Origin of the sequence: Bradyrhizobium jicamae (assembly GCF_018130695.1) — a bacterium.
GTDB lineage: Bacteria > Pseudomonadota > Alphaproteobacteria > Rhizobiales > Xanthobacteraceae > Bradyrhizobium > Bradyrhizobium jicamae_B.
The window spans coordinates 110029-166042 of record NZ_JAFCJX010000014.1; the positions used below are offsets into that span (position 1 = coordinate 110029).

59 protein-coding genes (2 of these 59 running past the window's edge) are annotated in these 56014 nt (G+C 64.2%); 31 read left to right on the forward strand and 28 right to left on the reverse strand.

Annotated features, from left to right (window positions below; all coding sequences use genetic code 11):
* Positions 1–25: the 5' portion of a hypothetical protein gene (locus tag JQ604_RS21435; RefSeq protein WP_249158540.1), read on the reverse strand. 2222 nt of this gene lie to the left of the window's left edge; 25 of the gene's 2247 nt are visible here — the first part of the coding sequence; it begins with the start codon at positions 23–25; the stop codon falls past the left edge of the window.
* 668 nt (positions 26–693) lie between these two features.
* Between JQ604_RS21435 and JQ604_RS21440 the strand changes: the two genes are divergently transcribed.
* From JQ604_RS21440 to JQ604_RS21490, 11 genes are all read left to right on the forward strand, one after another.
* The gene (locus JQ604_RS21440; RefSeq protein ID WP_212361154.1) at positions 694–1407 is read left to right on the forward strand and encodes an RNA polymerase sigma factor; all 714 of its coding nucleotides are present in this window, start codon (positions 694–696) and stop codon (positions 1405–1407) included.
* Between the two features lie 143 nt (positions 1408–1550).
* Positions 1551–2375 carry a flagellin gene (locus JQ604_RS21445; RefSeq protein WP_212361156.1) on the forward strand — a complete coding sequence of 275 codons (825 nt, stop codon included), beginning with the start codon at positions 1551–1553 and terminating at the stop codon, positions 2373–2375.
* Positions 2376–2436: 61 nt separating this feature from the next.
* Positions 2437–4140: a flagellar filament capping protein FliD gene (gene fliD / locus JQ604_RS21450; RefSeq protein ID WP_212361158.1), complete on the forward strand. Its 1704-nt coding sequence runs from the start codon at positions 2437–2439 to the stop codon at positions 4138–4140.
* Positions 4140–4568, forward strand: a complete 429-nt coding sequence (fliS, locus tag JQ604_RS21455; protein ID WP_212361161.1) for a flagellar export chaperone FliS — start codon at positions 4140–4142, stop codon at positions 4566–4568. Before fliD ends, fliS begins: the two co-directional genes overlap by 1 nt.
* A gap of 70 nt (positions 4569–4638) precedes the next feature.
* Positions 4639–5136: a hypothetical protein gene (locus JQ604_RS42170; RefSeq protein WP_433996270.1), complete on the forward strand. Its 498-nt coding sequence runs from the start codon at positions 4639–4641 to the stop codon at positions 5134–5136.
* A 396-nt stretch (positions 5137–5532) separates the two neighbouring features.
* Positions 5533–6195, forward strand: coding sequence for a flagellar hook assembly protein FlgD (locus JQ604_RS21465; protein ID WP_212361163.1), 663 nt, complete (start codon positions 5533–5535; stop codon positions 6193–6195).
* A gap of 19 nt (positions 6196–6214) precedes the next feature.
* Complete coding sequence (gene flgE, locus JQ604_RS21470) at positions 6215–7489, forward strand: flagellar hook protein FlgE (RefSeq protein ID WP_212361166.1); 1275 nt, start codon at positions 6215–6217, stop codon at positions 7487–7489.
* A 2-nt stretch (positions 7490–7491) separates the two neighbouring features.
* Complete coding sequence (locus tag JQ604_RS21475) at positions 7492–7752, forward strand: hypothetical protein (protein ID WP_212361168.1); 261 nt, start codon at positions 7492–7494, stop codon at positions 7750–7752.
* Positions 7753–7775: 23 nt separating this feature from the next.
* Entirely contained in the window at positions 7776–8246 is a 471-nt protein-coding gene (locus JQ604_RS21480; RefSeq protein ID WP_212361171.1) for a flagellar protein FlgN, read from the forward strand.
* Between the two features lie 22 nt (positions 8247–8268).
* Complete coding sequence (flgK, locus tag JQ604_RS21485; protein ID WP_212361173.1) at positions 8269–10041, forward strand: flagellar hook-associated protein FlgK; 1773 nt, start codon at positions 8269–8271, stop codon at positions 10039–10041.
* A 15-nt stretch (positions 10042–10056) separates the two neighbouring features.
* On the forward strand, positions 10057–10965 hold the full coding sequence (locus tag JQ604_RS21490) for a flagellin (protein WP_212361176.1): 909 nt from the start codon (positions 10057–10059) through the stop codon (positions 10963–10965).
* Between the two features lie 116 nt (positions 10966–11081).
* Here the strand turns inward: JQ604_RS21490 and JQ604_RS21495 are convergent, their stop codons facing one another.
* The 4 genes from JQ604_RS21495 to JQ604_RS21510 all read right to left on the reverse strand — a co-directional run bounded on the left by JQ604_RS21495 (position 11082) and on the right by JQ604_RS21510 (position 17110).
* Complete coding sequence (locus JQ604_RS21495; protein WP_212361178.1) at positions 11082–13037, reverse strand: sigma-54-dependent Fis family transcriptional regulator; 1956 nt, start codon at positions 13035–13037, stop codon at positions 11082–11084.
* Positions 13038–13213: 176 nt separating this feature from the next.
* On the reverse strand, positions 13214–14407 hold the full coding sequence (locus JQ604_RS21500) for a serine hydrolase domain-containing protein (protein WP_212361181.1): 1194 nt from the start codon (positions 14405–14407) through the stop codon (positions 13214–13216).
* A 77-nt stretch (positions 14408–14484) separates the two neighbouring features.
* Positions 14485–16116: a flavin-containing monooxygenase gene (locus tag JQ604_RS21505; RefSeq protein ID WP_212361184.1), complete on the reverse strand. Its 1632-nt coding sequence runs from the start codon at positions 16114–16116 to the stop codon at positions 14485–14487.
* Positions 16117–16441: 325 nt separating this feature from the next.
* The gene (locus JQ604_RS21510) at positions 16442–17110 is read right to left on the reverse strand and encodes a TetR family transcriptional regulator (RefSeq protein ID WP_212361186.1); all 669 of its coding nucleotides are present in this window, start codon (positions 17108–17110) and stop codon (positions 16442–16444) included.
* Positions 17111–17256: 146 nt separating this feature from the next.
* On the opposite strand from JQ604_RS21510, the gene JQ604_RS21515 reads away from it, so the two are divergent.
* Positions 17257–18318, forward strand: coding sequence for a Gfo/Idh/MocA family protein (locus JQ604_RS21515; RefSeq protein ID WP_212361189.1), 1062 nt, complete (start codon positions 17257–17259; stop codon positions 18316–18318).
* Positions 18319–18479: 161 nt separating this feature from the next.
* Here the strand turns inward: JQ604_RS21515 and JQ604_RS21520 are convergent, their stop codons facing one another.
* From JQ604_RS21520 to JQ604_RS21535, 4 genes are all read right to left on the reverse strand, one after another.
* Positions 18480–19409, reverse strand: coding sequence for a substrate-binding periplasmic protein (locus tag JQ604_RS21520; RefSeq protein ID WP_212361194.1), 930 nt, complete (start codon positions 19407–19409; stop codon positions 18480–18482).
* On the reverse strand, positions 19406–19753 hold the full coding sequence (locus tag JQ604_RS21525; RefSeq protein ID WP_212361199.1) for a c-type cytochrome: 348 nt from the start codon (positions 19751–19753) through the stop codon (positions 19406–19408). Before JQ604_RS21525 ends, JQ604_RS21520 begins: the two co-directional genes overlap by 4 nt.
* A 12-nt stretch (positions 19754–19765) precedes the next feature.
* Positions 19766–21430 carry a methanol/ethanol family PQQ-dependent dehydrogenase gene (locus tag JQ604_RS21530; RefSeq protein WP_212361203.1) on the reverse strand — a complete coding sequence of 555 codons (1665 nt, stop codon included), beginning with the start codon at positions 21428–21430 and terminating at the stop codon, positions 19766–19768.
* 225 nt (positions 21431–21655) lie between these two features.
* Positions 21656–21952 (reverse strand): hypothetical protein, encoded by a 297-nt coding sequence (locus JQ604_RS21535; protein ID WP_249158542.1) that lies wholly within the window; start codon positions 21950–21952, stop codon positions 21656–21658.
* A 128-nt stretch (positions 21953–22080) separates the two neighbouring features.
* Here JQ604_RS21535 and JQ604_RS21540 point away from each other — a divergent pair, with 128 nt between their 5' ends.
* The 4 genes from JQ604_RS21540 (at position 22081) to JQ604_RS21555 (ending at position 24187) form a co-directional block, all read left to right on the forward strand.
* Entirely contained in the window at positions 22081–22479 is a 399-nt protein-coding gene (locus JQ604_RS21540) for an EF-hand domain-containing protein (protein ID WP_212361206.1), read from the forward strand.
* A gap of 281 nt (positions 22480–22760) precedes the next feature.
* A complete protein-coding gene (gene pqqA, locus JQ604_RS21545; RefSeq protein ID WP_035721241.1) occupies positions 22761–22841 on the forward strand; it encodes a pyrroloquinoline quinone precursor peptide PqqA in 81 nt (26 codons plus the stop codon).
* Positions 22842–22969: 128 nt separating this feature from the next.
* On the forward strand, positions 22970–23839 hold the full coding sequence (locus tag JQ604_RS21550) for a hypothetical protein (RefSeq protein ID WP_212361211.1): 870 nt from the start codon (positions 22970–22972) through the stop codon (positions 23837–23839).
* Between the two features lie 111 nt (positions 23840–23950).
* Entirely contained in the window at positions 23951–24187 is a 237-nt protein-coding gene (locus JQ604_RS21555; RefSeq protein ID WP_212361215.1) for a hypothetical protein, read from the forward strand.
* A gap of 2 nt (positions 24188–24189) precedes the next feature.
* Here JQ604_RS21555 and JQ604_RS21560 read toward each other — a convergent pair whose 3' ends face one another.
* From JQ604_RS21560 to JQ604_RS21580, 5 genes are read right to left on the reverse strand one after another with little or no spacing between them, the layout of a single operon-like run.
* Entirely contained in the window at positions 24190–24540 is a 351-nt protein-coding gene (locus JQ604_RS21560) for a hypothetical protein (protein WP_212361218.1), read from the reverse strand.
* A 23-nt stretch (positions 24541–24563) separates the two neighbouring features.
* A complete protein-coding gene (locus JQ604_RS21565) occupies positions 24564–25358 on the reverse strand; it encodes a pentapeptide repeat-containing protein (RefSeq protein ID WP_212361223.1) in 795 nt (264 codons plus the stop codon).
* A 45-nt stretch (positions 25359–25403) separates the two neighbouring features.
* The gene (locus tag JQ604_RS21570; RefSeq protein ID WP_212361227.1) at positions 25404–26132 is read right to left on the reverse strand and encodes an ABC transporter ATP-binding protein; all 729 of its coding nucleotides are present in this window, start codon (positions 26130–26132) and stop codon (positions 25404–25406) included.
* Positions 26122–26859 carry an ABC transporter permease gene (locus JQ604_RS21575; protein ID WP_212361230.1) on the reverse strand — a complete coding sequence of 246 codons (738 nt, stop codon included), beginning with the start codon at positions 26857–26859 and terminating at the stop codon, positions 26122–26124. The genes JQ604_RS21570 and JQ604_RS21575 overlap by 11 nt, the downstream gene beginning before the upstream one ends.
* A 1-nt stretch (position 26860) precedes the next feature.
* The gene (locus JQ604_RS21580; protein WP_212361234.1) at positions 26861–27841 is read right to left on the reverse strand and encodes an ABC transporter substrate-binding protein; all 981 of its coding nucleotides are present in this window, start codon (positions 27839–27841) and stop codon (positions 26861–26863) included.
* A gap of 86 nt (positions 27842–27927) precedes the next feature.
* Between JQ604_RS21580 and JQ604_RS21585 the strand changes: the two genes are divergently transcribed.
* The gene (locus tag JQ604_RS21585; RefSeq protein WP_212361237.1) at positions 27928–28287 is read left to right on the forward strand and encodes a hypothetical protein; all 360 of its coding nucleotides are present in this window, start codon (positions 27928–27930) and stop codon (positions 28285–28287) included.
* 157 nt (positions 28288–28444) lie between these two features.
* On the opposite strand, the gene JQ604_RS21590 is transcribed toward JQ604_RS21585, so the two are convergent.
* Both JQ604_RS21590 and JQ604_RS21595 read right to left on the reverse strand, forming a co-directional pair.
* Positions 28445–29254, reverse strand: a complete 810-nt coding sequence (locus JQ604_RS21590; protein WP_249158555.1) for a quinoprotein dehydrogenase-associated SoxYZ-like carrier — start codon at positions 29252–29254, stop codon at positions 28445–28447.
* A 52-nt stretch (positions 29255–29306) separates the two neighbouring features.
* Positions 29307–30233, reverse strand: a complete 927-nt coding sequence (locus JQ604_RS21595; RefSeq protein WP_212361243.1) for a quinoprotein relay system zinc metallohydrolase 2 — start codon at positions 30231–30233, stop codon at positions 29307–29309.
* Positions 30234–30388: 155 nt separating this feature from the next.
* Between JQ604_RS21595 and JQ604_RS21600 the strand changes: the two genes are divergently transcribed.
* Both JQ604_RS21600 and JQ604_RS21605 read left to right on the forward strand, forming a co-directional pair.
* Positions 30389–31270 (forward strand): substrate-binding domain-containing protein, encoded by an 882-nt coding sequence (locus JQ604_RS21600; RefSeq protein WP_212361247.1) that lies wholly within the window; start codon positions 30389–30391, stop codon positions 31268–31270.
* Positions 31267–31830 (forward strand): PQQ-dependent catabolism-associated CXXCW motif protein, encoded by a 564-nt coding sequence (locus JQ604_RS21605; protein WP_212361250.1) that lies wholly within the window; start codon positions 31267–31269, stop codon positions 31828–31830. The genes JQ604_RS21600 and JQ604_RS21605 overlap by 4 nt, the downstream gene beginning before the upstream one ends.
* Before the next feature lie 137 nt (positions 31831–31967).
* Here JQ604_RS21605 and JQ604_RS21610 read toward each other — a convergent pair whose 3' ends face one another.
* The 6 genes from JQ604_RS21610 to JQ604_RS21635 all read right to left on the reverse strand — a co-directional run bounded on the left by JQ604_RS21610 (position 31968) and on the right by JQ604_RS21635 (position 36891).
* Positions 31968–32237: a copper-binding protein gene (locus JQ604_RS21610; protein WP_249158543.1), complete on the reverse strand. Its 270-nt coding sequence runs from the start codon at positions 32235–32237 to the stop codon at positions 31968–31970.
* 198 nt (positions 32238–32435) lie between these two features.
* Positions 32436–33050 (reverse strand): hypothetical protein, encoded by a 615-nt coding sequence (locus JQ604_RS21615; RefSeq protein WP_212361258.1) that lies wholly within the window; start codon positions 33048–33050, stop codon positions 32436–32438.
* Entirely contained in the window at positions 33047–33895 is an 849-nt protein-coding gene (locus JQ604_RS21620; RefSeq protein ID WP_212361261.1) for an ABC transporter permease, read from the reverse strand. The genes JQ604_RS21615 and JQ604_RS21620 overlap by 4 nt, the downstream gene beginning before the upstream one ends.
* Positions 33892–34692 (reverse strand): ABC transporter ATP-binding protein, encoded by an 801-nt coding sequence (locus JQ604_RS21625; RefSeq protein ID WP_212361265.1) that lies wholly within the window; start codon positions 34690–34692, stop codon positions 33892–33894. Before JQ604_RS21625 ends, JQ604_RS21620 begins: the two co-directional genes overlap by 4 nt.
* A 10-nt stretch (positions 34693–34702) precedes the next feature.
* Positions 34703–35677, reverse strand: a complete 975-nt coding sequence (locus JQ604_RS21630) for a YVTN family beta-propeller repeat protein (RefSeq protein ID WP_212361268.1) — start codon at positions 35675–35677, stop codon at positions 34703–34705.
* A 32-nt stretch (positions 35678–35709) separates the two neighbouring features.
* Positions 35710–36891 carry an ABC transporter substrate-binding protein gene (locus tag JQ604_RS21635; RefSeq protein WP_212361273.1) on the reverse strand — a complete coding sequence of 394 codons (1182 nt, stop codon included), beginning with the start codon at positions 36889–36891 and terminating at the stop codon, positions 35710–35712.
* A 121-nt stretch (positions 36892–37012) separates the two neighbouring features.
* Between JQ604_RS21635 and JQ604_RS21640 the strand changes: the two genes are divergently transcribed.
* Entirely contained in the window at positions 37013–37522 is a 510-nt protein-coding gene (locus JQ604_RS21640; protein WP_212361276.1) for a DUF3280 domain-containing protein, read from the forward strand.
* A gap of 69 nt (positions 37523–37591) precedes the next feature.
* Here JQ604_RS21640 and fghA read toward each other — a convergent pair whose 3' ends face one another.
* Together fghA and JQ604_RS21650 are read right to left on the reverse strand one after the other, a co-directional pair.
* Positions 37592–38431: an S-formylglutathione hydrolase gene (fghA, locus tag JQ604_RS21645; protein ID WP_212361279.1), complete on the reverse strand. Its 840-nt coding sequence runs from the start codon at positions 38429–38431 to the stop codon at positions 37592–37594.
* 44 nt (positions 38432–38475) lie between these two features.
* Positions 38476–39096, reverse strand: a complete 621-nt coding sequence (locus tag JQ604_RS21650) for a response regulator (protein ID WP_212361282.1) — start codon at positions 39094–39096, stop codon at positions 38476–38478.
* A 189-nt stretch (positions 39097–39285) separates the two neighbouring features.
* On the opposite strand from JQ604_RS21650, the gene JQ604_RS21655 reads away from it, so the two are divergent.
* Complete coding sequence (locus JQ604_RS21655; RefSeq protein ID WP_212361286.1) at positions 39286–40650, forward strand: histidine kinase; 1365 nt, start codon at positions 39286–39288, stop codon at positions 40648–40650.
* A 198-nt stretch (positions 40651–40848) separates the two neighbouring features.
* Here the strand turns inward: JQ604_RS21655 and JQ604_RS21660 are convergent, their stop codons facing one another.
* Positions 40849–41052 carry a hypothetical protein gene (locus tag JQ604_RS21660; RefSeq protein ID WP_212361289.1) on the reverse strand — a complete coding sequence of 68 codons (204 nt, stop codon included), beginning with the start codon at positions 41050–41052 and terminating at the stop codon, positions 40849–40851.
* Positions 41053–41074: 22 nt separating this feature from the next.
* On the opposite strand from JQ604_RS21660, the gene JQ604_RS21665 reads away from it, so the two are divergent.
* Entirely contained in the window at positions 41075–43261 is a 2187-nt protein-coding gene (locus tag JQ604_RS21665; protein WP_212361292.1) for a TonB-dependent receptor, read from the forward strand.
* A gap of 2 nt (positions 43262–43263) precedes the next feature.
* Here JQ604_RS21665 and JQ604_RS21670 read toward each other — a convergent pair whose 3' ends face one another.
* The gene (locus JQ604_RS21670) at positions 43264–43641 is read right to left on the reverse strand and encodes a YkvA family protein (RefSeq protein ID WP_212361296.1); all 378 of its coding nucleotides are present in this window, start codon (positions 43639–43641) and stop codon (positions 43264–43266) included.
* A 41-nt stretch (positions 43642–43682) separates the two neighbouring features.
* Positions 43683–44657 carry a helix-turn-helix domain-containing protein gene (locus tag JQ604_RS21675; RefSeq protein WP_212361299.1) on the reverse strand — a complete coding sequence of 325 codons (975 nt, stop codon included), beginning with the start codon at positions 44655–44657 and terminating at the stop codon, positions 43683–43685.
* A gap of 422 nt (positions 44658–45079) precedes the next feature.
* On the opposite strand from JQ604_RS21675, the gene xoxF5 reads away from it, so the two are divergent.
* From xoxF5 to JQ604_RS21705, 6 genes are all read left to right on the forward strand, one after another.
* Positions 45080–46882: a lanthanide-dependent methanol dehydrogenase XoxF5 gene (gene xoxF5 / locus JQ604_RS21680; protein WP_212361303.1), complete on the forward strand. Its 1803-nt coding sequence runs from the start codon at positions 45080–45082 to the stop codon at positions 46880–46882.
* Positions 46883–46960: 78 nt separating this feature from the next.
* Positions 46961–47479, forward strand: a complete 519-nt coding sequence (locus JQ604_RS21685) for a c-type cytochrome, methanol metabolism-related (RefSeq protein WP_283818020.1) — start codon at positions 46961–46963, stop codon at positions 47477–47479.
* Positions 47480–47528: 49 nt separating this feature from the next.
* A complete protein-coding gene (locus JQ604_RS21690; protein ID WP_212361307.1) occupies positions 47529–48638 on the forward strand; it encodes an S-(hydroxymethyl)glutathione dehydrogenase/class III alcohol dehydrogenase in 1110 nt (369 codons plus the stop codon).
* A 33-nt stretch (positions 48639–48671) separates the two neighbouring features.
* The gene (gene gfa, locus JQ604_RS21695) at positions 48672–49235 is read left to right on the forward strand and encodes an S-(hydroxymethyl)glutathione synthase (RefSeq protein WP_212361311.1); all 564 of its coding nucleotides are present in this window, start codon (positions 48672–48674) and stop codon (positions 49233–49235) included.
* Positions 49236–49361: 126 nt separating this feature from the next.
* Positions 49362–50312, forward strand: coding sequence for a hypothetical protein (locus JQ604_RS21700; RefSeq protein WP_212361314.1), 951 nt, complete (start codon positions 49362–49364; stop codon positions 50310–50312).
* 63 nt (positions 50313–50375) lie between these two features.
* On the forward strand, positions 50376–51515 hold the full coding sequence (locus JQ604_RS21705) for an epoxide hydrolase family protein (RefSeq protein ID WP_212361317.1): 1140 nt from the start codon (positions 50376–50378) through the stop codon (positions 51513–51515).
* Here JQ604_RS21705 and JQ604_RS21710 read toward each other — a convergent pair whose 3' ends face one another.
* Positions 51516–51980 (reverse strand): GNAT family N-acetyltransferase, encoded by a 465-nt coding sequence (locus tag JQ604_RS21710; protein WP_212361320.1) that lies wholly within the window; start codon positions 51978–51980, stop codon positions 51516–51518. It abuts the gene before it with no gap.
* A 208-nt stretch (positions 51981–52188) separates the two neighbouring features.
* On the opposite strand from JQ604_RS21710, the gene JQ604_RS21715 reads away from it, so the two are divergent.
* From JQ604_RS21715 to JQ604_RS21725, 3 genes are all read left to right on the forward strand, one after another.
* On the forward strand, positions 52189–53634 hold the full coding sequence (locus JQ604_RS21715) for a sigma-54 interaction domain-containing protein (protein WP_212361323.1): 1446 nt from the start codon (positions 52189–52191) through the stop codon (positions 53632–53634).
* 217 nt (positions 53635–53851) lie between these two features.
* Positions 53852–55261, forward strand: coding sequence for a GntP family permease (locus JQ604_RS21720; protein ID WP_212361327.1), 1410 nt, complete (start codon positions 53852–53854; stop codon positions 55259–55261).
* A 76-nt stretch (positions 55262–55337) separates the two neighbouring features.
* Positions 55338–56014, forward strand: the beginning of a protein-coding gene (locus JQ604_RS21725; RefSeq protein WP_212361332.1) for an acyl CoA:acetate/3-ketoacid CoA transferase. The gene runs 1336 nt beyond the window's last position; 677 of the gene's 2013 nt are visible here — the first part of the coding sequence; the start codon lies at positions 55338–55340; its stop codon lies off the right edge, out of view.

A 56014-nucleotide genomic window follows, 5' to 3' on the forward strand; every position in this document is an offset into this window, starting at 1 on the left:
GATGCTGAACGAAACTGACGGACATGTTTGGAAATTTTCGGGAAATGCCCGAGAGCTGAAAAACCCTTTCAAATACGCCATCTGGCGTCGTGCAGGCGCGCAGCAGAAATGTATCGAAAACATCGAATGAACATGCGGAAACATTTCGCGCGCGACGGGATGCGTCGTTCGTCATCGTCCTCATTCTCGAAAGTCCCGCTTGTTGTCGTGCGTTGAACGCGTGTGTGCGGCAATTCAGGCGCGTCACCGGAAAAAAGTTGCCGCGTGATTCAAAAACGCACGCTTGGCGACTGACAGATTCAAAAAAATCGATAACGTCGAATCGATGATTCGGAAAAAATTGCCGGGTCGCTTTCTCGCCCAAGCAAGATCGCGACCACACGCTGACCGATCATCCGCATGCACCACGCATGCACCCGTTCCGTGGCGTTAGTACGTGTGACAACAGCGTTTTCCGGCGCGACCAACTCTGCCGCGGGACTTTAAGGCATGCTGACTGAATGCTCGGATCCGATACTCTGGCTCCCCCCGGCTTGCGGGGATCGGCAGGATTTGCCGCCCGGTCGGCAAAAAACTCCAGCTAACTATTTGAAAAATAACAAATTTTCTGCGCCTGGAATGCTTGCCTGCTCCGTTCAACGATCAGAAGGCCGCATGGAATCTGTGTCAGCGGCGCTGGTTGGAGAGTCGGGGATGAGCTACGCGCTTGAAGTCAGGGCACCCGCCGAAGTCGAGATCGCCAAGGCCCAAGCCACTTCGATCGAGGCCGTGCCGATCGAGGCGGTGTCATGGGGTGACGTTCCCGTTGTGACCGACGCAGCACCCCTCGACACCGTCGGAGTGCAGGACGAGGACAAGGATCTGCTCGATCGTCTCGCCGGCGGCGACGAGACCGCGTTCCGTCTGTTGGTCGAGCGTCATGTCGATCGCGCCTACGCCATTGCGCTGCGCATCGTCGGCAACGCCGCGGATGCGGAAGACGTGGTGCAGGACACCATGCTGAAGGTGTGGACGCATCGCGGCCGCTGGCAGCACGGCCGCGCCAAATTCTCGACCTGGCTCTATCGCGTCGTCAGCAACCGCTGCATCGACTTGCGCCGCAAGCCGCGCACCGAGAATGTCGACGCGGTGCCCGAAGTCGCCGACACCCAGCTCGACGCGGCGGAAGTGATCGAGCGCAACGAGATCGGCACGCTGCTGGAAGTCGCGATGCAGAAGCTGCCGGAGCAGCAGCGCGTCGCGGTGATCCTGTCGTATCATGAGAACATGAGCAACGGCGAGATCGCCGAGGTCATGGACACCACGGTTGCCGCCGTGGAGTCGCTGTTGAAGCGGGGACGGCAGCAGCTGCGCGAGATGCTGCGCCGGCACGAGCGCGACCTGCGCACCGCGTTTACCGATTGCTAACCATAAAATCCCGCATCCGAAATTTTCCGCGCCTGATCGTTGACCGCCATTCCGTTTGATCGGGTGGACGGGGGCTGATCCGCGTCACGATCTCTTCAACGATGCGGCATGTCATGCCCATCAGCATCAGGAGCACCTAAAGCATGCCCGCAATTTCCACCAACACTGCTGCCAACTCGGCGGTGCGCTACCTCAACATCAACTCGCAGCAGGAAACCAGCGCGCTGTCGAAACTGTCGAGCGGCTCGCGCATCACCTCGGCGTCCGACGACGCGGCAGGTCTCGCGATCTCGACCCGCATTTCCTCGGACATCACGACGCTGCAGCAGGCCGCGACCAACGCCTCGCAGGCGACCTCGATCCTGCAGACCGCCGACGGCGGCGCTTCCAACATCTCCGACATCCTGGCCCGCATGAAGTCGCTGGCCTCCGAGTCCTCCTCGGGCACCGTGACCGACTCCAGCCGCGCCTACATCAACTCGGAATTCTCGCAGCTGACGAGCGAAATCGATTCGATCGCGACCGGCACCCGCTACAGCGGCTCGAGCCTGCTCGACGGCTCGAGCACCTTCTCGTCCGGCGTCTCCGTGCTGGTCGGCTCGTCTGCTTCCGACACCATCACGATCACGCTGACCAGCCTGACCGCGTCCTCGCTCGGCGTCACCTCGCTCGACGTCAGCACCCAGTCGGGTGCGACCTCGGCGCTGACCGCGCTCGACACCGCGATCGACTCCGTCTCCGCCGCCCGCGCCGACATCGGTGCGCAGGAATCGCGCTTCAACTTCTCGGCCGACTCGATCTCGACCCAGACCCAGAACCTGCAGTCGGCCAATTCGGCGATCAAGGACGTCGATATCGCCGCCGAGCAGGCGACGCTGTCCTCGGCCGAAGTGAAGACCCAGGCCGCGGTGTCGGCGGAAACCGCGGCGAACCAGATGCCGCAGTATCTGCTCAAGCTGCTCGGCTAATAGACCAACGATCGGGCCGGCCTGAGCGCCGGCCCGATCTTCCCTGTGCGGACGTGTTGACATGACGGTAAGCAGCGCCACCTCGAGCACGACCAGCAGCAGCACGACGTCGTCGAGTTCCGCCAGCACGGTGACGACGACCGGAACGACCAATTCGACCAGCGTCGACTGGGACGCCCTGATCGAGGCCCAGGTCCAGGCCAAGCTGGCGCAGGCCACCACGATCTCGACCACGATCACCGCCAACGAGGCCAAGATCACGGCCTATCAGGGCCTGCAGACCAACCTCAGCACGCTGGCATCCGGCCTGCAGTCGCTCAGCACGTCCATCATCAACTCGCTCGCCACCAACGTCTTCGCGACGCGTTCTGCGACGATCAGTTCGACCGGCGACGTCAGCGCCTCCTCGGCGCTCTCGATGACCGTCAACAATGGCGCAGCGACCGGCGACCACACACTGACGATCAGCCAGATCGCCACTGCGCAGAAGGTGATCGGCACCTCGCAGTCCAGTACGACCGACGAGCTCGGCTATTCCGGCACGTTCTCGCTCGGCCTGTCCGGCGGCACGGCCTCCGACATCACCGTCACCAGCACGATGTCGATGCAGGATATCGTCGATGCCATCAATGCGCAGACCTCGACCACCAATGTCCAGGCCTCGATCGTCCAGGTGTCCTCCGGCTCCTATGAAATGGTGCTGACCGGGACGGCTGACGCAGCCGACATCAGCTATTCGAGCACCTCCGGGGACGACATCCTCAACAAGCTCGGCGTCACCGACAGTTCGGGCGCCTTCACCGACGTGCTGCAGACGGCACAATCGGCGGAGTTCACGCTCGACGGCATCGCGCTGACGCGCGACACCAACGACATTTCGGACGTGCTGACCGGCGTCACCTTCAACCTGCTGCAGGCGACGCCCGACGGCGCCACGGTGAACATCTCGATCGGCACCGACACCAGCCAGATCGAGACGGCGCTGGAGACCTTCGTCACCAATTACAACGCATTTCGCGACGCAGTGGTCGCCCAGCAAGCCACCGCCTCGGACGGTACGGCGGCATCGACCGCGGTGCTGTTCGGCGACAGCACGATGCGCGACATCATGACCCGGCTGCAGGCGGTGCTCGGCACCTCGGTCAACGAGATGACGATGAGCGACCTCGGCCTGTCCTTCAACGAGAAGAACGAGCTGGAACTCGACACCGGCACGCTGTCCACGGTGCTGACCACCAATCTGAGCGGCGTGACCAAGCTGCTGGCGGCGACGACCACGACCTCGTCGAGCCAGCTTGCCGTTGTCAACACCGGTACCTCGCCGCAATCCTTCACGCTGGACCTGGCGGTGGATTCGAGCGGCACGCTGACCTCGGCGACCGTCGGCGGCGACAGCTCCATGTTCACGGTGATCGGCAACAGCATAGTCGGCAATTCCGGCACCATCTATGCTGGCATGGCCTTCACCTATAGCGGCTCGACCTCGCAGTCGATCACGGTGACGTCGACCTCGGGGCTCGCCACCCAGCTCTATCAGATCGCCAAGACCAGCTCGGCGAGCAGCGGATCGCTGCAGACGCTGATCACCAACCTGCAGACGCGCGACAACGATCTGACGAGCCAGGTCAACGACATCGAGAGCGCGGCGGCGACCTACAAGTCGCAGCTGCAGGCGCAGTACGCGAAATACCAGGCCGCCATCGAGAGCGCCAACAACACGCTGAATTACCTGAAAGCACTTCTGGACGCGGGATCGAATAACTGATGACACAAAATTCCACGGCGTATCGCGCCAACAACGCCTATCGGAGCGCAGCCGTCACGGTGCCGCCACTCAAGGCCACCGTGATGCTGTTCGACGGCGCGATCACGCTGCTGAACAAGGCCCAGGAGGCGCACGAGCGCAAGCAGTACGAGCAAGGCCACGAGTATCTGACGCGGGCGACCGCGATCCTGCGCGGGCTCAGCCACAACATCAATTTCGAGCGCGGCGGCCAGGTCGCGGAGCGGCTGTTCCAGACCTACAATGCGCTGATCATGGCGTGCCTGCGCGCCTACGGCCGGCCGAAATCCAGGGAGAGCTTTCGGCGCATCATCGCGGGGCTTGCGGAACTCCGCGACGCCTGGAAGTTCGTCGATGCCTCCGCCACCAAGCTCAGGATCCCGCCGGTCGATTCGGCCGCGCGGCGCTAAAGGTTCCGATCCGTCCCCGGCGAATCGGCCGGGGCGGGCCCATTGCCACTGATTCGTTATTGATTGTCCGGTGGACACCGTGCTGGACCCGATTATGTCTGGGCGGAAATCGATTTCCGCCGCCCCGCGAATGCATTATGACGGCCTTGGCGACGAGGCTGGATCTGCGCACGCGATGGAGTTGGCTGCCTTCGAGGACCTGATCGACCGGCTGGGGGACGAACTGTCCCGCTGGCCCGACGACCAGCGGCTGGCGGCCGAGGCGCTGCTGGCCGAATCCGCCGAAGCACGCGCGCTGCTGGACGAGGCGAGGGCGCTCCGCGAGGCGCTCAAGGCGCCGCCGGTCCGTGCACCGGCGGGCCTGGCCGACCGCATCGTGGCGGCGGCCGAAAAATTGGCGAAACAGGTGGCGGCCTCGCCGGATCAGGATGGTCCTAAGTCCGACGAAAAGACGGACAAGCCGGGCAAGGTGTTGCCGGCATTGCTGCTCGCGCTCTGCCTGATGCCGGCGCTGGCGCCGGAATTGACGGTCGAACCGCAGGGATCGTCGCGGAGCCAATCGCTCTGAGTTGCTGACGCAGCGCGTCGGCTGATTTTCAAATCGACTGAACTTTGAGCGTGGCACCGACGTCGCCGCGCGATCAGGCGGCATTCCCTCGCCCCGCTCTTGCGGGGAGAGGGTTAGGGTGAGGGGCTGCCTCCGCAAATGCGATGAGAAACGGACTCGCGGAGAGTCCCCCTCACCCGAAATTCGCTGACGCGAATTTCGACCTCTCCCCGCAAGCGGGGCAAGGTGAAGTCAGACCGCGCGCGGCAAATTCTGCCGATCAATCAACTGATTCCGCCTGCATGAATCCGCGCCTGAATTCGGCGCGCCGTTCGTTTCATCTGCAGACGACCTTCACGACCCCAACCATCACGACCTGCGTTCCGTCGCGTGAACCGCGACGAAGAGAGATTTGTCATGACCGTTTCCTCGGCGACATCTGCTGCAACGACCGCGACCACCGCGACGTCATCGTCGAGCGCCTCGAACTCGCTGAGCTCGACCGACTTCCTCAGCCTCCTGGTCAGCGAGCTGCAGAACCAGGATCCGCTGAACGCGACCTCGACCACCGACTTCATCAACCAGCTGACATCCTACGCCAACTTCACCGAACAGCAGTCGATCAACTCCAGCATGACCTCGCTGGCGAGCTCGTTCTCCAGCCTCGTGACGCTGAACTCGGTCAACTATATCGGTCATACCGTCGAGGCGAAGACCGACACAGCGACGCTGACCAACGGCTCGGCGACCTATGGCTATTCGCTGTCGTCGGCCGCCTCCGACGTCACGATCTCCGTGAAAGATTCCTCGGGCAACACCGTTTACACCGGCACCGGCACCGGCAATGCCGGCTCCAACACCTTCACCTGGGACGGCAAGAATTCGAGCGGCACGCAGCTCACCGACGGCGGCCAGTACACCATCTCGGTCACCGCGACCGACTCCGCCGGCAACTCCGTCCTCAACTACACGACCATCAGCGGCACCGTGACCGGCATCGACGCGTCGTCCTCGACGCCGGCGCTGCTCGTCAACGGCACATCCGTCTCCGCCGCCAACATCATCGGCGTCACGTCCTGATCGCATTCGGAGTTTTATCATGAGTTTGACCGGAGCACTTTCCTCGGCGATCTCGGCGCTCAATTCGCAGAGCCAGTCGCTGGCGATGATCTCGGATAACATCGCCAACGCCGACACCACCGGCTACAAGACCACGTCGGCGATGTTCGCCAATCTGGTGACGGCGTCGAACAGCTCGCAATCCTACACGTCGGGCGGCGTCACCGTGTCGGGCCGCGCCAACATCACCCAGCAGGGCCTGCTGGCGGCGACCACCAACGCGACCGACGTGGCGATCCAGGGCTCGGGCTTCTTCGTCACGTCCGACGCGACGACGGGCGGCTCCACCTATTACACGCGCAACGGCGCGTTCACCACCGACAACGCCGGTTATCTCGTCAACAACGGCTACTACCTCGAGGGATGGCGCACCGATGCCGACGGCAATGTTGCCTCTGGCGCTGGCCTGACGTCCATCAACACGCAGGTCGCCTCCACCAGCGGCAGCGCCACCACCAAGACCACGATCGCGGCGAACCTGCCGGCGGACGCCGCGATCAGCACAACGACAGACCCCGTCACCTTCACCAGTTCGATGACGGTCTATGATTCGCTCGGCACCGCGAATTCAATGCAGATCACCTGGGAGAAGACCGCTGCCAACACCTGGAAGGCCAGCTTCGGCGCGCCGACCCTGGCGTCGGACTCCAGCACGACCACCGCCAGCGCGCCGACGGATACGGTGGAAATCACCTTCAACAGCGACGGCTCGCTCGCCAGCACCACGCCAAGCCCGCCGACCGTTGCGATCACTGGCTGGACCGACGGCGCCGTCGACAGCAACATCACGCTCAATCTCGGTACCGTCGGCAAGACCGACGGGCTGACCCAGTATTCGTCGGGCGAAACCACGCCGGCGGTCGATCTGACCAGCATCTCGTCCGACGGTCTCGCCTACGGCAAGCTGAGCAGCATCTCGGTCGGCAAGAACGGCATGGTCGATGCGACCTATTCCAACGGCCAGACCATCGCGATCTACAAGATCGCGGTCGCGACCTTCTCCGATCCCAACGGCCTCGTCGCCCATAGCGACGGCATGTATTCGTCGACGGTCGACTCCGGCAACGCGACGCTGCAGGGTTCAGGCCAGAACGGCGCCGGCACGATCTATGGCAGCGAGCTGGAATCCTCGACCACCGACACCAGCGGACAGTTCTCCAGCATGATCTCGGCGCAGCAGGCCTATTCGGCGGCGTCGCAGGTCATCACCACGGTCAACAAGATGTTCGACACGCTGATCTCGGCGGTGCGGTGATCATGGCCGCAGCGGGCAAGAGCGACAACGACGTGCTGCTGCGCCGCTTGCAGCGACTGTCGCTGCGCGCCGCCGCGGTGAAGGCCGACGACACGGCGCAACTGCGTGCGCTGCTCGACGATATCCAGACGTTACGCGACCAGCTGATGCGCGAATGCGCGCGCATCGACCAGGAGATCAACCGGACGACGGTGCGGACCACGGCGATCACGGCCTATGCACGTGGCGCCGGTTCGATCCGCAACCAGCGCCGCGGCCATTGAAAGACAAGAACGGGAGCGACTTCATGACACCGGCACGCAACCTACCGCCTCGCAACGTCAGGACGGCGCTCGCCGCCAGCGACGAGCGCGCGAAATCGCTGATCGCGCTGATCGACGACCTGATCGCGATCGTGAACGAAGAAAACGCCGAGCTCGCCAAGGGCCTGCCGGCTTCGCGGCTGAAGCAGGTCGACGAGAAGAGCCGGCTGGCGACGCTGTTCGAGCAATCGGTCGCGGAGGCCGTGGCCAGGGCGCAGAGCCTGCATGTGCAGGACCGGGTGCTGCGCGAGCAGCTGATGGAGCGGATACTGAAGCTGCGCGGGGCGATGGACGAGAACGTGATGCGGCTGCGCGCGGCGATCGAGGCCTCCAACCGCCGCATCGAGGCGATCATGCAGGCGATCCGCGAGCAGATCGCCAACGTCTCGCCCTATGGCGCCGCCGGCCGCCGCGTCACCTCGGCCGCGTCCTACGGGACCAACGTCCGCGCCTGAAGGCGGAGTAGGGAGGCCAGCCGTGTCGCTCGATATCGCACGATTGATCGCCTATAGCGGGCTGTCGGCCACGCAGGTGCAGATCAGCGTCGCCTCGGCGAACATCTCGAACGCGGACACCAAGGGCTACACCGAGAAGACCGCCAACCAGTCGACCAGCGTCACCGGTGGCGTCGGCACCGGCGTCACCGTCACCGGCATCACCTCGACGGTCGACAAATTGCTGCTGAAGTCGCTGGTATCGGCGACCTCCGACCTCGGCTCGGCCGACACCACCAACTCCTATCTCACCGAGTTGCAGCAGCTCTATGGCAGCACGTCGAGCTCGGACTCTTCGGGCACGTCGCTCGCCAACACGCTGGCCTCGCTGGAATCGGCGCTGTCGTCGCTGGCGAGCACGCCGGGCAGCGCTTCGCTGCAGGCGAGCGCGGTCAGCGCGCTCGATGATGTCGCAACGCAATTGCGCGAGACCTCGGCCAGCATCCAGAACCTGCGCTCCAACGCCGACCAGGACATTGCGTCGTCGGTCGACGACATCAATTCCGACCTGACCCAGATTGCCGGCCTGAACGCGCAGATCAAGCAGCAGGCGGCGACGGGGCAGTCGACCGCCGATCTCGAGGATCAGCGCAACACGGCGCTGCAGGATCTCGCCTCGAAGATGAATGTCAGCTACTTCACGGCGTCGAACGGCGATCTGCAGATCTATACGGCGTCGGGGCAAGCGCTGGTGGACAGCAGCGCACACACGCTGAGCTATACGGCGGCCGCCAACGTGACGGCGGCAACCACCTACAACCCGGGTTCGTCGTCGAGCGGCTTCAGCGGCATCACCGTCAACGGCGTCGATATCACCTCCCAGATCACCTCTGGCAAGGTCGCAGCCCTGGTCACGCTGCGCGACCAGACGCTGCCGGCGGCGCAGTCGCAACTCGATCAGCTCGCGACGCAACTGGCGTCCAGCCTCAACACGGTCTCCAACCAGGGCTCTTCGGTGCCGCCGCCGACCAGCCTGACGGGCACGGCGACCACCAGCAGCTCGACGGCGCTGTCGGCATCGGGCACGGTGCGGATCGCGGTTGCGGACAAGAGCGGCAATCTCGTCTCCTACGCCGATCTCGATCTCTCCTCCTATGCGACCGTCGGCAGCCTCGTCAGCGCCATCAACGGCATTTCCGGCGTGTCAGCCTCGATCGATTCCAGCGGTCACCTTTCGATCAGTGCGACCGGGTCCGGCAACGGCATCGCCATCAACGAGATGACGAGTGCGGTCGGCAGCTCCAGCGCGGGCTTTTCCGATTATTTCGGGCTCAACGATCTCGTCACCGCGACCGGCGCTTCCGATTTCGCGGTGCGTAGCGACATCCTCAGCGGAACGGCGGCGCTGCCGACGGCGACGCTCGACTCGTCGGCGACATTGACGGCCGGCAATTCCGTGCTGTCGTCGGGCTCCACGACCGTGATCAACGCGCTGCACGATGCGCTGACCGACTCCACCAGCTTCTCCGCGACCGGCGGGCTGGCGGCCACCACCGGCTCGTTCGCCGACTACGCCTCGGCCATCGTCGCCAATGTCGCCAGCAAGGCGACCGCGGCGTCCTCGACCTACACCGCCAAGGAGACGGCACAATCGAGCTACGCGAACTCGCTGTCGTCGCAGTCCGGCGTCAACCTCGACGAGGAAAGCGCGCGGCTCAGCTTCTTGCAGAATAAATACACCGCCGCCTCCGAGCTGCTCCAGGTGATCAACAGCATGTTCTCCGCACTGGTCACCGCAGTGCAGTCGACCAGTTAACATGAGGTTTGTGTCATGGTGATGCGTGTGGCCACCTTTGCGCAGTCCGATCAGATGATCGCGAGCGCGCTGCGCATGCAGGCGGTGATGGCCAATGCGCAGGTGCAGGAATCCTCCGGGCTGAAGTCGGAGGATTTCGGCGGCTACGGCTCCGGCGCCGAGCGCGTCATCAATCTGCAGGTCTCGGTGACGCGCGCACAGTCCTATATCGATTCCGCGACGCTTGCCGACAGCAGGGTGCAGGTGATGTATTCCGCCGTGGGATCGATGACCGACATCATCACCAAGCTGCGCAGCCAGCTGTCGGCCGCGACCACCGGCAGCAGCACGGAAACCAATTCGGTGATCTCCACCGCGCAGCAGATGCTGTCGCAGATGGGCTCGCTGCTCAACACCCAGTATAACGGCGAGTACGTCTTCAGCGGCGCTCGCACCACGACCGCGCCGGTCGATCTGACCAGCTTCTCCACCGGCACGGGGTCGACCAGCACGGCTGACACCAGCTATTACCAAGGCGACAGCGAGATTGCCTCGGTGCGGGTCGCGGACGACCAGACCGTCTCCTACGGCGTCACCGCCGACAATTCCGCCTTCGAGCAGGTGATGCGGGTGCTGAAATTCGTCGGCAACAGCACCTCGCTGTCGTCATCAGACATCACCAACGCGCTCGATCTCGCCAGCAGCGCGCTGGATGCGACCGCCGCGGTGCAGGCCAAGCTGTCGAATTCGGCCTCGCAGATCGAATCGGCAAGCTCCCGCCAGAGCGACTACCAGAGCTTTGCCCAGACGCTGTCCGGCGATCTCACCAATGTCGATGTCGCCGCCGTGACCGCGCAGCTCTCGACCTATCAGGCCCAGCTCACCGCGAGTTATTCGGCGATCGCCAAGATCCAGAGCATGAACCTGGCGAGCTATTTGAAATAGCAAAGATGCGTAGGGTGGGTTAGCCGAAGGCGTAACCCACCATTGTCTCCGCGGTGAAAGAAGCGGTGGGTTACGCCGAGCGGATGCGCTTTGCGCATCCGCGGGGCTAACCCACCCTACGGCTTCACAGGACTTGGCTGGACCCCAATATTATAGCGATGCAACTTGGCATATACCGTGCTCTTGGCGAGGCCGAGCGCAGCCGCGGTGGCCGTGACGTTGCCGTTGCAGGCGCGCAGCGTGCGTGCGATCAGGTCGCGCTCGGAGGATTCGGCGAGAGATAGATCGAGCGTTCGCGTGGCCGATTGTCCTGTTCCGCGGATGCTCTCGGGCAGGTCCGACGGTTCGATCGCCTCACCGGTAGCGGTCAGCATCAGGCTCTCGACGAGGTTGCGGAGCTCGCGGACATTGCCGGGCCAGTCGTGGCGCCGCAGCTGCACCAGCGTCTCGGGCGCGAAGCGGCGATCGGCGAGGCCGTAGCGCGACGCTGCCTGGGCGACAAAATGCGCGACCAGCAACGGAATGTCGTCGCAGCGTTCCCGCAGCGGCGGGATCGCGACCGGGACGACAGCGAGCCGGTAATACAGATCCTTGCGGAAGCGTTTTGCCTCGACCTCGGCCTGCAAATCGCGGTTGGTCGCGGCTATGAGGCGGAAGTCGACCTTGCGCACCGCGGTCTCGCCGATCCTGGAGATCTCACCGTTTTCGAGTGCCCGCAGCAAGATCGGCTGCAGGTCGAGTGGCAATTCGCCGATCTCGTCGAGGAACAGCGTGCCGCGCGCCGCGGCTTCGATCTTGCCCGCTAGGCCGCCGCGCCGCGCCCCGGTGAACGCGCCGTCGACATAGCCGAACAGCTCGCTGGCCAGCAGCTCGCGCGAGGCGCAGCCGCAATTGACGGCAACGAACGGGCCGTCGCGGCGTGGCGAGGCGGCATGGATGCCGTGTGCGAAGACTTCCTTGCCGACGCCGGTCTCGCCGAGCAGCAATACCGGCGCGGTGGACTTGCCGACACGACGGCAGGTTTCGACGACATCGTGCATCCTCGGGCTGGCGTAGATCGTATTGGCAAAAGCCTGTGTCTCGCCGCGGGTCAACGCTGGCAGTCGGCTCGACGCCGGCTTCGGCGCCACCATCACGGTGCCGAGATGCTCGCCCTGATGGATCACCGACTTGAGCCATTCCTCCTTGATCCAGGCCGGCCGCGAGGACATCGGCTCGTCGACTCTGCCGAGCTGCGGGAAGCCGGACTGGCCGCCGGGCGCGCCGAGATCGCGCATGATCTGCGCCATCTCTCCACTGGCCTTGAAGGGACGTCCGGCGCTGTCGAACAGCACGGCGTGATGCCGGTCCGACGGCGGCAGCATCCAGAAGCATCGGTCGAGCAGCCGGTAGCGCGCGTCCAGTTCGATCTGCAGCAGCTGCGCCTCGATCCGCGCCGCCGCCGAAATCGCCAGCGCCAACGCCGGCCGACCATAGGACGAGGAGAGACCGGAGATGTCGATCGCGCCGATCACGGCGCCGTCGATGGGATCGCGGATCACGCTGGCCGAGCAGGTCCAGCGATGGATGCCGGAGCAGAAATGCTCGGTGGCGTGGACCTGGATCGGCTGTCCGGTTTGCAGTGCCGTGCCGATCGCGTTGGTGCCGCAGGTCGTCTCGCTCCAGTTGCTGCCGGGCAGCAGATGGGTCTTCTCCACGGCATCGCGCAGCGCGAGCTTGGTGTCGCCTTCGAGGCGCAGCACCAGGCCGTCGACGTCGGTCAGCACCATCACGGTGCCGGTTTCCAGCATGTAGTCGCGCGCCAGCGCCATCGTCGAGGCGCCGGCCTGGACCAGGCGGCAGCGCTTGTCGAGCAGGCGCTGCAGCCGGTCATCCCGGATCGGCATCGGCGCCTGGTCGCGCCGATAATCCACCGCCGATTGCTGGCAGCGCTGCCAGGAATCGGTGATCGCCGAGCGCACGACCTCTTGACGCGCATTGCCACTGCCGGACAGGAAGCGTTCCCAGTTCGTCAGGACGTCGCGTTCGATACCTGGAGTGGCGAAGGCTTCCTCTGGCGTCTGACCCAACACGTTCCCTCCTTTGACGCGCTGAGTGGTCCACATCTCTGCCGGACCCCGAGCTTTTCTTTTGATTGTGAAGCCATCCATGGAAACAGGCAACCGGGTACCCCGACCTTGGTGTGATCCGGCCGCACCGCAAAACGGCGCGGCCGGAAGTGGGTTGAGGGCCTTGAGCCGCAAGGAACCTACGCCGCCTTGCGTTGGCTCAGGCTGTCGTAGAACGCTGTTTCAAAACGCATATATCCGGTGAACGAGGCCACATCGGCAAACGGGAGGATCTGCGTGGCCCAATAGCCGCCATAACCGTTCTGGCGGTCGATCCAGTAGAACAGGTTTGCGAGCCCCGCCCAGCCGAGTGCGCCGGCGGGCCGTCCCGTCGGGGCCTTCTCGTCATTGACCATGAAGGTGAACGCCCAGGATTTCGACAGGCCGGGGAAGAACTCCGCATCGTTGGAGAGCGACTTGATGACGCCCGGCAGCGCCGTCACCTTGAGATCGCCGAGCTGGTTCTTCTCGGCCATCGCCACCGTCTCCGGCTTCAGAACGCGGCCCTGCGGGCCGGCGCCGTCATTCAGCCACATCCGGATGAAGCGCATGTAGTCGCCGACCGTGCTGTAGAGGCCGTGGCCACCCATATGCACCTCAGGCGCCGCCGGCAGCTCGAACTCCATCGGCGTCAGCGAGCCGTCGGCGTTGCGGGCATGCACGCCGGCGAGCTTGCTGCGCACCGCATCGTTGATCTCGAAGGTCGTGCTCGCCATGCCGAGCGGCTTGAAGATGCGCTCCGCAAAGACCTCGCCGAGTCGCTTGCCGGTGATGCCCTCGACCACCTGGCCGACCCAGTCGATGTTGGTGCCATATTCCCATTTCGAGCCGGGATCGAACAGCAGCGGCGTCATGATCGCGGCTTTCGACGAGGTGATCACGCTCGGCTGGCCGTGGTCGGTCGCGAGCCGCAGATAATTCTCGTTGAAGAAGTCGTAGCCGAAACCGCCGGTGTGCAGCAGCAGCATGCGCGTGGTGACGTCGCGCTTCGGCGCGCGAAGTTTTGGCTGGCCCTTGGCATCGAAGCCGTCGATCACCTGCAGCTTGCCGATGTCGGGCGCATAGGTCTTTGCGGGCGCATCGAGGTCGAGCTTGCCGTCCTCGATCAGCTGCAGCGCGGCGGTGCCGGTGATCGCCTTGGTGGTCGAGAAGATGGCGAAGCTGCTATCGGTCGTCATCGCGGCCTGCTGGTCGGTGCGCCGCTTGCCGACAGCGCCCTCGTAGATGTTGCCGTTGCGATCGGTCACCATCGCGACCACGCCCGGGACACCCTGGCCCGTCGTGACGGTTTCTTGGAGAATGGCGTCGGCTGTTGTCTTGAAATCCTTGCTCATGTGTTGCTCCGTCTGGTCCTGATGATGCGGGAAGGCGGGCCGCGCCGACCGGAACGGTGGCGCGGCCCATGATGCGTTCACTGCTTGGCGAAGCCGGGATAGGCGGAAGAGGCGACCTCATCGCACTTCTGGCGATAGGTGCCGACGCCGCCGATATAGGACAGCAGGCGGCGCGGCTTGCCGTCGACGTTGGAGCCCATGTACCAGGAGTTCGTCTTGGTCACGAGCGTGGTGTTGGCCACCTCGTCGTGATGCGCGACCCAGGCGTCCTGCGCGTCCTTGGTCGGCTCGATCACCTTCAGATGGTTCTTCTTCAGATAAGCGATGCACTCGCTGATCCACTCGACCTGCTGCTGCAGGCACGTCGTCATGTTGCAGAGCGCGGTCGAGGGCGCCAGCGGTGCGCCCGTGGTGAACAGGTTCGGATAGCCGTGGACCTGCAGCCCCATCGTGGTGCGGATGTCGCGGCTCCATTCCTCCTTCAGCGAGCGGCCGTCGCGGCCGCGGATGTCGATGCGGGTCAGCGCGCCGGAGCCGGCGTCGAAGCCGGTCGCCAGGATGATCACATCCAGCCCGTACGACGTGCCGTCGGCAAGCTCGATGCCCTGCGGCGTGATCCGCTTGATCGGGTTGCTCTTGACGCTGACCAGCTCGACATTGGCCTGGTGGAAGGCTTCGAGATAATTGGTCTCGAGCGGCACGCGGTGCGTGCCGAAACCGTAATCGGTCGGGATCAGCGCCTCGCAGAGCTTGGGATCCTTCAGGCGCGCGCGCATCTTCTTGCGGACGAACTCGGAGATCTCCTCGCTGACCTCCTCCTCGAAGAACATCTCGACGAAGGAGGCGAGCCACAGCCGCAGCGAGCCTTCGTCCCAGATCTTCTCCAGCACGGCGTGACGCTGCTCGACCGTGAGATCCTTCCAGGCGCCGTTGGTGAAGTCGTATTCGAAACCGGTGAACGAGTGCGGCAGAACCTTGCGGAACTCCTCGAGCCGCGCCTTGTAGGCCTCGACCTCGTTCGGCCCGTATTTCGGGTTCTTCATCGGGATGATGTATTGCGGCGTGCGCACGAACACCTTCAGGCTGCCGACCTCGCCGGCGATGGTCTGGATCACCTGGATGCCGGTCGCGCCATTGCCGACCACGCCGACGCGCTTGCCGGCGAGATCGAGCTTCTCCTTCGGGTAGCGGCCGGTGTGGACCAGGGTGCCCTTGAACGTGTCCTGTCCGGGAAACACCGACGTCAGCGGCGCCGACAGCATGCCGCAGCATGTGATCAGGAACTGCGCGTCGATGGTGTCGCCCTTGTCGGTTGTGATGGTCCAGCGCTGCGTCGCCTCGTTGAAGACCGCGCTCGTCACCGTCGTGGAGAAGCGGATGTCCTTGCGCAGGTCGAGCCGGTCGGCCACGTAGTTCAGCCACTTCTCGATCTCGGGCTGGCCGGGGAAGCGCTCGCTCCAACTCCAGCCCTTGTAGAGATCCTCCGAGAACAGATACTGATAGATGTAGGCCTCGGAATCGAAGCGGGCACCCGGATAGCGATTCCAGTACCAGGTGCCGCCGACGCCGGTGGCGGTATCGACCGCCTTCACCTCGAGGCCCAGCTCGTCGCGCAGCTTGTAGAGCTGGTAGAGGCCGGCAACGCCTGTGCCGATCACGACGGCATCAAGGCTTTCATGTTGGCGTGCGCCGTTGGTTGTCTCACTCATGTCATCCCTCCCATTGTGCAATCGTTGTTCTGTCCCTCGTCACGATGCGCGGGACGTGTGGGGAACTACGCAGATTGCGTGCCAGGGCAGGTCGTGGGTCTAAGCGCTTGCAGGGATTGAGGTGTTACTCGCGGACGCAAGGCGCAACCGTTCGAATTTCGAACGGAATGAGAGAGACGCGACCGAATATCGATCTGGCCGATGATCAGTAAGTGGGAAGGCGTCGACGCTGCGTAGGGTGGGCAAAGGCGCGAAGCGCCGTGCCCACCATCGAACGGCGTGCTCGCGATGGTGGGCACGCCACGCTTTGCCCACCCTACGATTTTCAATCCGTCCGCACATAGCGCCACAGCGCGTCGGCGATCTCGCCGCGGCGCTGGGCCCGGGCCTTGGGTGACGACATGTCCCGCGCGAATTGCGCCTCGAAGGTATGGCGGTTGGCGACCGAAAAGAAGCTCAGCGCGTTCAGCGTCATGTGCAGCTCGACGGGATCGATGCCGGATCGGATCACGCCGCCTGCAACGCCACGCTCGAGCACCCTGGCGATCTGGCTGATGATTGGCTGCGTGATCTGCTTCAGCGTTTCGCTGATCGTGATGTGCCGTCCACGATGGATGTTCTCGATCGTAACGAGGCGGACGAATTGCGGATGCGCCTGGTGGAAATCGAAGGTGAATTCCGCGAGCCTTCGGATCGCGGCCTCCGGCGCCAGCGCTTCGAGATGCAAGTTCTCTTCGGCGGCGCGCATCTTGGCGTAGGCCATCTCCAGCACCGCGGTGAACAGCCCTTCCTTGGAGTTGAAGTAGTAGAAGATCAGCCGCTTGGTGATGTCGGCGCGCGCGGCGATGGCGTCGGTGTTCCCGCCGGAGAGGCCGTTCTCGGCAAACTCCTCGAAGGCGATGTCGAGAATCTCCTGCCGCGTCCGCTCGCGGTCGCGCCGCTTGACGGGCGGCGGTTTCGCGGCACGCGCGGTCGGTTTCTTCACGCTTGGCATCTGGCGGCTCGGTCCTTGGCGTTCGGCGCGACGTCGATCCATAGCGCAATCGGGCGCTCTTGACAGCAATTATCCGATGGAGTAATTATTAATTATCCAGTGGATTAATTAATCGAAAGTCGGCATCAGCCGAAGAATGGACGGGGATGAAAGCCATCAAGATCGGCGTGATCGGCGCAGGGCTGATCGGACGCAAGCATCTCGGCAAGCTCGCCGGGCGCGACGACTATGAGCTGGTCGGCATCGCCGACGTCAATGTCGATCAGGTCGCGGCCGCGCATCCCGGCACGCGCGTGTTCGCCGACTATCAAAAACTCCTCGCCGAAGCGCGGCCCGAGGCCGTCATCATCGCATCGCCCAACCAGGTGCATGCCGAGACCGGCATCGCCTGCGCGCGGGCCGGCGTCCACATCCTGATCGAGAAGCCGGTCACCGACCGGCTCGAGACGGCGGCCGAATTGATTGCCGAGGTCCGTAAGGCCGGCATCCAGTCGCTGGTCGGCCATCACCGCCGTCATCATTTGCAGGTGAAGGCGTTGAAGCAGTTGCTGGCGCAGGGGCGTATCGGTGACGTCGTCGGCGTCTCCGCGATCTGGGCGACGCACAAGCCGGAGGATTATTTCAAAGTGGCGCCGTGGCGGTCGCAGACCGGTGGCGGGCCGATCCTGATCAATCTGATTCACGAGATCGACTTTCTGCGCTTCACGGTCGGTGAGATCACCGCCGTCTCGGCGCTCGCCTCGAACCGCCAGCGCGGCTTTGTCGTCGAGGACACGGCGGCGGCGCTGGTCGAATTCGAGAACGGCGCGCTCGGCACGTTCTTTCTCAGCGATTGCGCGGTGAGCCCGTGGACGATGGAGCAGGGGCTCGGCGAAGCGCCGGAGTTTCCGTTCAGCGGACAGAGCAGCTACCGCGTGATGGGCCGCCGCGGCACGCTGGAGTTTCCGACGCTCGACCAGTGGACACAGGCGGGCGGTGCGCAGAACTGGAATCAGCCGATCCAGTCGCAGGCCAACCATGCCGGCTCGATCGATCCCTATGTCGCCCAGCTCGATCATTTCCGCGATGTCATTCGCGGCGCAGCGCCGTCGCTGCAGCCGGTCGATGACGGCGCGCGCAGCCTCTTGGTGACGCTCGCGATCGCGGAGGCGGCGGCGACCGGAGGGCGTATCGATTTGCGCGAGCGATATGCGGAACTCGAATCGTAGATGAGATCGTAGGGGGTAAAGCGCCAGCGTGCCCACCATCGCGAGCACGCCGAGAATGGTGGGCACGTCGCTTGCGCTCCTTTGCCCAGCTACGCATCATTGATCGACGATGAAGCGAGCGTAGGTTGGGTGAGTCGAGGCGTAACCCATCCTACAATCCCTCACTTCTGAATCACCCTCGACCAGACATCGCCCAGGATGATCGGCTCGCGCGGCGGCAGATAGGTGAGCCCAGCCGCTTCCGCGAACTTCGCGATCGTGCCTGCCGCCTGCAACTCGCCGAGCGCCTTGTTCACCGCGCCGAGCAGCTCCGTATCCGTCGCCAGCGCGACATAGCCGCGATTGGCGCCGACGGGATAGTAGAAGCCGGACGCCGTGATTTTTGTGTCGGGATGCGCGGCGCGATGGGCGTCGAAGCGGCGGAGATCGAGCAGGGTGGCGTCGTACTCGCCGTTCTCGATCGCGCCGAGCAGATCGCTGCGGCCCGGCACGAGATGGGTGATGTCGTCGATCAGCTTCCCCTTGTCGGTGGTCATCAGGATCGCGTCACCGACCGAGCCGCTCTCGATCGCGATGCGCAGGCCGGCGAGGTCGCTGACAGCATTGATCTTGCGATCCTTCGCCTTGGGGCCGAGCACGACGGTGAGCGTCGAATAGAGATACGGCGCGCTCGGCGTCAGCACGCCGAGCGGAATCCGCCGGCGGCGATCCTCGCGCGTGGCGCCGTCATAGTCCGGCAGCTTTGCCGTCTTGATGCCGGGCGCCACCAGTGCGTCCCTGGTGAAGGCGTAGGCGCCGACCAGCGAGCAACGGCCGTCGGAGAGCAGGGCGTTGGCCTCGAGCGCGGGGCTCGAATCCTCGTCGAGCTTGCTCTCGAACCACTGGATCTTCAGGGGACGATCGAGCTTTTCCGCGATCGCCTGCGCCAGCATGACGTCGAACCCGGTGTCGGGCTTGCCGCGGCGATGCGCCGACATCGGCGGCAGATCCTCGTCGAGGCAGACCTTCAGCGGTTCGGCCGCGCGCAGCGTCGTCGGCGTGACGCTCGCAAGCACGAGCGCCGACAGTGACGCCGCCAGCAAAGCTCTCATGGCTTCCTCCGGCTCGCGACGAAGGCCCAGACGTCGGCGATCTCCTGCTCCTGCAGGATGTCCTGCCAGGGCGGCATCTTGTTGTTCTTGCCCTGCTTGACCGTCGTCACGAAGCGCGTCTTGTCATCGGGAAACGCCCGCAAATCCGGCGTGATGGTGCCGGAATTGATCAGGTTCGGGCCATGGCAATGCGAACAGTTCTTCGCATAGGTGACCTTGCCCTGGTCGGCATCGCCGGTGAGGTCGGTGGCTTGTTGGGCGGCGGCCGGGATCAGCTCGATCGAGGTCGCCGCGACGACGGCGGCGAAGATCGCCGCCGTCCACAGAGTTACGCGCTCAGTCACGTCGTGTTTCGCTCACTGCTTGACCGCGAAGACCCACAGCGAGCCGCCGGGCGGCACCGCGGCGAGACGCTCGTCACCGGAGAACAGCGAGTAGACGCCGCCATAGCCGCTGGCGACCGCGACATACTGCACGCCGTCCTGCTGCCAGGTCACCGGTTGTCCCTCGATCCCGGAGCCGGTCTGGAACTGCCAGAGCTTCTTGCCGGTGTCGGCGTCGAAGGCCTCGAACTCGCCGGTGAGCTGACCGGAGAACACCACGCCGCCGGCCGTCGACAGCACGCCGGAGAAGCGCGGAATGTCGCTCGGCGCTTCCCACTTCGACTTGCCGGTCATGGGATCGATGGCCTTGAGGTGGCCGCGCGGGCCGTCATCGAACTGCCAGGGATCGGTCAGGTCCATGCCGAGATACCATTCACCCTGCTTGAAGGTGACGGGCTCCGACTTGTACTTGCCGCCGAAGTTGAGCGTGTTGGCATAGGCGAGGCCGGTCTGCGGGTTGAACGACATCGGCTCCCAGTTCTTGCCGCCGAGGATCGACGGATAGACCGTGACCTTCTTGCCCTCGCGCGCATCCTTCGAGATGTCGGTCTCGATCGGCCTGCCGGTCTTCATGTCGATGCCGGTCGCCCAATTGACCTTCACGTAAGGGTTGGCCGCGAGCAGCTTGCCGTTGGTGCGATCGAGCACATAGAAGAAGCCGTTGCGGTTGGCGTCCATCAGGACCTTGGTCGGCTTGCCCTCGACGTTCATGTCGGCGAGGACCATCTCGGCCACCGAGTCATAGTCGAACGGGTTGTTCGGCGAGAACTGGTAGTGCCACTTGATCTTGCCCGTCTTCGGATCGAGCGCGAGCACCGAGCAGGTGTAGAGGTTGTCGCCCGGACGCACTGCCGAGTTGAACGGCCCCGGGTTGCCGATGCCCCAATAGACCGTGCCCAGCTCGGGATCGTAAGAACCGGTGATCCAGGTCGATCCGCCGCCGAGCTTCCAGGTGTCGCCCTTCCAAGTGTCGCCGCCGGGCTCATCCGGCGAGGGGATCGAGTAGGTGCGCCAGAGCTTCTTGCCGGTGGCAGGATCCCAGCCGTCGATGAAGCCGCGGGTGCCGAATTCGGCGCCGGAGATGCCGGTGATGACGACGCCGTCGGCGACCAGCGGCGCCACCGTCATCGAGTAGCCCTCCTTGATGTCGGCCGCCTTCTGCCGCCACAGCTCCTTGCCGGTCTTGGCGTCGAGTGCGATCACGTTGGCGTCGAGCGTGGTGCGGAACACCTTGCCGTCATACAGGGCGGCGCCGCGGTTGATGATGCCGCAGCAGACGATGCGCGGCGTCTCGGCGGGATACTCGACCTTGGTCTGCCAGATCTGCTTGCCGGTCTTGGCATCGATCGCGATCGTGGCCTTGTGCGTCGTGATGTAGAGCACGCCGTTATAGACCAGCGGCTGCGATTCCTCGCTGCGGTCGTCGTTGAGGCTGTAATTCCAGACCGGGACCAGGTTCTTCACCGTGTCCTTGTTGATCTGGTTCAGCGTCGAGAAGCGCTGAAGATTGTAGCCCATGCCGTAATTGAGAACGTTCGACGTATCAGTCGCTCCCTTGACCAACTGCTCGTTGGTCTGGGCGCTTGCACCCCAGGATGCAAGAATTACGAGGCTTGCGGCCAGCGCAATGCGTTTCATCAGCTCCTCCCAATGGACCCTTGTGCACGCCTATTGACGTTGCAGTTGCAACCATCGGCTGGAAAGCAAAACGCGTCAATACGAAAACGAAACGAACGCGCCAAACGCAGTGCGCGTTTTTTCAGCGCGCGTTTGCAAAATGCTGGCATGCCAAAACAAGCGGCCGCATCGCGGAATTCCGCGTCGATATTAATGATTCAAATGCGTGATGAATGGGCTGATCGTTCAGCTCGATGGCGTGTAAACGCAAATTGTCGGTCGGGGCTTCGCGCCGCGCTTGTCCGGCGGCACGTTGCAATTGTCGATGCGCTGCTCGTCGGTCCATTTCGGGCCGAGCCGCTCCTTGGCCGTGCGCGCGCCCTGCTGAAAAGTGGAAGTCGGAGACGGACTCAACCGGCCGGCGTCCTCGGCGTATGCAAGTCCGGTCGGGCAGATCAGCAAGAGGGTGCTGATGATGGTGTTGAATCTCCGGCGCATGACGGCCTCATCCCTTGCATGCTGCAATGCAACGGCGCCGATCATGGGCGATCGGGGTCTCTCGCTTCCACCCGAATTCCGATCGCGGCCGCGTCCGATCGGGAGTTGAAACCAGGATGACTTTCGGCGCTTGATCTGCAAGCGACACGCGATTCGCGATTGGGAGAGCAAAGATGATGTCACGTCGATCGATTGCTGTGATGCTGGCCTTCGCGGTGATGGCGGGGCCGGCGCTTGCCGCGGGCCGTGGTGGCGATGCGCTCAAGATGCTCGATCCTGACAATGACGGGACGGTCGATCTGATGGAGGCCAAGCGGGCAGCCGCTGCGCTGTTCGCCAAGCTCGATCCCGATCGCGACGGCACGCTCGATATCCGCGAGCTCAGGGGCAGGCTGACGGCAAAGGAGTTGAAGATGGCCGACCCGGACAAGGACGGCACGCTGACGCTCGACGAATACCTCGCCGTGGTCGAGGCGCGCTTCAAGGCCGCCAACCCCGACAACGACGGAACCCTCGATGCGAAGGAGCTGAAGACCCGTGCCGGTCAGGCTCTGTTGCGTTTACTGCGGTAATGACAAAAAAAGTTACGATTTCACTCCTGGACAAGACGCGGGGGCGGGCGGATTGACGATTGTCCTGCCCGCGGCTCGCTCGGCGCGGAAAACATCAGATGGAACAAGGGTCGGATTTCCCGACCCCGTCGAATCCCGCTTGAGGCGAGGAACAGCCCTGCGGGAGCGCCTGTCCAGTAGTGAAGTCGGCCTCGGCCACCGGTACTTGCGTGAGGCCGGATGCGGTCCTAGCTTCCCGCCCGGTGCGGGTTTCGCGCCAAACTTACCTTGGGAGCACCCGAATGACCTGGAAAACTCCGAAGATCGTCGAAGTGCCGGTGGGCATGGAAATCAACATGTACGCCTGCGCAGCGCGCAAGTAAGCCAAAGCGGCCTGTCCATCTCGTGCAGCTTGCTGCATCGGGTTGTGGCAGGCCGTGCTGTTTTCGCTCGTTCGATCGGGCTCGCGCGCGGACTTGAACGGACGCGGCTTTGCCGCTTCAATCGTGCGATGGCTTGGGGCAAATCACTTCGCACATCACTCGTCGCCGCGGGCTTTTCCGCGCTGCTGCCGCTGGCCGCGCAGGCCGAAGGTTTCGATACCGAGCACATCTTCGGCTTCATGATCGGCTCCGACGTCGGCGAAGTCGGTGAGCGTGAATTCCAGAGCCAGACCACGGGACGCTTCAGCAAGGACGCCGGCCGCTATCGCGCCGTCAACCAGGAGCTCGAGCTGGAATTCGTGCCGAAGGAAAACTTCCGCATCGAGATGAGCACGGCGTTCGCCGCGTATGACATTGCGGGCGTGCCGGGTTTCGATGATCGACGGTCACTGGCCTGGCAAAGCGTCGCGATCGACTTCCGCTATCGTTTGCTGGATCGCGAGAAGGCTCCCTTCGGCCTGACGCTTGCGATGGAGACGCATGCCGATCGCGTCGATGAGACGACGGCTGCGGTGATCCGCAGCTATGGCACCGAATTCACGCTTGCGATCGATCGCGAGGTGATTCCGAACTTCATGATCGGTGCGATCAATCTCAGCTATGAGCCGGAATGGACGCGGATGCCGCAGACCGGCTCGGCCGAGCAGGAGGCGACGGTTGGCGCGGCGTTCGCGCTGATGGCGAAGGTTCGCCCGAACATCCTGATCGGCGGCGAGGCGCGCTATTTCCGCAAGTATGACGGGATCGGCCTCGACGCCTTGTCGGGGCAGGCCCTGTTCATCGGCCCGACCGCCTATTGGCAGATCTCGATGAAGTCGCGGTTGACCGCGAGCTGGGGCGTCCAGGTTTGGGGCCAACCAGCCGGAACCGGCGCCTCGCTCGACCTCGTCAATTTCGAGCGCCATCAGGCGCGGCTGGTGTTTGGCGTGAATTTCTAGACCGGGCGAAGTTCCGCCGGTTTGTCACGGCGGTGTGAAACCCGCGATTGCAGATTACGTATTTTGGGGTGTTAACTGCTGAATTGACCGCGCCTTCCAAGGACTTTTGGCATGAACCCGATCGACCTGATCATCACTGTCTGTGCCGTGGCGTCGCCGACCACCTGCGAAGAGCAGCATCTGGTGTTCGACTGGAAGGGCTCGCTGCAGCAATGCACGATGGCCGCCCAGCCCTACATCGCGCAATGGGTCGGCGAGCATCCGAAATGGACCGCGGTGAAGTGGCGCTGCGAATATCCGCACACCAACGACAAGGCCGATGCGGGCGACGCCGCGAAGACCGGCTGAGCCTACTTGGTGCAGTCCTTGAGGTCCTTGTCGGCCACCGAGAACACCGCGTCCGCCTTGATCTCGACGTCGCGGACGATGCATTGCTTCGCGCCGGCATAGCTGACCCTGGCATCGTAACGGCCGGGCTCGACGCCCGTGATGCGCAGCCGCTCGTCGTGGTCGACTTCCTTGTCCTTGTCGTTCAGGGTCTGGTTGGCGCCCCATTCATTTTTGCCGACGGGAGACAGCTGGAAGCCCGTGATCGTCGCCGTCGTCAGATTCCACAGGCGGATGCCCTTGCCCTTGGCTTGCGCCGCAACCTCGCAAGTCCCCGCCACCAACAGCGCAATCGAGACCACCATCCAACGCATCAGCCATCCTCCCTGCAGCGCCGTCATTGCTTTATCAGACGGTCGCGGTTCTTCGCCATGTCGAAATTTCTCGCCCGGTCGAGGCCGACCGGCGCGATCAATTTCGCTGATGCCAGGTCGGCGCCGTCGAAATCCGTGTCGATCAGCGTGACGCCGGTCAAGTCGGCACCGCCGAGCTGGGCGCCCTTGAGCGAGGCGCCGGTCAGGTCGGCGCCCTTCATGGACGCAAATTCGAGATCGACGCGCGACAGATCCGCACCGCTTGCGTTCAGCCGTTCCAAATTGGCGGATTTCAGCACCGCACGCATCAGGCCCATCGACTGGTTGCGCATGTCGGCGCCCAGTCGCGCGCCCGCGATCGAGGCGCCGACGAGGCTTGCGCCGGTCAGGTCGGCGGCAATGCGCGCTCCCGACAGATCGGCGCCGTCGAGACGGGCGCCCACCATCTGGGCTGCAAACATGTTGGCACGTTTCAGATTGGCGCCTGTCAGATCCGCCGCGAGCAGCCATGCCTGGTCGAGCACCGCACCCTCGAGCTTCGCGCCGGCAAGCCTGGTCTTGTTGAGCCGTGCTGCGCGGAAAACGGCATTGCTCAGGTCGAGGCCCGACAGGTCGAGGCCGGATAATCGCTTTGCCGTGAAATCGGCGGGCGCCGTGGCCGTTGCCCTGGCCAGCATCGCCTCGACGTCTTGCCGGGTCATTTCGGCCATCACCATGTCCGGCGACGACAGGTTGACGTCGCGCATCATGTCCTGCGCGGTCGCCGTGCTCGCGACAAGTGTGAGGCCGAGCGCTACCGTCCGGATCGTCCGTTTCATGGTCAACTCCGCCGACGGCTTCTTACCACGCGGGTTCGACGTCGCCTATGAGACATCCTGCTCGGAGCGTTCACCGTTGGTCCGCCGCAGAATGGCGGCCTTGATCGCCGTGATCTCGGCAACTCCGCGCGCGCTGCGCGGCATTGAAATCGGCAGTTCGGCGACGATTCGGGCCGGCCGTGCCGACATCAGGAACAAGCGGTCGCCGAGCCTGACGGCGTCGTCCAGATTGTGGGTGACCAGCAGCGTGATCATGGTGCGGCCGCCGACCAGCGTTGCGATCTCCTCGCGCAGCCGCGCGGCCAGCGCGTCGTCGAGCGAGGCCAGCGGCTCGTCGAGAATCAGGAAATCCGGCTCGATCGCAAACGCACGGGCGAGTGCGACACGGCGGGCAAGGCCGAGCGACAGCTCGCCGGGGAAATGGCTGCGATGCGCGCTCAGCTCGAGCACCGCGAACAGCTCGGCCAGCCGCGCCTCGTCGACATCGGGCGCGGCGAGCCGGACATTGTCCTCGACCGACCGCCAGGGCAGCAGCCGCGGCTCCTGGAACACCATGCCGAGCCGGCCCGCGGCCGGGTGGGAGACGCGGCCCTGATAGTCACGATCGAGCCCCGCCAGGATCTTGAGCATCGTGCTCTTGCCGCAGCCGGAGGGGCCAACGAACACGCCGACTTCGCCGGCGTGGAGCGAGAACTTGATGTGGGCCAGCACGTCGTGGCGTTCGCCGGCCGCGTTCTCGAAGTGCTTTCCGGTGATATCGACCTCAAGCTGCACGGGGCCGCCACCGCGATACGCGAAGTTCGAACGGCTGCACCAGCGCGGTCTCGATCACGAGCACGACGGCGGCGAAGCTCAGGGAATAGGCGAGCAAGAGAGGAATATCGAACAGCTGGAAGGCGACGCCGATCTCGAAGCCGACGCCGTTCGGGCGTCCCAGCAGCTCGGCCACCAGCACGATCTTCCACACCAGCGACAGGCCCGATCGCGCGGCAGCGGCGATGTAAGGGGCCAGCTGCGGCAGCACGACGTGGCGGAAGGCGCGGCCACGCGGGATCGCAAACACCGTCGCCATCTCGTCGAGCGCTGGATCGAGCGCGCGGGCGCCTTCGCGCAGCGTCACGACGGCGGTCGGCAGCTTGTTGATCGCAATCGCCGCGATCGCGGCGACTTCGGTGAGGCCGGCCCAGATATAGGCGAGCACGATGACCACCAGCGCCGGCAGATTGAGCAGCAGGATCAGCCAGGGATCGCCGAGCCGGTTGGCGAGCCGCACCCGGCCCATCAGGTAGCCGATCGCCGAGCCCAGCGCCATTGCCAGCACGAAGGCGAGCGCGACGCGGGCCAGCGTCGCGCCGAGATTGAGGAACAGTGCGCCGGATTTCGCCTCCGTGACCATCGCCGCCAGCACCGCCGGCGGCGCCGGCAGCTTGGCATCGCCGATCAGGAGCGAGCCGATCCACCAGGTCGCGATGAACAGAGCGAAGGAGACGAGACGCAGCACCTCAGTCTCCGGGGATCGCGTGATAGAAAGTGCCGGGATCGAGCTCGGTCGCGGATCCCACCAGCTCGCGTCCGCCGATCTGCGCCAGCACGCGATAGAGCAGTTTTGCGTCGGCCTCCTCATCCGCAATGGTCCGGCGCGGAATGCCCTCGCGGTAGCGGTCGCGATAGGCGCGCAGCGTTGCGGCGTCCTGCGCGCCGGTGAGCGGCGCAATGCTTTCCCACTCGGCGTCCGAGGTCGTGAGGATCTGCTTGGCCTCGCGGGTCATTGCGATGAAGCGCGCCACCGTGTCCGGATTTGCCTTGGCCCAGGCCTCGTCGAAGACGTAGCCGACCATGGCGATGCGGCCCTTGGCGCCGAGTCGCTTCAGGATGTCCTCCATGTCGGCGAGACGGCGAAAGCCCTTGGCCTCGAGGGCTGCGCAGAAATTCCAGTAGTTGAGCATCGCATCCATCTCGCCGCCGAGCGTCTTGGCGGCGAGCAGCGGCGGCGCGCCGTAGACGACGTCGGCAGCCGATTTCAGGTCGATGCCGTCCTGCTTCATCGCGGCCTGCAGCAACAGCCAGCTCTTGTCGATCGCGCCGCCCGCGACCGCGAGCTTGCGCCCCTTGAGGTCGGCGAGGCTCTTCATCGGAGAGGAGGCCGGCACCATCACGGCGCCGAGCGCGCTCGAATAGGGATAGAATTGCAGCTTGGCGCCGAGCGTGCGCTCGCGCGCCACGAACGGCCAGTCTGACACCATGATGTCGGCATTGCCGGCGCGCAGCGCGATCTTGCCGGCCTCCGGGCTTGCGAGCTCGACGACGTCGACGGTGAGGTTGGCCTTTTTATCAAGGCCGTGGGCACGGATCACGGCCAGCTCCCAGGCCAGCGTTCCCGTTTTCTGCGAGGCAATGCGAATCGTCTCCGCGCCGCAGGAGGTTGCGATCTGCGCGGCCACCAGGACAGCCGCCGCGAGCCAGGTGCGAACAAAACCCGTCATCGTCCCTTGAGCCACTTCCCCAAATGTTTGCTTTTCTCGAGCGCACCCATAGCATAGCTTCTCGGAAGAGAAGAGGAAGCAGGACCATGGCACGAGCAGGACTGGTAGGACCGATTGTCGCCGCCCTGGTCGCGTTTGTCGCGACGGGCGTAGCCGCACGGGCCCAGGAGTTCAATGACTATCCGACCTCGGCGCGGGCCGAATATGTGTTCGGCTGCATGAAGGCCAATGGCGACTCCCGGCAGTCGATCATGCAATGTTCCTGCTCGATCGATGTGGTCGCCTCGCTCATTCCTTATGAGCGCTACGTCACGGCCGAAACGGTGCTCAGCATGTCGCAGGTGCGTAGCGATCTTGGCAGCCCGTTCCGTACCTCCGAGCAGGCCTCAAACGCGCTGAACGATCTGCGCCGCGCGCAGGCCGAAGCGGAGGTGAGGTGCTTCTAGTCCTGTTGCGCCACAAACATAGCCCCTCATCCTGAGGAGCCCGCAACGCGGGCGTCTCGAAGGATGGAGGCCACGGACGGGGCCTCGTGGTTCGCCCGGCGATGCAGCGCATCGTCCGGAGACGCGCTTCGCGCTCCTCACCATGAGGATCTGAGAGCTAACTCCCGGATTCGTCGGCCTTCCATTCGCGCTGGAACACGTGGCCGCCGGTGTCCTTGGCTTCGGCGCGGAAGCGCTTGGCGCCGTTGGAGACATAGGTGAAGCGGATGTTGGGGTCCTCGGAGATCGAGATCCCGCCCTCCATCGACAGCACCGGGCTGTCGTCCTGCCACAGGCGCAGCTCGTTGACAAAGAAGGCCGGGATATAGAGCTGCGTGACCTGATCCATCTGCAAGCCCGAATTGTTGGGATGGCCGATCATGATCTGGGCTTCACGCAGAGCACTCGCGGGGCCTTCGGCTGATTTGGCAAACTGCCGGTAGCGCATCTGGCCGAGCCGGTTGTTGGCTTCTTCGGCATTCTTGGCGGCCGGCGCCGAACAGCCGCCCGAGGCCTTCACATAGGTCTTGACCATATAGAGCTTGCCGTCGCTGAGCTCGGCGACGGCGTGGACATCGGTGTAGTTGTTGACGCGCACGCGGGTGGCGATCTCGCTCACATTGGCATCGGCGCCGAGCGTGAATTTCGCGGCCATCGGCGCCGGATTCTGGTCGATCACCAGCGTGATCGAAATGATCCGCCTGTTATCACCGGGCGAGAGCTTGGTGCGCAGCGTCACCGGGACGATCGCGGCATCCTCGGCACGCGAGGGCATCTCGATGCCGATCACGTTCGTGCCGTCGTTCATCGGACGGTTGTTGAAGATGTCCTGAACCAGGCCGGGCCAGGGATCGTAGCCTTCCGCAGCCGGCGCGACCTGCGTGCTCAAGACAAGCGCGGCGAGGCCGGCGATGCGAGCTAAGGACATCCTGCGCATGTTCGCTCCTGTGCAACGGCGCAAGTATACGGCATTGCCGCAACTATTCCCATTCCAATTCCGAAAATGCTGCAGTCGCGTTGCGGGCGTTGTAATCGTCGAACATTTGCCAGCGCGGTCGCTCGCTGGCTGCCGCGCGCTCGGCCGCGGCCGAGATCGGCTTGCCCTGTGCGATCATGCCACGGATATCGGCCGCCAATCTCTCGAGATAACGCCGCTCGTCGGCCAACGCTGCTGGCCATTCGCTCACGGGACCGTGACCGGGAACCACGCGCAGCGCGGGGGTGGCCTGCAATTCGTCGAGCGCGCGCAGCCAGCCCTTGAGGCTGCCGTCGACGACGGGGATATGCCTGAGGAACACCAGATCGCCGGCGAACAGCGTCTTGGTCGTCTCGTCGAACACGGTGAGATCGTTGTCGCTGTGCGCGACCGGCCAGGCACGCAGGGTGAGGGCGCGGCCGCCGAGATCGAGCGTCGTGATGCCCTCGACCAGCAGGGTCGGCGGCACGATCTTGACCTCATCGATCAACTCCTCGCCCATCGGGGCGCGAAAGCCGTCGAGATAGAATTTCCCGCGGGTGGCAAGTGCTTGCGGCAGGCGCTTGTGGCCGACGAAGGTCGTGCCTTCAGCCACGAAGGCCGCATTGCCAAAATTGTGATCGGGATGGCCGTGGGTGTTGATGACATAGCGGATCGGCTTGTCGGTGCGGCGGCGGATCGCCGCCAGCAATTCACGGCCCTCGCGGACGCTGCCGCCGCTGTCGATCACCGCGACCGCGCTGTCGCCGACCACGAAGCCGACATTGGCGATGGCGCCTTCATTGTCGCGGGTCATCAGTGCGACGTCGCCGACATGAACGAAAATTCCCGGGGCGACTTCGCTCACAGGCAATTCGCCCTGTTCGGCCTTGGCTATGGTGCACGCCGCCAACACCATCAGCAGTGCGGTGACCAGGACCCTATGAGCCATGTTTTCGCCTCAGTTGCATCGCCGGGCGCGCCCGTGTGTGCATGTTCCTGGTTTGCGCCGCAACAAACCGAACTGAGTCCTTCGGATCGTTGCGCATCATCCCGCCGCGAGCCATCTATGGATGCAGAACAACCGCCCGATCAAGAGGAGACCGTATGACGAGGTCAGAACATCGCAGCGTCTGGGTCGCGCTCGCCGCGATGGTCGCGCTGTTGGCGTGCAGGGATATAGCGCGCGCGCAGGTCAACGACAGCGGCGATCTCTCGATCGAACTGGTCGATCCCAAAGTGCTGCGCGTCTGCGCCGATCCGCGAAACCTGCCGTTCTCCAACGACAAGGGCGAGGGGTTCGAGAACAAGCTCGGCGAGCTCTTAGCGGAGAAGCTGCAGAAGCGGCTCGACTATATGTATTTCCCGCAGGCGACCGGCTTCGTGCGGATGACGCTGAGCGCGCATCGCTGCGACGTGATCCTGGGATTTCCGCAAGGCGACGAACTCGTGCAGGGCACCAACCCCTATTACCGCACGGCCTATGCGATGGTGGTCAAATCAGGCAGCGGCCTCGAGGACGTCGAAACGCTGGAGGACGCGCGGCTGAAGGGCAAGCATATCGGCATCGTCGCGGGCACGCCGCCTGCGACCAACATGGCGATCAACGGCCTGATGACGAACGCAAAACCTTATCCGCTGATGATCGATACGCGTTACGATTCATCCGCGGCGGCGATGGTCGATGATCTCGCGAAAGGCGCGATCGATGTTGCGATCCTCTGGGGGCCGATGGCCGGCTATTACGCCAAGGCATCCAATCCGCCGCTGCATGTGACGCCGCTGGTCAAGGAGACCACGGGGCCGAAGCTGGTCTATCGCATCGGCATGGGCGTGCGCGGCTCCGACCAAAACTGGAAGCGTCAGCTCAATCGCCTGATCCAGGAGAACCAGCCGGCGATCAACAAGATCCTGCTCGACTTTGGCGTCCCGCTGCTCGACGAGAACAACCGGCCGATCGGCGCGGAGGCGGCCAACAAATCGCAATGAGCGCGCTTCGCGCAGGCTTGCTCGTCGTGGCGCTCGTCGCCGCGATGCCGGCCTGCGCGCAAGACAAGCCGGACGAGCCCGCGGATTATCGCACCGAGAATTATCGCGCGCCGGTTCCGGCGACGCTCGCCGGTGCGCGCGTGCTGACCACGGAAGATGCCGAAGCGATCTGGCGGGCGAAATCAGGTGTTTTCATCGACGTGCTGCCGCGTGCGCCGAAGCCGGCCAATCTGCCCGCCGGCACCGTCTGGCGCGACAAGCCGCGCCACAACATCCCCGGCAGCATCTGGCTTCCGGATACGGGCTACGGAAAGCTTGCGGCGGGCACCGAGGATTATTTTCGGCAAGGGCTCGCGCATGCGACCGGCGGCAACACGGCTGCGCTTGTCGTGATCTATTGCCAGGAGAATTGCTGGATGTCGTGGAACGCCGCCAAGCGCGCGCTGTCCTACGGCTATCGCAATGTCGCCTGGTACCCGGACGGAACCGAGGGCTGGGAATGGGCCAACCTCCCGCTCGCCGACGCGCAGCCACAGCCGCACGCGGGCGAGGAGAAGTGACGGTACCCCTCATGGTGAGGAGCGCGAAGCGCGTCTCGAACCATGAGGCCACAGTCGGCCAGCATCCTTCGAGACGCCCGCAAGCGGGCTCCTCAGGATGAGGGGTTAGGGTCTGCGACGCGGCGAAGCTTTTGTCGCTACTGCTTCTCGATCTTGTCGATGGTCGGGCGGCCGCTGCTCTCGGTGGTGGAGAACTTGACCTTGTCGCCGGCATGGATGGGTTCAAGCATGCCCCCATTGCCGACCTTGAACTCCTGAACCACGCCGCCGGACGTGCCGACCGTGCCGCTCGGCATCTGCTGGATGGTGATGGTTCCCTTCAATCGGTCAATCTGCGTGACCATTCCGGACATGTTTTGCTCGGCCAACGCGGCCGTACTGACCAGACCCAAGGCCGCAATGCCCATCAAAATGTGCTGTCCTGCTCTCATCGAGGCCTCCCGAATACGAGGTAGTCGGAGATAACAGGCACACGTGGCGATTGGTTCCGGCAACGGCGCGACGCAGCAACACGGCTGCGTGAGCCGCGATCTTTTGCCGTAGGCATGGCGTTCTCAAGCGAACTGGATACCGGTTCGCGTGAAGAAAACGCGTCAAAAATAAAGCTAGTCCATTTCCTGCTGAATCGTCCTGCCGAGCGCGAACAGGCGCTGGTCGATCGCGGTCGGCACTTCGCAGACGAATTTGACCACGCGGTTGCGGTCTTCGAAGATCCGGGTTTCCCAGACCAGGTTGTTGCCGAGCTCGTCGACCTTCTTCTGATCCGGCGGCGTGGCATCCTGCAGCGCCTGCAGGGCGAGCGTGTCGGCGCGGATCTTCTCTGCGGCCTCGCGCTGCTTGCGCATCACGCGCTCCAGCCCGTTCATGACCGACGAGCGCTGGGCATTGAGCGTATCGAACAGGCCGGCGAACAGCAGCTTGCCGGTGGAGGCCTTGTCCGCCGCTGCAGCGGACAGGAATTCGGCGACATCCTTCTCGGCCTCCTCGAGCGGGAAGCGCCGCGCCGCGAGCTTGGTCACCAGCGCGCTGACCTTGGCGTTGTCCTTCCACTTGTTGGTGGCGTCGTCGAGCGGTGGGCCGGCCCAGACGGCGGCGAGCGAGATTTCGGGCACCTTGGCCTGCGCGCAGGGCCAGTCCGGATAACGCGGGTCGGCGGCGCGCGCGGCCTGACCGCACAGCGTCGCGGCCAGCAGCACACCGATCGTGATCCGTCCCATCATGTCTCGCCTCCGCCCGGTCCGCGGCGAACCAGTCCGCGCGATGGATCGTAAGCATAAATCGCCCCGATCATGAAGACCGCCGTGCAGCCGCCGACCACCGCCAGCGAGACCAGGTTCAACTGGCCGTACAGCGCGAACCTGATCAGCTCCACCGCGTGGGTGAACGGGTTGAACTCGCAGACATAGTACAGCATCGGGCTGCCTTCCTGCACGCGCCACAGCGGATAGAGCGCCGATGAGGCAAAGAACATCGGGAAGATCACAAAGTTCATCACGCCGGCAAAGTTCTCCAGCTGCTTGATCCCCGACGAGATCAGCATGCCGAGCGCGCCGAGCATCAGGCCGGACAGGATCAACGCCGGCAGCACCGTGAGGTAGCCGATGGTCGGCGGGGCGATGTCCCAGAACCAGGCGATCAGCAGGAAAGCGTAGACCTGCAGCAGCGAGACCGCGGTGCCCGCCAGCAGCTTGCAGAACAGCAGATAGCCGCGCGGCAGCGGGCTGACCAGCAGCGTGCGCATGTTGCCCATCTCGCGGTCATAGACCATCGAGAGCGAGGACTGCATGCCGTTGAACAGCTGGATCATCGCCATCAGCCCGGGCGCGATATAGACCTCATAGAGGATGTAGGTCTCGTAGGGCGGGATGATGGAGATGCCGAGCACCTGGCGGAAGCCGGCGGCGAAGATGAACAGCCAGACCAGCGGCCGCACCAGCGCGGAGACGAAGCGTTCGCGCTGATGCAGGAAGCGCAGCGCCTCGCGCCAGACGATGCCGTTGAGACAGGTGATGTATTCGGAAAATGAAAAGCCGCGCCGGGCTTCGCTTGCGGTGGTCACGCTCATGCTGGCGTCCCTCCGATGGTCGCAGCACCGGTCAGGCGCATGAAGGTCGTGTTGACGTCCTGCGCGCCGGCTTCGGCCATGACGCGCGAGACCGGGCCCTTCGCCAGCACCTTGCCCTGATGCAGCACGACGAGATCATCGCTCGGCTTGATCTCGTCGAACAGGTGGGTGGCCCAGAGTACGCCGATGCCCTGCTCGGTGACGAGCTGACGGACGTGATCGAGGATGTCGGCACGCGCCTTGACGTCGAGGCCGACGGTCGCTTCATCCAGCAGCAACAGCCGCGGCCGGTGCAGCAGCGCACGCGCGATCTCGAGCCGCCGCATCTGGCCGCCGGAGAGATCGCGCACCTTGCTACCGGCGCGGTCGGACAGCTTGATCCGGTCGAGCACCTCGGCGCTGCGCAGCCGCGCCTCGCGCCGCGAGATGCCGTGCAGGGCTGCGTGATAGAGCAGGTTCTGCGTCAGCGACAGATCGAGGTCGAGCGTGCGCGGCTGGAACACGACGCCAAGCAGCCGCAGCGCCTCACCGGGGGCGCGCGAGATGTCGTGGCCGAAAATGCTGATCTGGCCGGTCTGGATGCCGAACAGCCGCGTCACCAGCGAGAACAGCGTGCTCTTGCCGGCGCCGTTGAGGCCGAGCAGGGCGGTGAAGCTCGCCGGCGCGACGGAGAAGTCGACGTCGATCAGTGCGCGACGCGGGCCGTAGGAATGGCTGACGTGGCCGATCGCGAGCGCCGGCAGCGCCGCCGCAACAGGCGCAGTCTGGCTGACGATATGGGCGTCCGGCACTGTCATAGCTGCACGGTCATGGCTTGTTTGCGATCGTGATGCCCCAGGGCAGCTCGCCGACCTGGATGGTCTTGATCACCTTCTGCGCGGCGACGTCGATCACGGAGACGTCGTTGGATACGCCGTTGGTGACCAGCAGATATTTTTCGTCGGGCGTGAAGTCCATGTGCCAGACCCGCTGCCCGACCAGCAGATACTTTGTCACCTTGTGGCTCGTTGCGTCGACGACGGCGACGCGGTTCGCGGGCCCGAGCGCGATGAAGGCGGTCTTGCCGTCCTTGGTCATGCCGATGCCGACCGGCTGGATCGCCTCGCGGCGCAGGCCCGGGATATCGAAGGTGATCTTGCCGGTCACCTCGCGCTTGGCGGGATCGATGATCGACACCGTGCCGCCGATCTCGGAGGAGACCCACAATTCCGAACTGTCGCGCTTGAATTCGGCGAAGCGCGGCCGCGCATCGACCAGCACATTGGCCACGATCTGGCGCGTCGCGGTGTCGATGAAATGCGCCATGTTTGTTGTTTCGGAGGTGTTGATCAGGATCTTGCCGTCGGGGCTGATCGTCATGCCCTCGGGCTCGACGCCGACCTGGACGTCGCCGATCCGGGCGCGCTTCTCCAGATCGATGACGGTGACCGTGTTGTCGTTCTCATTGGCAACATACATGATCTTGCCGGCGGCATCCTGGGTGAACAATTCGGGGTCGGGGCCGGAGGGCAGGGTGTCGACGATCTTCTGGGTTTTGGCGTCGATCACCTGGATGGTGTCGTCGTCGCCGACCGCGACCATCACGAATTTGCCGTCACGCGTGAACTCGATGCCGCGCGGCCGCTGGCCGACCTTGATGGTCGCGGTCACGGTCCAGCTCTCGGTGTCGATCACGGAGACGGTGTTGCTCTTCTCGTTCGAGACATAGGCGACGTAGGCCGCGGCAGGGCTTGCGGCGGCAAACCATGCAGCAGCGACCGCAAGCACGATCCGAGGCGGCATCCGCGATCTCCAGGTCGTCATTTCAACGTGCCTCACTTCAGCTTGCATTTCGTCTCAGGCCGGTCGAGCCCCAGCGTATCGAGCTCGGAGACCTGGTGCAGGAAACCTTCCTGCGGCGACACCGAGACGACCATCCGGCCGTCGACCAGCAGGATCGGCTGGCGAAGCTGCAGGTTCCAGTCCCGCAATGTCAACTTCGTTCCCTTGAAGGCGGCGACCGAGAAGTCCGGGCCCTTGATGAAGTCGATCACCTTCTTCGGGTCGCCCGAGTTGGTGCGTGAGGTGGCCTCGCCGATCATTCGGGTCGCGGTCCAGGCCTGCATGTCGAGCGCCGTCATCCGGCGCTGGTTCAGCTTCAGGAAGCGGTTCTGCATCTGCACCGCGCCCCATTGGTCCTGTGCGGCGTCCCAGCTGGTCGGCACCAGGCCGGCCGAGCCCGCGACCGGCCGGGGGTCCCAGGTGCGATAGGGCAGGTAGGCTGCGAACACGTCGCTCTCGTCGGCGGCGACCAGCACGTCGTAGGTCGGAATCTGCTGGGTAAACACCGGCATCTGGCGCTGGATCAGCGTGACGCCGCTGTCGGTGCGCCGCGCGCCGCCGGTGTCCTCGAAGGTCTTTTCCTGCACGATCTTGGCGCCGAACCGTGTCGCGGCGCGGCGGAGCGCATCGGCGAACAGCTTGTCGTTGTCGTGCGAGCCCGACACCAGGAACCAGCGCTTCCACTGCTTCCACACCAGATACTGCGCCAGCGCATCCGCCAGCATGGTCCGGGTCGGCGCGACATGGATGACATTGGCGCGGCAATCCTGCTCGCGCAGCCGGTCGTCGGTCGCGCCCGCATTGAGCAGAACCGTGCCGCGATCGCGCAAGCGATCGGCGACCTTCAGCGTCTCGTCCGCGGGCAGGTTGGTCACGATGAAGGGCGCGCGGCCCGCGAGCTCGTCGGCGGCCTTTACGACGTCGTCGCCGTCCTTCAGCCTGATCTCGTCGAGCGTGAAGCGCTGGTTGAGGAATTTGCCGGTGGTGTTGTTGTCCTCGATCCCAAGCTTGGCGCCGGCCACGCCGTCATTGTCGGCAGGCTGCTCGACCAGCGACAGCTTCGATTTGACGCTCGCCTTGCCGAGATAGCCGATGTGGATCTCGGTCGGATCGGCTGCCAGCGCCTGGCTCGCAACCATGCCAAGCGCGATCGTGCCGGCCAACCATCGGAACATGAATCCACCCTTAACTCTTCTCTTGCGTATCGTCTTGGCCTTGCAAGATGACCGAATTGTCCTAGCTTGCAACCCCGCTTTTTGTCGTCACGACGTCACAGCCCTCGATCGGTTCACAATCATGAGAGCGTCATATCTGGTCGCCGCGTTGTTGCTGATCATGTCGGGCGTGGCGCATGCCGAGCCGCCGAAGCTCGCGGTGTTCGATTTCGAAATCATCGACACCAGCCTGCAGGGCGAGGTCAGCGGGCTGAGCAAGGACGAGCAGGCGCGGCTCGCGCACGCCGCCGATCAGGTGCGCACGCAACTGGCCGATTCCGGCAAGTTCAGGGTGCTCGACATCGCCCCGGTCAATGCCGCGGCGCATGGCAGCAATTTGCAGGCCTGCGGCGGCTGCGATGTGAAACTCGCCAATGACCTCGGGGCCGATCTCCTGATCACCGGCGTCGTGCAGAAGGTGTCGAACCTGATCCTCAACGTGAACCTCTATCTGCGCGACGTTCATACCGGGCGACTGGTCACGATGGCGAGCGCGGACATGCGCGGCAACACCGACGAATCCTGGACCCGCGCCACCGGCTATCTCATCCGCAACCGCCTGCTCGCGCCGAACTACGGGAAGCCGGAGTAGTCCAGCGAGCATGATCCGGAAAAGTGTGAAGCGGTTTTTCCGACGAGATCATGCTCAAAACGTCAGCGATCAATCCTTCAGCCGTGCGGCGTGCCAGCGCAGGTGATCGGCCATGAAGCTCGAGATGAAGTAGTAGCTGTGGTCATAGCCGGCCTGACGGCGCAGGGTGAGGGGAATCTCCGCCTTGTCGCAGGCTGCTTTCAGCAGTTCGGGCTTCAGCTGCTCGGTGAGAAAACCGTCGGCATCGCCATAGTCGACCAGCAGGTCGGAAAATCTGGCGCCGTCCTCGATCAGCGCGACCGCATCATGCTTGCGCCACGTCGCCTTGTCGCTGCCGAGATAGCCGCCCAGCGCCTTGTTGCCCCACGGCACCTGTGAGGGCGCCACGATCGGCGCAAACGCGCTCGCGGCGCGATAGCGATCGGGGTGGCGCAGCGCCACCGTCAGCGCACCATGGCCACCCATGGAATGGCCGAGGATCGACTGCCGCTTGGTATCGACGGGGAATTGCCCGGCGACGAGCTTCGGCAGTTCCTCCGTGACGTAGCTCCACATGCGATAGTTCCTGGCGAACGGCTCTTGCGTGGCGTCGACATAGAAGCCGGCACCAAGCCCGAAATCATAGGCATTGGCGGGATCGCCGGGCACGCCTTCGCCGCGCGGGCTGGTGTCGGGCGCGACGAAGATCAGGCCGAGTTCGGCGCAGGCGGCGCGAAACTCGCCCTTCTCCGTCACATTGGCGTGGGTGCAGGTCAGCCCCGACAGATAATACACGACAGGCAGCTTCTCGCCCGCGGCGTGCGCCGGCACGAACACCGAAAACGTCATGTCGGTCTTGGTCTCGTGGCTCGGATGCCGATAGACACCCTGGATGCCCTCGTAGGATTTGTTCTGCGAAACTGTCTGCATGGTCGGAGCCTCTGAAAGAGTGATTGTTGATTGGCGGCGAAGCGTCAGGCGACGCCGCTCTCGATGGCGAGCCGCACCAGCTCGGCCGAGGTACGTACGCCGAGCTTCTGGCGCATGATCGATGAGGTGTTGGCGACCGTCTTGTAGGACGAGTGCACCAGCCAGGCGATCTCGGACAGGCTCTTGCCGGAGGAGAGCAGGCGCAGGATCTCCATCTCGCGCGAGGTCAGCTTCGACAGCGGATTCTGTGCAAAGGTCGGCCGCGCGAACGCGACGCTGCGCGCGATCGCCGGCGGCAGATAGACACCGCCCTTGCCGACTTCGCGGACCGCCTCGACGAGATCGTTGGGATCGCCGGCCTTGCTGACATAGCCCTTGGCCCCGATGTCGATCGCGCGCGCGGCAAACGCGGGATCGTCGTTCATGCTGAACATGATGATGCGTGCGTCGCTGTCGCGCGCGAGAATCCGCCGCGCCAGTTCGAAGCCGGAGACGGTCGGCAGGTTGATGTCGATGACGCAGATGTCGGGCTTCTCGGCGGCGAAGGCGCGCTCGCCGCTCTCGGCGTCGGCCGCTTCCAGAATCTCGATTGCCGCCTCGTCGGCGAACACGGTGCGGCAGCCCGATGCTACGATGGGATGATCATCAACGATCAGAATGCGCATGGTTGTCCCAACTTCAGCCGTCCGTCCCATCGAATTTTTACTGCACGAGGCGGCGTCATGACCGCCGCGCGCCTTGTGCACCTCATGCGAGATTGCTGTACGTTGCGATTAGATAGCCGCGCAAATTTGGCTGTCAACGATCCTCTGGTAGGAGGAGATCATGACGCAGCGCGGTCGGGGACACGCACAATGTGGCAGAAACTATCCTTGCGGGCACGGATCAACCTGCTGCTCGCGCTGGTGTTGGCGCTCGGACTTGCCATCAATATCGCTCGCCTCGTGATCGAGGCCGGACCGCGCGTCCAGGCCGAAGACCAGAGCGTGATCCGCCTGGCGCGCGAGTTCATCGAGACGATCGTGGCCGGACTCAACGACGCGCCGGACCCGGAGGCGCGGCTCGACCGGGTGGTGCAGGACCTGAGCCGGCTGCGTCACGTCAGCATCACGCGGCAGGATGACGCGTCGGCAAAACTGCCGGAGCGCCGCAGCGAGACCACGGACGAGCGCGCCGCGCCGGCCTGGTTCGTCGCGATGGTGCATCCCGAGCAGACCTCGGTCCGGGTGCCGATCACGGTCCGCGGCCAACCGCAGTCGCTGCTGATCACCTCCCATCCCGACGACGAGATGGCGGAAATCTGGGACGGCATCGTCACCCAGCTCGAGGTCGGCACCGCGATCGCGGTTGCCCTGTTCCTGGTCACGATGCTGGTGATCGGCCGGGCGCTGTCGCCGCTCGAAGCGCTGTCGCAGGCGATGACCAATATCGAGGCGGGACTTTATGACGCGCGGGTCGAGCCGGGCGGGGCGCCCGAGCTCGCCGCGATCTGTTCCAAACTGAACCATCTGGCGGCGACGCTGGGCGCGGCGGTCGATGACAAACGGCAGCTCGCCGAGCGCACCGTCTCGCTGCAGGATTCCGAGCGCAAGGAGATCGCGCGCGAGCTGCATGACGAGTTCGGGCCGTATTTGTTCGCATTGCGCGCACACGCCGGCGCGTTGATGCGGCTATCCGAGACTGGCGTCCCCGATCCCGGCGCCTTGCGCAAGCATGGCGGCGCCATCCTGGAGCAGGTCAACGCGCTGCAGCAGTTCAACCGCCGAATCCTCGAGCGGTTGCGCCCGGTGGGTCTCGCGGAGCTGGGCTTGCGCGAAGCGCTCGGCGCCCTTTTGCGGTTATGGGGCGAATCGCATCCTGACGTCAGCATCGAGACCAGCATTTCGAATGCGCTCGGCCCCACCGGGGAGACCGCTGACCTCACGATCTACCGGATCGTGCAGGAGGCGCTCACCAATGTGTTCCGTCATGCCGGTGCGACCTCCGTCGACATCACGATCGAGCCGGGCGAGCCGCCGACGGGCCTGCGCGGCGGCCGTGGCTGCGCGCTGGTGCGGATCAGCGACAACGGCCGCGGCCTGCAGCCCGACCACAGGCTTGGCCTCGGGTTGACCGGCATGCGCGAGCGCATTCTCGCGCTCGGCGGCACGCTCCGCATCGCCTCAGGTGACGATGGTGTGACGGTCGAAGCGCGCGTTCCGACCGCGGCGCGCGCGTAGTGCACAAGAATCAGTCGGGATTTTTTCCCGACCGATTCGGGAACTGTTGTGGCTAGCGCACGGCGTCGTTTGTTTCCTACTATTCACCAACCGGTGATCGAACGGCCGGAATGCTTGGGTGGGACAGATGGGCGCGCGTGGGGTGGTGGTCGCAACGATTGCGACAACCGTTTTGATGGGGCAGGACACGGCATTCGCTCAGAGCGGATCGGGCGAGGCCGTGACCTTGCCGCCGGTCGAGGTCGTGGCCCCAACACCGTTGGCTCCGCGGAGCGTCAGGCCCGCAAAGCGGGCGGCGGCGACCGGCGCGCGGTCCGCCCGGCGGGCGCGCGGGCCGGTCGAATCGGAAGCTCCCGGCGCAGGGGCCGTTGTCGCCGACCCGAGCTTGCTGGCGCGCGACAAGGTTCCCTCCAGCACGTCGGTCATGACGGCTGACGATTTCAGCCGCAACTATTCGACCAACTTCCTCGACTCGGTCGTCCGGAAGATGCCCGGCGTCACGCTCACCGACCAGACCGGCAACCCATTCCAGCGCACGCTCGATTACCGCGGGTTCGTCGCCTCGCCGGTCCAGGGAATACCGCAGGGTATCGCGGTCTATCAGAATGGTGTGCGCATCAACGAATCCTGGGGTGACGTGGTCAATTGGGATTTCATCCCGGAGAAAGCCATCGACCGGGTGACGTTGTACCCGAGCAGTCCGATCTTCGGCCTCAACGCCATCGGCGGCGCACTCAGCATCCAGATGAAGAACGGCTTCACGTATCAGGGCGTCGAGGCCGAGGCGTTCGGCGGCTCCTATGGCCGCGTCCAGGGCAGCGTGCAGGCCGGCGGCCAGAAGGACAATGTCTCGGCCTATGCGGCGTTCGAATCGGCCTACGACCGGGGATGGCGCGACTACGCCAATTCCTCACACATCAATCGCATGTATGTGGACATCGGAACGCGCAACGATCAGACCGAATTCCACATCAATTTCACCGGGGCCACCAATGTTCTCGGCAATGTCGCGGCCACGCCGATCGAGATGCTGAATCAGCGCTGGTCGAGCGTCTATACCTGGCCGCAGGCGACGTCTCTGCAGCTTGCGTTCATCAACGCGACGCTGAGCCACAGTTTTTCCGACACCTGGTCGTTCCAGGGCAATGCCTATTTCCGCGGCTTCACGCAAACCCATACTGACGGCAACGGCACCGACGTCTATGCCTGCAACGGCGGCGTGAACCTGTGTATCGGCAATGATCTTCCGCTCAGTGGTCCGGCGGCGGGTCCGCCGACCCCGAACACGTTGGGGGATGCCATCCTCGGGGAGCTCGATCGCAACAGGGTCGACACCAAGACGATCGGCGGCACGGGTCAGTTCACCAACACCGATCAGTTGTTCGGCCACAACAACCATGTCGTCTTTGGCGCCAGCGTCGACCATGGGTCCACCAAGTTTACGGCGACCAGCGAGCTCGGAACGATCAGTGACGACCTGTTCGTGACCGGCACCGGCGTCTTCATCAATCAGCCGGACTCGGGCCTCAGCGCGGTCGACCTGCGCGCGAAAAATACCTACACCGGCGTCTACGCCACCGACACATTCGACGTGACCGACCGCTTCTCGGTGACGGCCGGCGGGCGGTTCAATTTCGCCCAGATCACCCTGCAGGACCAGACCGGGACGGCCCCGCTGCTCAACAGCAGCCATACCTTTCAGCGGTTCAATCCGGTGCTCGGCGGCACCCTGAAGCTCACGCCCGGTGTCACGGCCTATGCCGGCTTCTCGGAGGCCAACCGTGCCCCGACGCCGCTCGAGCTCGGATGCTCGGACCCCAATCATCCCTGCATCATCGACAGCTTCCTGGTGGCCGACCCGCCGCTCAAGCAGGTGGTGTCGCACACTATCGAAGCCGGTCTGCGCGGCACCTTCGGTCGGGACGTCAAGAGCGGCCTGCTGACCTGGGGCCTGGGTGTCTTCCGGACCCTCTCCGATGACGACATCATCCATGTCGTCAGTCCGATCGGCGTGAACAATTTCGGTTATTTCCAGAATGCCGGCCAGACGCTGCGGCAAGGCATCGAGGCCAAGCTCGAATATCGCAGGGATCGCTGGAACGCCTACGCCAATTACACCTTCATCGATGCGACCTACCGGAGCTACGAGACGCTGTCCTCGCCGAACAATCCGAATGCCCAGGTTGACCCGGTCAGCGGGACTGAGTTCATCAACGTCAAGCCGGGCGATCACATCCCGGGCATCCCCGCGCATCGCTTCAAGGCGGGCGTCGAGTACAACGTCACCGATGCCTGGAAGATCGGCGGCGACCTCAATTTCGTCGGCAGCCAGTGGCTTGTTCACGACGACACCAACCAGAGTCCGAAGGTGCCGGCTTACACCGTCGTGAACCTGCACACCTCCTACAAGGTCACCCAGAACATCGAGTTGTTCGGCCTGATCAACAACGTATTCAACCAGCGCTACTATCTCGGCGGCACCTTCTACGAGACCGGCGGCTTCGCCAGTGCCGGAAATGCCCCCAACCTGATGGCGCAGTTGAGCGATCCCCGGACCTTTGTCCCCGGCGCACCGCTCGCCGCCTATGCCGGCATCAGGGCGAAGTTCTAGAGTCAGCCCAAGCGCCGCGCGATCAGCCACAGCAGTCCCGCGACGCCAAAAATCCAGAGCGCGATAATCGCAACCATCCCGGCGCGGCTGATCGGGCGCCGTCCGGCTGCGCTGGCCTTGGCGCGGGATTCGGCCATCACGTCGTCGGGAACGAGCCGCACGACGAGCCAGATGCCGAGGGGAACGAGGATCAGATCATCGATGTAGCCGACGACAGGGATGAAATCCGGGATCAGGTCGATCGGCGACAGCGCGTAGGCTGCGACCGCAACCGCCAGCGCCTTGGCGTACCAGGGCACGCGCGGATCGCGGGCCGCGAGATAGATCGCGTGGCTGTCCCGCTTGAGATCGCGCGCCCAGGCTTTGATGCTGGAGAACATGGTGCTGGAAAGCCTCGCGCGATCCCGCGAGGCGAGGGGCGTCATTCGAGGACGACGTCCGCCGGCATGTTGGTGAAGTGGCCCTTATGCACGGCCGACGGCGCAATGCCGAAATACTTGCGGAATACGCGGCTGAAATGCGAGGAGCTGGAGAAGCCCCAGGAGAACGCGACGTCGGTGATGGTCTTGCCGGTCTGACTTTCCAGCTCCTGACGGCAGTGCTGCAGCCGGGCGCGCCAGATGTAGTCGCTGACCGTCATGCCGCGGTCGCTGAACAGCATGTGCAGATAGCGCTTGGAGCAGCCTAGCGCCGCCGAGATCCCGTCGATGCAGAGATCGGGATCGCGCAAGTGCTCGCGGATGAAGCCTTGCGCGCGGACGTATGTCGCCTCGGCGCTGCCGCGGTCGAACATCGCGCCGGTCTCGCGCAGCGGCAGCAGCAGCAGATCGATCAGCGAATCGGCGACGCCGACCGCATTGTGCGGCGACAGTTTCGTCGCCTCGCCGAACGCGGCATGCACGAAGTCGTGGGCGATGCGGCCGGTGCCGTTGAGGGCCGACAATTTGCACGGCGCCATCTTGGCGAGCTGGAAGCCGCGCTCCTTGAGCAGGTCCTTCGGCACGATGACGACTTCATGACGCGTGAAGGCCGGGCTGGTGATGGTGTGCGGACGCGACACGTCATAGGCCAGGCAATCGCCGGGCAGGATGTCGAAGTGACGGCCTTCCTGCTCGAAATGAGTAACGCCGTGGGTCTGGAACACGATCTTGATGTAGGGATGCTCGCTCAGCTTGATGCGCGAGATCGTGTGCGCGATGCGATGCTGGCTTACTTCAATCTGGCACAGCTTGAGTCGCGACACGGTCGTGTAATTGACACGCGCCTCGAGCGACGAGCCTTCCAGCGGATCGATCTCGAACTGGCCGCACAGATCCGTCAACGCATCGGACCAGCGTTGAATCTGCCGCTTCGGCGTCAATCCGGACGTGCTGAGCGAATGGACTGTATCCGTCATCTTTCCAGCCACCGATTCGATCCCACCGATTCGAGCCCCTAAGCGTCACTTGCCTATCGCGAAGTCCAGGACCGGGATGATGCGGCTTTTCCTCGACTTCTCGCGGATGGTCGAGGGCGAAGCGGCGTTCCTCCTGGCAGGCTTTTGGCAATCCTCCGACTTACTTTCAGCGCCGTCAAGGACAACCTTGGAGGACACAACGGCCCCGGCCCGGATGTCGCGGTCTGCTGATGCTCTGCAGCATGACGATGGACGTGGGGCGGACGAGGAAAAAAGTTTGCTTTGGTTCGCTTTTGAGCAAACGCCTCTTCCCTTCTAGGCAAGTTTCCCGGTCCCGATCGGGATACGACTTGGGAACCAAAATGGAAAAGTGGGCCGTTTTGACGGAAACCCTGAGCTCTTGAAACTGGGAGGAATCCACGATGCGCAAGGTTCTATTCGCGACTGGTCTTGGGGCTATCGCGGCGTTTGCCGCCGGAGCTGCCAATGCCAATGACGAACTCAACAAGATGGCGGGCAATCCAAAGGACTGGGTGATGCCCGCCGGCGATTATGCCAATACGCGCTATTCGAAGCTGAATCAGATCAACGCCTCGAACGTCGGAAAGTTGCAGGTCGCCTGGACGTTTTCGACCGGCGTGCTGCGCGGCCACGAGGGTGGCCCGCTGATCATCGGCAACGTCATGTACGTCCATACCCCGTTCCCGAACAAGGTCTATGCTCTTGACCTTTCCCAGGAGAACAAGATCATCTGGAAGTACGAGCCGAAGCAGGATCCGAACGTGATCCCGGTGATGTGCTGCGACACGGTGAATCGCGGCGTCGCCTATGGTGACGGCAAGATCTTCCTGCACCAGGCCGACACCACGCTGGTCGCGCTCGATGCCAAGACCGGTCAGGTCGTGTGGTCGGTGAAGAACGGCGATCCCAGCAAGGGTTCGACCGGCACCTCCGCACCGCTCGTGGTCAAGGACAAGGTGCTGATCGGTATCTCCGGCGGCGAGTTCGGCGTGCAGGCGCACGTGACTGCCTACGATATCAAGACCGGCAAGCAGGTCTGGCGCGGCTTCTCCACCGGTCCGGATGACCAGCTTCTGGTCGACGACAAGACCACCGAGCTCGGCAAGCCGATCGGCAAGGACTCCAGCCTGAAGACCTGGCAGGGCGATCAGTGGAAGATCGGCGGCGGCGCGACCTGGGGCTGGATCTCCTACGATCCGGAACTGAACCTGGTCTATTACGGGTCGGGCAACCCCTCGACCTGGAATCCGAAGCAGCGTCCCGGCGACAACAAATGGTCGATGACGATCTGGGCACGTAACCCGGACACCGGCGTCGCCAAGTGGGTCTATCAGATGACGCCCCATGACGAATGGGACTATGACGGCGTCAACGAGATGATCCTGTCCGATCAGACGATCAACGGCGCCCCGCGCAAGCTGCTGACGCATTTCGATCGTAACGGCCTCGGCTATACGCTCGATCGCGCCACCGGCGAATTGCTGGTCGCCGAGAAGTATGATCCGAAGGTCAACTGGACAAGCGGCGTCGACATGAACAAGAGCTCGCCGACCTATGGTCGTCCGAAGGTTCTGGACGCAGCGTCGACCGACAAGGCCGGCGAAGACGTCAACGTCAAGGGCATCTGCCCGGCCGCGCTCGGCAGCAAGGACCAGCAGCCGGCGGCCTACTCGCCGGATACGCAGCTGTTCTACGTTCCGACCAACCACGTCTGCATGGACTACGAACCGTTCAAGGTGAGCTACACGGCAGGTCAGCCCTATGTCGGCGCGACGCTGTCGATGTATCCGCCGGCGGGCGAGACCCACATGGGTAACTTCATCGCCTGGGACGGCAAGACCGGCAAGATCGTCTGGTCGAACAAGGAGCAGTTCTCGGTCTGGTCGGGTGCACTCGCGACCGCCGGTGGCGTGGTGTTCTACGGCACGCTCGAAGGCTACCTGAAGGCTGTCGATGCCAAGACGGGCAAGGAGCTCTACAAGTTCAGGACTCCGTCCGGCATCATCGGCAACGTCAACACCTATGAGCAGGGCGGCAAGCAGTACGTCGCCGTCCTCTCCGGCGTTGGCGGCTGGGCGGGCATCGGTCTGGCGGCCGGCCTGACCGACCCGACTGCCGGCCTCGGCGCCGTCGGTGGCTATGCCGCGCTGAGCAACTACACCGCGCTCGGTGGAACACTCACCGTGTTCTCGCTGCCGCAGTGAGATGACGTGACCTCGTGCCGGCGCGTGGAGTGATCTCCATGCGCCGGTTCGACTTCCACCGAATACGAGGACGAGCTCTTGCGTAAGATCTGGTTTGTTGCTGCCGCGGTTTTGGTCGTGGCAACGGGAAAAGTTGCCTTCGCCGAAGACGCGGGTGATCCGACCGCGGTCAAGTCGGAGGACGGCAAATATCTCGACAAGGAAGGTAACCCGACGTTCAAGGTCACGCCCGACGGCACCACGGACTGGTACACCTATTCCGGATATCGTCGCTATCATTCGGAGTGCCACGTCTGTCACGGCCCCGACGGGATGGGATCGACCTATGCGCCGGCGCTGACCAATTCGTTGAAGACGATGAGCTACGCGGATTTCCTCGGTGTCGTCGCCAGCGGACGCAAGAACGTCTCGACGTCGCAGGAGAACGTGATGCCGGCGTTTGGCGATAATCCGAACGTTGCCTGCTACATGGATGACCTCTATGTCTACCTGCGCGCCCGCGCCAACGACGCGGTTGGGCGCGTCCGGCCGGCCAAGCACGAAGACAAGACGAAAGCCTATACCGAGGCGGAGACCGCCTGCATGGGCGGCAAGTGAGTGCGACCGGCGCGGATGACAACCTGATTGAAGTTTTGGAGACACGAAGATGAAAACCCGCGCCGCAGTCGCATTTGAAGCCAAGAAGCCGCTCGAGATTGTCGAGCTCGACCTGGAAGGCCCGAAGGCCGGCGAAGTGCTGGTCGAGATCAAGGCCACCGGCATCTGCCACACCGACGCCTACACGCTGGACGGTTTCGACAGCGAAGGCATCTTCCCCTCGATCCTCGGCCATGAAGGCGCGGGCATCGTGCGCGAGGTCGGTGCCGGCGTGACCTCGGTGAAGGCCGGCGACCACGTCATCCCGCTCTACACGCCGGAATGCCGGCAGTGCAAAAGCTGCCTGAGCCAGAAGACCAATCTCTGCACCGCGATCCGCGCCACGCAGGGCAAGGGCCTGATGCCCGACGGCACCTCGCGCTTCAGCTACAAGGGCAAGACCGTGTTTCACTACATGGGCTGCTCGACGTTTTCGAACTTCACCGTGCTGCCCGAAATCGCGGTGGCCAAGATCCGCGAGGACGCGCCGTTCGACAAGAGCTGCTACATCGGCTGCGGCGTGACCACCGGTGTCGGCGCCGTGACCAACACCGCCAAGGTGACGCCGGGCTCCAACGTCGTCGTGTTCGGCCTCGGCGGCATCGGCCTCAACGTGATCCAGGGCGCCAGGATGGTCGGTGCCGACAAGATCATCGGCGTCGACATCAACGACTCCAAGGAAGCCTGGGGCAAGCAGTTCGGCATGACGCACTTCGTCAACCCCACCAAGGTTGGCGGTGACATCGTGGCGCACCTCGTCGGCCTCACCGACGGCGGCGCGGACTACACTTTCGACTGCACCGGCAACACCACCGTGATGCGCCAGGCGCTCGAAGCCTGCCACCGCGGCTGGGGCGTCTCGGTCGTGATCGGCGTCGCCGAGTCCGGCAAGGAAATCGCGACGCGTCCGTTCCAGCTCGTCACCGGACGGGTCTGGAAGGGCACGGCCTTCGGCGGGGCGCGCGGCCGCACCGACGTGCCGAAGATCGTCGACTGGTACATGGGCGGCAAGATCCAGATCGATCCGATGATCACCCATGTGCTGAAGCTCGAGGAGATCAACAAGGGATTCGACCTGATGCACGAAGGCAAGTCGATCCGCTCCGTCGTCGTGTTCTGAACTCAAAACGGCAAACACCAGGAGGATAGACCCATGACTGTTCACATCCACCCGTCGGTCGACAGCGGCGTCAAGCAGGGCTCAGGCAGCTTTGCCGGCGGCACGCTGGTCTGCAAATGCTCCAGCCAGCCGGTCAAGGTCGGCATCAAGGGCGACGTCGCCCACAACCACGCCTGCGGCTGCACCAAGTGCTGGAAGCCGTCGGGGGCGACCTTCTCGGTCGTCGCCGTGGTGCCGCGCGAGAACGTCAGCGTGCTCGAGAACGGCGACAAGCTTGCAGTCGTCGACGCCGCCGCGGTGATCCAGCGCCACGCCTGCAAGGCCTGCGGCACGCATATGTATGGCCGCATCGAGAACAAGGGGCATCCGTTCTACGGCCTCGACTTCATCCACCCCGAGCTGTTCCAGGAAGCCGGATCGGCCGCACCGCAGTTCGCGGCATTCGTCTCGTCGGTGATCGAGTCCGGCGTCAAGCCGGCTGACATGGCCGGCATCCGCTCGCGGCTGAAGGACCTCGGGCTCGAGCCCTATGATTGCCTGTCGCCGCCGCTGATGGATGCGATCGCCACCCACGTGGCGAAGTCCAAAGCGGCCTGATTGAGGGAGCCTGATCCAGGCTCCTGACGAAACTCCTCGCCGGTTTGGTGGCCCTTCCGGCGAGCGGGTGACTGCTAGTACCCCCGTGACGTTGAACCTTGCATGCCCCGTGGACGACCACAGGGCATGCATTTTATTGTCCGTCTCGCCCCCGTCATTCCCGCCATCCTGATCCTGTCGGCAGCCCACGCGGCGTCGCCGGAGGACAAATACATCGCCGCGCGCGATGCGGCGATCGCCAAGGTCGCCAAGCTCGGCAACGTCAAGAATGCCGGCGATGCTGCCGACAAGGCCGATGAAGCCGCGCGTGCGGACCTCAAGACACAGATGACGGCCCTGCTGGCCGAATCCCAGCGCGCCGGCTTCAGCCCGGCCGTGCTCAACCTGGATACGCTTTCGAAGGGCGACCAGGGCTTTGGTATGCTCGACGGCCTGCGCTTCGATGCGGCGACCGGCCGGCACGGCGCCAAGATCGCCGAGCAGCGCGCCGACGGCAGTTTCGTCGAGCCGCAATCCCACATCATCGTGACCACCGAAGCCCTGTTCACCCGCTGGCTGCGCGGCCACAAGACCTGGTGGGACAAGGCTGAAAAGAACGTGCCGCAGCAGGTCGAGCAAGCCTTGAAGTTCGAAGGCCTCTACACCCAGGCGATCTCGACCGACGCCGCCGTGACCAACTTCAACGAACTGCCGATTACGAAGCCCGCGTCGGCCAGCTACGCCTATGGCTTCCTCGCCGGCCGCAGCCAGGATTTGACGCCCGATGCCGGCGACGAGGTGTTCGTCGCCGCGATTGCGGGCGGCAAGGTCTATATCGCCTATGGCGAGATCGAGCCGGTGAAGATTGCCGCCTGCAAGTCGATCATGGACGAGTACAACAAGAAGGCCGAAGAAGCGGGCGACAAGCTCAACCAGGGCAAGATCAGCAAGAAGCAGTACGAACAACTCGGCAATCTGCAGGAAAAGGGCGACGCGCTCTACAAGAGCTGCTTTGTCAAGCGCGCACCGCAGGAGCCGGCCTTTGCCGAGGCCACCAGGCAGGCCCAGGCGCTGCTGCAACAGGCGCTGGGGAAATAACCCCGGTTTGATCGGTCATTCCTGATCCCGTACTCTCGTGGGCGTTGCCTACGGGAGGTCTCCATGAGCGCCATCAAGCCGTTCCGCATCGCCGTCGCCGACGACGTGCTGGAGGATCTTCGCGCGCGGCTGCGGCGGACGCGGTGGCCGGAGGCCGAGCTGGTCGACGACTGGAGCCAGGGTGCGCCGCTCGCCTGGATCAAGGACGTCTGCCGCACCTGGGCCGAGGACTACGACTGGCGCAAGCGCGAGGCGCAGCTCAACCGCTTCGCGCAGTACACGACCGAGATCGACGGTCTCGACATCCACTTCATCCACGTCCGCTCACAGCATCAGAATGCGATGCCGCTGATCATCACCCATGGCTGGCCCGGCTCCGTCGTCGAATTCCACAAGGTGATCGAGCCGCTGACCGATCCCGTGGCGCATGGCGGCAGCGCCGCGGATGCCTTCCATGTGGTGTGCCCTTCGCTACCGGGCTTCGGCTTCTCGGCCAAGCCGGCCACGACAGGCTGGGGCATCGACCGCATTGCCAAGGCGTGGGCCGTGCTGATGGAGCGTCTCGGCTATTTTGGCTACGCCGCGCAAGGCGGCGACTGGGGCTCGGCGGTGACGACGGCGCTCGGCGCACAGGACGCCGCGCATTGCGCCGGCATCCACATCACGCTTGCGATGGGATCGCGTCCCAATGTCGAGGACCAGCCGACGACGGAGGAGTCGCGCGCGCTCGACGGCATCAAATACTACGCCGATTGGGACTCCGGCTACTCCAAGCAGCAATCCACCCGCCCGCAGACGCTCGGCTATGGCCTGACGGACTCGCCGAGCGGACAGGCCGCCTGGATCCTGGAAAAATTCTGGGCCTGGACCGATTGCAACGGCCATCCCGAAAACGTCCTCACCCGTGACGAACTGCTCGACAACGTCATGCTCTATTGGGTAACGGCGACGGCCGCCTCATCGGCGCGGCTCTATTGGGAGAGCTTTGGCCCGAAGAAACGCACCGCGCACAAGGTCACGGTGCCGACCGGCGTTGCGGTGTTCCCTAAGGAGATCGTCACGCCTGTGCGCAAATGGATGGAGCCGAATTTTCCGAACATCCGCCATTGGCGCGAGATGCCAAAAGGCGGCCACTTCGCCGCATTCGAGCAGCCGGAATTGTATGTGCAGGAGGTGCGCGAGTTCTTCAGGACGTTGCGGTAGCTACAACAACCCCCGATAAATCCCCGGCGCGGAATCCGCGATCGCCACCGCGCCGACGGCCTTCTCATAAAACTCCGCAGGCCCGACGCCGCCGATGATGGCGTAGCCGAAGCCCTGATGCTTGATGTCCTCGAGACAGGCGAACAGCAGCGCCTTGCCGATGCCGCCCTTCTGCACCTTGGGATCGACGCCGGTCGGGCCGAAGAAGTTGCGGCAGGCGGCGTCGTAGCAGGCGAACCCCAGAATCTCCTTTTGTTTGACCGCAATGAAGCAGGACACCGGCTGGCGGCTGAACGCGACGTCGGTCTCGCTGGCCCAGGCTTCGCTGAAGGTCTGGCGCACCCAGGCTGTCACCTTGTGCTTTTCGGGCGCAAGCGCGCGGCGCATGGTGATGCCGGCCTGTTGCAACCGATCATAGGCGGGCCGGGAATCGGGCAGGGCGTAGAGTTTGACGAGCATGTCCATCCCCGAAGCTTAGAGCATGATCCGGAAAAGTGTGAAGCGGTTTTCCCTCGCGACAAACGCGGAACGCGTTTGCGCGGAGATCATGCTCAAACAAGGCGAGAACCGGCTTGGCGGGCAAACGGGCGGGCTGTGAAACCATCGCGTCTCTTGCTAGATAGAGCCGGGGCAGCTTCGCGTTTCGTTCTCTTTTGTCCCAAAGGCCATCCGCATGTCCGATCGCCCCGCCATTGCCAGCGATCCCGAAAGCGTCCGCGCCCGCGCCATGGAGACGCTGTTCGAGCGGCTGGAGAGCCTGTGCGAGGGGGCGATCGCGATCGACCGCGCCGGGCGTGTCGTCTATGTCAATGAGAAATATCTGCACTCGCTGCGGCTCAAGCACGCCTCCGAGGCGCTGGGCCGTCCGATCGAGGAGATCATCCCCAACAGCCTGATGCGCCGCGTCGCCGAGACCGGCGAGCCGATCCTGCTCGACATCATGGAGCTCGGCGGCGAGCCGCTGGTGGTCACGCGCATGCCGATCGAGGATGAGAACCGAAATGTGATCGGTGCGATCGGCTTCGTGCTGTCGGATCATCTCGACAATCTGAAGCCGCTGATCGCGCGGATGGGACAGCTCGAGCGCGACCTGCGGCTGGCCAAGCGGCAATTGTCGCAAGGACGCGCGGCGCGCTTCACTTTCGACGATTATGTCGGCGAGACATCAGGCATCGCGCGGGCCAAGGAACTGGCCGGCCGCGCGGCGCGGCAGAGCGTGACGGTGCTGCTGGCGGGCGAAACCGGCACCGGCAAGGAATTGCTGGCGCAGGCGATTCACAACGCCTCGTCGCGTGCCGAAAAGCCGTTCGTCAGCGTCAATGTCGCGGCGATCCCGGAAACGCTGGTCGAGTCCGAATTCTTCGGCGCGGTCGCCGGCGCCTATACCGGCGCCGATCGCAAGGGCCGCGACGGCAAGTTCAGGACCGCCGACGGCGGCACGCTGTTCCTCGACGAGATCGGCGAGATGCCGCTGCAGCTGCAGGCCAAGCTGCTCCGCGCGCTGCAGGAGCGCGAGATCGAGCCGGTCGGATCGGACAAGGTGACCAAGGTCGATGTCCGCGTCATCGCGGCGAGCAATGTCGATCTGAAGAAGCGCGTCAGCGAGGGCACGTTCCGCGCCGACTTGTATTACCGGCTCAACGTGCTCTCGATCGAGCTGCCGCCCTTGCGCGATTGCGTCGACGATCTGCCTGATATCTGCGCCAGATTGCTCGATGACATCATACAGTCGGGCGATTACCTCAAAGCCAAGCTCACGCCTTCGGGCCTCGCCGCATTGGCCCGCTACGACTGGCCCGGCAATGTCCGGGAGTTGCGCAATGTGCTTGAGCGCGCGCTGATCCTGAGCGATTCCGGCCGGCTCACGGCCGAGGATTTCGCGCGCATGCTGCCGGGCGGAACGGCCGTCGGCATCGCCGCGCCGCAGGCTGTGGCCGGACCAATCGTCCCCTTTGCGGAGGCCGAGGCCGCGTTCGAGAAGCGGACGCTCGAAGGCGCGCTCGAGGCCGCTCACGGCCAGATCGCGGAAGCCGCCCGCATGCTGCAGATTTCGCGGGCGACGTTCTACAAGAAGCTCGCCAAATACGGGCTGGCCGTGTCCGACACCTCGGCTGTCTGACTCTCGGTTGTCTCTCTCCTGAGACCCGACCTGTCTCGAATCTCGGAAAGTTGACACGGCGTTTTCGACCGTCGGCTTCCGCTGTCACGCAAATTGCCGGCAATTCGAGCATTTTGCTCCATCTCGATGCATCTGGCGCGGACCTTGCTCTCGTCAGAGGCAACGCATCGTCATGCGCAAGAACAAGCCGAAGAGAAAAGTCCCGGGAGAGAAACAGATGAGCTTTCTGGTCGCGCTCGCCGCCCTCGTATTCCTGATGTTCGTCGCCTATCGCGGCTTCAGCGTCATCCTGTTTGCGCCGGTGGCCGCTCTTGGCGCCGTGCTGCTGACCGATCCCGGCGCGGTGCCGGCGGCCTTCACCGGCCTGTTCATGGACAAGATGGTCGGCTTCGCGAAGCTGTATTTCCCGGTGTTTTTGCTCGGCGCCGTCTTCGGCAAGGTGATCGAGCTGTCGGGCTTCTCCAAGTCGATCGTGGCGGCGGTGATCGGCCTGGTCGGCAGCCAGCGCGCGATGCTGGCGATCGTACTGGTCTGCGCCGTGCTGACCTATGGCGGCGTCTCGCTGTTCGTCGTGGTGTTCGCCGCCTATCCCTTCGCTGCCGAGATGTTCCGCGCCGGCAACATCCCGAAGCGCCTGATCCCCGGCACCATCGCGCTCGGCGCTTTCTCCTTCACGATGGACTCGCTGCCGTTCAGCCCGCAGATCCAGAACATCATCCCGACCACCTATTTCAAGACCACCAATGGCGCGGCGCCGATCCTCGGCACGATCGGCGCGGTCTTCATCTTCGTGCTCGGCCTGTCCTATCTCGAATGGCGCCGCCGTCAGGCCGTGGTTGCGGGCGAGGGCTATGGCGAGGGCCACAGCAACGAGCCGCCGCCGGTCGACACCAAGGAGCTGGCGCCCGCCTTCATCGCCTTCCTGCCGCTGATCGTGGTGTTCCTGGTCAATTTGCTGCTCGGCGGTTTTCCCGGCGTGTTCGGCGGCCTGATCGAGCGCGCCTATGGCACGAGCTACGACCTGACGCTCGCGCTCGACCATTCGATCACAACGCCGATCGCCGGCATCAAGGCGATCTGGGCGGTCGAGGGCGCGCTGATCGCGGGCATCCTCACCGTGTTCGTCTTTGCTTTCCCCAAGCTGAAGAAGACCTTTGCCGAAGGCAGCAAGGCCGCGGTCGGCGGCGCACTGCTGGCGGCGATGAACACGGCGTCCGAATACGGCTTTGGCGGCGTGATCGCAGCGCTCCCGGGCTTCATCGTGATCAAGGATGCGCTGAAGGCCATTCCCAATCCGCTGGTCAACGAGGCCATCACCGTCACCTCGCTCGCCGGCATCACCGGCTCGGCCTCCGGCGGCATGTCGATTGCGCTCGCCGCGATGGCGAAAGACTTCATTGCGCTGGCCGAGGCGGCCCATATTCCGCCGGAGGTGCTGCACCGCGTCGCGTCGATGGCGAGCGGCGGCATGGATACGCTGCCGCACAACGGCGCCGTCATCACCCTGCTCGCGGTGACCGGGCTGACGCACCGGGAGTCCTACAGGGACATCTTTGCGGTGACCTGCCTGAAGACGCTTGCGGTCTTCTTCGTGATCGCGGTCTACTACGTCACCGGACTGGTGTGACCCGGAGCGTTCCAGGAAAAGGGGGCGCCGGTTCGCGTCAAGAAAACGCGTCGATAAAACAGCGGGAGGAAGGGCCATGGTTCAGCATCCGGCGTTGCCCGATCTGCGCAGCTCGGAGAAGGGCAAGATCGTCACCGCGGCCGAAGCGGTGCGCCTGATCCGCGACGGCGATACGGTAGCGACCGGCGGCTTCGTCGGCATCGGTTTTGCCGAGGAGATCGCGCTGGCGCTGGAGGAGCTCTATCTCGCGAGCGAAACCGATGCGCCCTATCTGCAGGGCAAGCCGCGCAATCTGACGCTGGTCTATGCGGCAGGCCAGGGCGACGGCAAGCATCGCGGCCTCAACCATTTCGCCCATGAAGGGCTGGTGAAGCGCGTGATCGGCGGCCATTGGGGGCTGGCGCCGAAGCTGCAGCAGCTGGCGATCTCAAACCAGATCGAGGCCTACAATCTGCCGCAGGGCGTCATCACCCATCTGTTCCGCGACATCGCAGCAAGACGGCCCGGCCACATCTCGCAGGTCGGCATCGGCACCTTCGTCGATCCGCGCCACGGCGGCGGCAAGCTCAACGCCTGCACCACCGAGGACATGGTCGAGGTCGTCACGCTCGGCGGCCAGGAATGCCTGCTCTACAAGACGTTCGGCATCGATGTCGGCATCATCAGGGCGACCACCGGCGACGCCGAAGGCAATCTCACGATGGAGAAGGAGGCGCTGACCCTGGAAGCGCTGGCGATCGCGATGGCTGCGCA

Coding starts and splice junctions, on each gene's coding strand:
- JQ604_RS21440 (WP_212361154.1), top strand. CDS start 694: ATGAGCTACGCGCTTGAAGTCAGGGCACCCGCCGAAGTCGAGATCGCC.
- JQ604_RS21445 (WP_212361156.1), top strand. CDS start 1,551: ATGCCCGCAATTTCCACCAACACTGCTGCCAACTCGGCGGTGCGCTAC.
- fliD (WP_212361158.1), top strand. CDS start 2,437: ATGACGGTAAGCAGCGCCACCTCGAGCACGACCAGCAGCAGCACGACG.
- fliS (WP_212361161.1), top strand. CDS start 4,140: ATGACACAAAATTCCACGGCGTATCGCGCCAACAACGCCTATCGGAGC.
- JQ604_RS21465 (WP_212361163.1), top strand. CDS start 5,533: ATGACCGTTTCCTCGGCGACATCTGCTGCAACGACCGCGACCACCGCG.
- flgE (WP_212361166.1), top strand. CDS start 6,215: ATGAGTTTGACCGGAGCACTTTCCTCGGCGATCTCGGCGCTCAATTCG.
- JQ604_RS21475 (WP_212361168.1), top strand. CDS start 7,492: ATGGCCGCAGCGGGCAAGAGCGACAACGACGTGCTGCTGCGCCGCTTG.
- JQ604_RS21480 (WP_212361171.1), top strand. CDS start 7,776: ATGACACCGGCACGCAACCTACCGCCTCGCAACGTCAGGACGGCGCTC.
- JQ604_RS21490 (WP_212361176.1), top strand. CDS start 10,057: ATGGTGATGCGTGTGGCCACCTTTGCGCAGTCCGATCAGATGATCGCG.
- JQ604_RS21500 (WP_212361181.1), bottom strand. CDS start 14,407: ATGAGCAAGGATTTCAAGACAACAGCCGACGCCATTCTCCAAGAAACC.
- JQ604_RS21505 (WP_212361184.1), bottom strand. CDS start 16,116: ATGAGTGAGACAACCAACGGCGCACGCCAACATGAAAGCCTTGATGCC.
- JQ604_RS21510 (WP_212361186.1), bottom strand. CDS start 17,110: ATGCCAAGCGTGAAGAAACCGACCGCGCGTGCCGCGAAACCGCCGCCC.
- JQ604_RS21515 (WP_212361189.1), top strand. CDS start 17,257: ATGAAAGCCATCAAGATCGGCGTGATCGGCGCAGGGCTGATCGGACGC.
- JQ604_RS21520 (WP_212361194.1), bottom strand. CDS start 19,409: ATGAGAGCTTTGCTGGCGGCGTCACTGTCGGCGCTCGTGCTTGCGAGC.
- JQ604_RS21530 (WP_212361203.1), bottom strand. CDS start 21,430: ATGAAACGCATTGCGCTGGCCGCAAGCCTCGTAATTCTTGCATCCTGG.
- JQ604_RS21535 (WP_249158542.1), bottom strand. CDS start 21,952: ATGATCGGCGCCGTTGCATTGCAGCATGCAAGGGATGAGGCCGTCATG.
- JQ604_RS21540 (WP_212361206.1), top strand. CDS start 22,081: ATGATGTCACGTCGATCGATTGCTGTGATGCTGGCCTTCGCGGTGATG.
- pqqA (WP_035721241.1), top strand. CDS start 22,761: ATGACCTGGAAAACTCCGAAGATCGTCGAAGTGCCGGTGGGCATGGAA.
- JQ604_RS21550 (WP_212361211.1), top strand. CDS start 22,970: ATGGCTTGGGGCAAATCACTTCGCACATCACTCGTCGCCGCGGGCTTT.
- JQ604_RS21555 (WP_212361215.1), top strand. CDS start 23,951: ATGAACCCGATCGACCTGATCATCACTGTCTGTGCCGTGGCGTCGCCG.
- JQ604_RS21560 (WP_212361218.1), bottom strand. CDS start 24,540: ATGCGTTGGATGGTGGTCTCGATTGCGCTGTTGGTGGCGGGGACTTGC.
- JQ604_RS21565 (WP_212361223.1), bottom strand. CDS start 25,358: ATGAAACGGACGATCCGGACGGTAGCGCTCGGCCTCACACTTGTCGCG.
- JQ604_RS21580 (WP_212361234.1), bottom strand. CDS start 27,841: ATGACGGGTTTTGTTCGCACCTGGCTCGCGGCGGCTGTCCTGGTGGCC.
- JQ604_RS21585 (WP_212361237.1), top strand. CDS start 27,928: ATGGCACGAGCAGGACTGGTAGGACCGATTGTCGCCGCCCTGGTCGCG.
- JQ604_RS21590 (WP_249158555.1), bottom strand. CDS start 29,254: ATGTCCTTAGCTCGCATCGCCGGCCTCGCCGCGCTTGTCTTGAGCACG.
- JQ604_RS21595 (WP_212361243.1), bottom strand. CDS start 30,233: ATGGCTCATAGGGTCCTGGTCACCGCACTGCTGATGGTGTTGGCGGCG.
- JQ604_RS21600 (WP_212361247.1), top strand. CDS start 30,389: ATGACGAGGTCAGAACATCGCAGCGTCTGGGTCGCGCTCGCCGCGATG.
- JQ604_RS21605 (WP_212361250.1), top strand. CDS start 31,267: ATGAGCGCGCTTCGCGCAGGCTTGCTCGTCGTGGCGCTCGTCGCCGCG.
- JQ604_RS21610 (WP_249158543.1), bottom strand. CDS start 32,237: ATGGGCATTGCGGCCTTGGGTCTGGTCAGTACGGCCGCGTTGGCCGAG.
- JQ604_RS21615 (WP_212361258.1), bottom strand. CDS start 33,050: ATGATGGGACGGATCACGATCGGTGTGCTGCTGGCCGCGACGCTGTGC.
- JQ604_RS21620 (WP_212361261.1), bottom strand. CDS start 33,895: ATGAGCGTGACCACCGCAAGCGAAGCCCGGCGCGGCTTTTCATTTTCC.
- JQ604_RS21625 (WP_212361265.1), bottom strand. CDS start 34,692: ATGACAGTGCCGGACGCCCATATCGTCAGCCAGACTGCGCCTGTTGCG.
- JQ604_RS21630 (WP_212361268.1), bottom strand. CDS start 35,677: ATGCCGCCTCGGATCGTGCTTGCGGTCGCTGCTGCATGGTTTGCCGCC.
- JQ604_RS21635 (WP_212361273.1), bottom strand. CDS start 36,891: ATGTTCCGATGGTTGGCCGGCACGATCGCGCTTGGCATGGTTGCGAGC.
- JQ604_RS21640 (WP_212361276.1), top strand. CDS start 37,013: ATGAGAGCGTCATATCTGGTCGCCGCGTTGTTGCTGATCATGTCGGGC.
- fghA (WP_212361279.1), bottom strand. CDS start 38,431: ATGCAGACAGTTTCGCAGAACAAATCCTACGAGGGCATCCAGGGTGTC.
- JQ604_RS21650 (WP_212361282.1), bottom strand. CDS start 39,096: ATGCGCATTCTGATCGTTGATGATCATCCCATCGTAGCATCGGGCTGC.
- JQ604_RS21655 (WP_212361286.1), top strand. CDS start 39,286: ATGTGGCAGAAACTATCCTTGCGGGCACGGATCAACCTGCTGCTCGCG.
- JQ604_RS21665 (WP_212361292.1), top strand. CDS start 41,075: ATGACGGCTGACGATTTCAGCCGCAACTATTCGACCAACTTCCTCGAC.
- JQ604_RS21670 (WP_212361296.1), bottom strand. CDS start 43,641: ATGTTCTCCAGCATCAAAGCCTGGGCGCGCGATCTCAAGCGGGACAGC.
- JQ604_RS21675 (WP_212361299.1), bottom strand. CDS start 44,657: ATGACGGATACAGTCCATTCGCTCAGCACGTCCGGATTGACGCCGAAG.
- xoxF5 (WP_212361303.1), top strand. CDS start 45,080: ATGCGCAAGGTTCTATTCGCGACTGGTCTTGGGGCTATCGCGGCGTTT.
- JQ604_RS21690 (WP_212361307.1), top strand. CDS start 47,529: ATGAAAACCCGCGCCGCAGTCGCATTTGAAGCCAAGAAGCCGCTCGAG.
- gfa (WP_212361311.1), top strand. CDS start 48,672: ATGACTGTTCACATCCACCCGTCGGTCGACAGCGGCGTCAAGCAGGGC.
- JQ604_RS21700 (WP_212361314.1), top strand. CDS start 49,362: ATGCATTTTATTGTCCGTCTCGCCCCCGTCATTCCCGCCATCCTGATC.
- JQ604_RS21705 (WP_212361317.1), top strand. CDS start 50,376: ATGAGCGCCATCAAGCCGTTCCGCATCGCCGTCGCCGACGACGTGCTG.
- JQ604_RS21710 (WP_212361320.1), bottom strand. CDS start 51,980: ATGGACATGCTCGTCAAACTCTACGCCCTGCCCGATTCCCGGCCCGCC.
- JQ604_RS21715 (WP_212361323.1), top strand. CDS start 52,189: ATGTCCGATCGCCCCGCCATTGCCAGCGATCCCGAAAGCGTCCGCGCC.
- JQ604_RS21720 (WP_212361327.1), top strand. CDS start 53,852: ATGAGCTTTCTGGTCGCGCTCGCCGCCCTCGTATTCCTGATGTTCGTC.